General features: G+C 61.1%; 52 protein-coding genes and 1 pseudogene (1 of these 53 running past the window's edge). 20 read left to right on the top strand and 33 right to left on the bottom strand.

Features of this window, described 5'->3' with window-relative positions; genetic code table 11:
* Positions 1-156: 156 nt before the first annotated feature.
* Both HMPREF3149_RS03710 and HMPREF3149_RS03715 read right to left on the bottom strand, forming a co-directional pair.
* Entirely contained in the window at positions 157-1,548 is a 1,392-nt protein-coding gene (locus tag HMPREF3149_RS03710; protein WP_371440944.1) for a glyceraldehyde-3-phosphate dehydrogenase, read from the bottom strand.
* 126 nt (positions 1,549-1,674) lie between these two features.
* Complete coding sequence (locus tag HMPREF3149_RS03715) at positions 1,675-2,658, bottom strand: nitronate monooxygenase (RefSeq protein ID WP_070536733.1); 984 nt, start codon at positions 2,656-2,658, stop codon at positions 1,675-1,677.
* A 37-nt stretch (positions 2,659-2,695) separates the two neighbouring features.
* On the opposite strand from HMPREF3149_RS03715, the gene pth reads away from it, so the two are divergent.
* From pth to HMPREF3149_RS03730, 3 genes are read left to right on the top strand one after another with little or no spacing between them, the layout of a single operon-like run.
* On the top strand, positions 2,696-3,361 hold the full coding sequence (gene pth / locus HMPREF3149_RS03720; RefSeq protein ID WP_070536736.1) for an aminoacyl-tRNA hydrolase: 666 nt from the start codon (positions 2,696-2,698) through the stop codon (positions 3,359-3,361).
* A gap of 49 nt (positions 3,362-3,410) precedes the next feature.
* Entirely contained in the window at positions 3,411-4,256 is an 846-nt protein-coding gene (locus tag HMPREF3149_RS03725; RefSeq protein ID WP_070536738.1) for an SDR family NAD(P)-dependent oxidoreductase, read from the top strand.
* Positions 4,257-4,280: 24 nt separating this feature from the next.
* Complete coding sequence (locus HMPREF3149_RS03730; RefSeq protein ID WP_070536740.1) at positions 4,281-5,924, top strand: peptide chain release factor 3; 1,644 nt, start codon at positions 4,281-4,283, stop codon at positions 5,922-5,924.
* A gap of 34 nt (positions 5,925-5,958) precedes the next feature.
* Here HMPREF3149_RS03730 and HMPREF3149_RS03735 read toward each other — a convergent pair whose 3' ends face one another.
* Complete coding sequence (locus HMPREF3149_RS03735; RefSeq protein ID WP_246819934.1) at positions 5,959-7,521, bottom strand: aspartate-alanine antiporter-like transporter; 1,563 nt, start codon at positions 7,519-7,521, stop codon at positions 5,959-5,961.
* A 180-nt stretch (positions 7,522-7,701) separates the two neighbouring features.
* Positions 7,702-8,571: a patatin-like phospholipase family protein gene (locus HMPREF3149_RS03740; RefSeq protein ID WP_042530139.1), complete on the bottom strand. Its 870-nt coding sequence runs from the start codon at positions 8,569-8,571 to the stop codon at positions 7,702-7,704.
* A 35-nt stretch (positions 8,572-8,606) separates the two neighbouring features.
* Between HMPREF3149_RS03740 and HMPREF3149_RS03745 the strand changes: the two genes are divergently transcribed.
* Entirely contained in the window at positions 8,607-9,008 is a 402-nt protein-coding gene (locus tag HMPREF3149_RS03745) for a hypothetical protein (protein WP_070536744.1), read from the top strand.
* A gap of 15 nt (positions 9,009-9,023) precedes the next feature.
* Entirely contained in the window at positions 9,024-9,569 is a 546-nt protein-coding gene (locus HMPREF3149_RS03750; protein ID WP_070536746.1) for a gamma carbonic anhydrase family protein, read from the top strand.
* A gap of 67 nt (positions 9,570-9,636) precedes the next feature.
* Here HMPREF3149_RS03750 and HMPREF3149_RS03755 read toward each other — a convergent pair.
* The 4 genes and pseudogenes from HMPREF3149_RS03755 to HMPREF3149_RS03770 all read right to left on the bottom strand — a co-directional run bounded on the left by HMPREF3149_RS03755 (position 9,637) and on the right by HMPREF3149_RS03770 (position 14,436).
* Positions 9,637-10,621: pseudogene (locus HMPREF3149_RS03755) on the bottom strand (IS481 family transposase).
* A complete protein-coding gene (locus HMPREF3149_RS03760) occupies positions 10,618-11,862 on the bottom strand; it encodes an MFS transporter (RefSeq protein ID WP_070536748.1) in 1,245 nt (414 codons plus the stop codon). The pseudogene HMPREF3149_RS03755 and the gene HMPREF3149_RS03760 overlap by 4 nt, the downstream one beginning before the upstream one ends.
* A complete protein-coding gene (locus tag HMPREF3149_RS03765) occupies positions 11,859-13,511 on the bottom strand; it encodes an ABC-F family ATP-binding cassette domain-containing protein (protein ID WP_070536750.1) in 1,653 nt (550 codons plus the stop codon). Before HMPREF3149_RS03765 ends, HMPREF3149_RS03760 begins: the two co-directional genes overlap by 4 nt.
* A 268-nt stretch (positions 13,512-13,779) precedes the next feature.
* Positions 13,780-14,436: a sulfite exporter TauE/SafE family protein gene (locus HMPREF3149_RS03770; RefSeq protein WP_070536751.1), complete on the bottom strand. Its 657-nt coding sequence runs from the start codon at positions 14,434-14,436 to the stop codon at positions 13,780-13,782.
* A gap of 183 nt (positions 14,437-14,619) precedes the next feature.
* On the opposite strand from HMPREF3149_RS03770, the gene HMPREF3149_RS03775 reads away from it, so the two are divergent.
* The 5 genes from HMPREF3149_RS03775 (at position 14,620) to HMPREF3149_RS03795 (ending at position 21,413) form a co-directional block, all read left to right on the top strand.
* The gene (locus HMPREF3149_RS03775; RefSeq protein WP_070536753.1) at positions 14,620-16,998 is read left to right on the top strand and encodes an MMPL family transporter; all 2,379 of its coding nucleotides are present in this window, start codon (positions 14,620-14,622) and stop codon (positions 16,996-16,998) included.
* Positions 16,991-17,593 (top strand): TetR/AcrR family transcriptional regulator, encoded by a 603-nt coding sequence (locus tag HMPREF3149_RS03780; RefSeq protein WP_070536754.1) that lies wholly within the window; start codon positions 16,991-16,993, stop codon positions 17,591-17,593. The genes HMPREF3149_RS03775 and HMPREF3149_RS03780 overlap by 8 nt, the downstream gene beginning before the upstream one ends.
* Positions 17,594-17,831: 238 nt before the next feature.
* Positions 17,832-19,055: an NAD-dependent epimerase/dehydratase family protein gene (locus HMPREF3149_RS03785; protein ID WP_070536757.1), complete on the top strand. Its 1,224-nt coding sequence runs from the start codon at positions 17,832-17,834 to the stop codon at positions 19,053-19,055.
* Positions 19,056-19,062: 7 nt separating this feature from the next.
* On the top strand, positions 19,063-20,205 hold the full coding sequence (locus HMPREF3149_RS03790) for a glycosyltransferase family 4 protein (protein ID WP_042530129.1): 1,143 nt from the start codon (positions 19,063-19,065) through the stop codon (positions 20,203-20,205).
* Positions 20,206-20,228: 23 nt separating this feature from the next.
* Positions 20,229-21,413 carry a DUF6882 domain-containing protein gene (locus HMPREF3149_RS03795; protein WP_070536759.1) on the top strand — a complete coding sequence of 395 codons (1,185 nt, stop codon included), beginning with the start codon at positions 20,229-20,231 and terminating at the stop codon, positions 21,411-21,413.
* A 7-nt stretch (positions 21,414-21,420) separates the two neighbouring features.
* Here the strand turns inward: HMPREF3149_RS03795 and HMPREF3149_RS03800 are convergent, their stop codons facing one another.
* Positions 21,421-22,455, bottom strand: a complete 1,035-nt coding sequence (locus HMPREF3149_RS03800) for a 3-hydroxyisobutyryl-CoA hydrolase (RefSeq protein ID WP_070536760.1) — start codon at positions 22,453-22,455, stop codon at positions 21,421-21,423.
* A 70-nt stretch (positions 22,456-22,525) separates the two neighbouring features.
* Between HMPREF3149_RS03800 and HMPREF3149_RS03805 the strand changes: the two genes are divergently transcribed.
* Positions 22,526-23,314 (top strand): HAD family hydrolase, encoded by a 789-nt coding sequence (locus HMPREF3149_RS03805; protein ID WP_070536762.1) that lies wholly within the window; start codon positions 22,526-22,528, stop codon positions 23,312-23,314.
* Positions 23,315-23,405: 91 nt separating this feature from the next.
* Here HMPREF3149_RS03805 and HMPREF3149_RS13845 read toward each other — a convergent pair whose 3' ends face one another.
* Complete coding sequence (locus HMPREF3149_RS13845; RefSeq protein WP_246819935.1) at positions 23,406-23,621, bottom strand: hypothetical protein; 216 nt, start codon at positions 23,619-23,621, stop codon at positions 23,406-23,408.
* 46 nt (positions 23,622-23,667) lie between these two features.
* Here HMPREF3149_RS13845 and HMPREF3149_RS03810 point away from each other — a divergent pair, with 46 nt between their 5' ends.
* A complete protein-coding gene (locus HMPREF3149_RS03810) occupies positions 23,668-26,019 on the top strand; it encodes an acyltransferase family protein (RefSeq protein ID WP_246819936.1) in 2,352 nt (783 codons plus the stop codon).
* 108 nt (positions 26,020-26,127) lie between these two features.
* Here HMPREF3149_RS03810 and HMPREF3149_RS03815 read toward each other — a convergent pair whose 3' ends face one another.
* A complete protein-coding gene (locus HMPREF3149_RS03815) occupies positions 26,128-26,451 on the bottom strand; it encodes a putative quinol monooxygenase (RefSeq protein ID WP_070536824.1) in 324 nt (107 codons plus the stop codon).
* A 99-nt stretch (positions 26,452-26,550) separates the two neighbouring features.
* Positions 26,551-27,108 carry a hypothetical protein gene (locus HMPREF3149_RS03820; protein WP_042530118.1) on the bottom strand — a complete coding sequence of 186 codons (558 nt, stop codon included), beginning with the start codon at positions 27,106-27,108 and terminating at the stop codon, positions 26,551-26,553.
* A gap of 112 nt (positions 27,109-27,220) precedes the next feature.
* Between HMPREF3149_RS03820 and HMPREF3149_RS03825 the strand changes: the two genes are divergently transcribed.
* The gene (locus tag HMPREF3149_RS03825) at positions 27,221-28,135 is read left to right on the top strand and encodes an AEC family transporter (protein ID WP_070536764.1); all 915 of its coding nucleotides are present in this window, start codon (positions 27,221-27,223) and stop codon (positions 28,133-28,135) included.
* A gap of 8 nt (positions 28,136-28,143) precedes the next feature.
* Here HMPREF3149_RS03825 and HMPREF3149_RS03830 read toward each other — a convergent pair whose 3' ends face one another.
* From HMPREF3149_RS03830 to HMPREF3149_RS03850, 5 genes are all read right to left on the bottom strand, one after another.
* On the bottom strand, positions 28,144-30,027 hold the full coding sequence (locus HMPREF3149_RS03830) for an ABC-F family ATP-binding cassette domain-containing protein (RefSeq protein ID WP_070536766.1): 1,884 nt from the start codon (positions 30,025-30,027) through the stop codon (positions 28,144-28,146).
* A gap of 32 nt (positions 30,028-30,059) precedes the next feature.
* Complete coding sequence (locus HMPREF3149_RS03835; RefSeq protein ID WP_371440943.1) at positions 30,060-30,995, bottom strand: 4-(cytidine 5'-diphospho)-2-C-methyl-D-erythritol kinase; 936 nt, start codon at positions 30,993-30,995, stop codon at positions 30,060-30,062.
* Positions 30,996-31,003: 8 nt separating this feature from the next.
* Entirely contained in the window at positions 31,004-31,846 is an 843-nt protein-coding gene (gene rsmA / locus HMPREF3149_RS03840; RefSeq protein WP_042530110.1) for a 16S rRNA (adenine(1518)-N(6)/adenine(1519)-N(6))-dimethyltransferase RsmA, read from the bottom strand.
* A 34-nt stretch (positions 31,847-31,880) separates the two neighbouring features.
* Positions 31,881-33,029 carry a resuscitation-promoting factor gene (locus HMPREF3149_RS03845; protein WP_042530107.1) on the bottom strand — a complete coding sequence of 383 codons (1,149 nt, stop codon included), beginning with the start codon at positions 33,027-33,029 and terminating at the stop codon, positions 31,881-31,883.
* 233 nt (positions 33,030-33,262) lie between these two features.
* On the bottom strand, positions 33,263-34,087 hold the full coding sequence (locus HMPREF3149_RS03850) for a TatD family hydrolase (protein ID WP_070536770.1): 825 nt from the start codon (positions 34,085-34,087) through the stop codon (positions 33,263-33,265).
* A gap of 225 nt (positions 34,088-34,312) precedes the next feature.
* Between HMPREF3149_RS03850 and HMPREF3149_RS03855 the strand changes: the two genes are divergently transcribed.
* Positions 34,313-34,816, top strand: coding sequence for a GNAT family N-acetyltransferase (locus HMPREF3149_RS03855; protein WP_070536772.1), 504 nt, complete (start codon positions 34,313-34,315; stop codon positions 34,814-34,816).
* A 36-nt stretch (positions 34,817-34,852) separates the two neighbouring features.
* Here the strand turns inward: HMPREF3149_RS03855 and HMPREF3149_RS03860 are convergent, their stop codons facing one another.
* The 6 genes from HMPREF3149_RS03860 to rsmI form a co-directional block, all read right to left on the bottom strand.
* Positions 34,853-35,113 carry a HigA family addiction module antitoxin gene (locus HMPREF3149_RS03860; RefSeq protein WP_042530098.1) on the bottom strand — a complete coding sequence of 87 codons (261 nt, stop codon included), beginning with the start codon at positions 35,111-35,113 and terminating at the stop codon, positions 34,853-34,855.
* Positions 35,114-35,147: 34 nt separating this feature from the next.
* A complete protein-coding gene (locus HMPREF3149_RS03865; RefSeq protein ID WP_070536774.1) occupies positions 35,148-35,429 on the bottom strand; it encodes a type II toxin-antitoxin system RelE/ParE family toxin in 282 nt (93 codons plus the stop codon).
* 100 nt (positions 35,430-35,529) lie between these two features.
* Positions 35,530-36,750: an MFS transporter gene (locus HMPREF3149_RS03870; protein WP_246819937.1), complete on the bottom strand. Its 1,221-nt coding sequence runs from the start codon at positions 36,748-36,750 to the stop codon at positions 35,530-35,532.
* Positions 36,729-38,561, bottom strand: coding sequence for a methionine--tRNA ligase (metG, locus tag HMPREF3149_RS03875; protein ID WP_070536778.1), 1,833 nt, complete (start codon positions 38,559-38,561; stop codon positions 36,729-36,731). Before metG ends, HMPREF3149_RS03870 begins: the two co-directional genes overlap by 22 nt.
* A 92-nt stretch (positions 38,562-38,653) precedes the next feature.
* Positions 38,654-40,495: a BCCT family transporter gene (locus HMPREF3149_RS03880; RefSeq protein ID WP_070536781.1), complete on the bottom strand. Its 1,842-nt coding sequence runs from the start codon at positions 40,493-40,495 to the stop codon at positions 38,654-38,656.
* A 309-nt stretch (positions 40,496-40,804) separates the two neighbouring features.
* Positions 40,805-41,653: a 16S rRNA (cytidine(1402)-2'-O)-methyltransferase gene (rsmI, locus tag HMPREF3149_RS03885; RefSeq protein ID WP_070536783.1), complete on the bottom strand. Its 849-nt coding sequence runs from the start codon at positions 41,651-41,653 to the stop codon at positions 40,805-40,807.
* Positions 41,654-41,709: 56 nt separating this feature from the next.
* Here rsmI and HMPREF3149_RS03890 point away from each other — a divergent pair, with 56 nt between their 5' ends.
* Entirely contained in the window at positions 41,710-43,296 is a 1,587-nt protein-coding gene (locus tag HMPREF3149_RS03890) for a dolichyl-phosphate-mannose--protein mannosyltransferase (RefSeq protein ID WP_210385403.1), read from the top strand.
* A 35-nt stretch (positions 43,297-43,331) separates the two neighbouring features.
* Here the strand turns inward: HMPREF3149_RS03890 and HMPREF3149_RS03895 are convergent, their stop codons facing one another.
* Both HMPREF3149_RS03895 and HMPREF3149_RS03900 read right to left on the bottom strand, forming a co-directional pair.
* A complete protein-coding gene (locus HMPREF3149_RS03895; protein WP_070536788.1) occupies positions 43,332-44,021 on the bottom strand; it encodes a zf-HC2 domain-containing protein in 690 nt (229 codons plus the stop codon).
* Positions 44,008-44,421, bottom strand: a complete 414-nt coding sequence (locus tag HMPREF3149_RS03900; RefSeq protein ID WP_042530087.1) for a DoxX family protein — start codon at positions 44,419-44,421, stop codon at positions 44,008-44,010. Before HMPREF3149_RS03900 ends, HMPREF3149_RS03895 begins: the two co-directional genes overlap by 14 nt.
* A gap of 19 nt (positions 44,422-44,440) precedes the next feature.
* Between HMPREF3149_RS03900 and HMPREF3149_RS12910 the strand changes: the two genes are divergently transcribed.
* Positions 44,441-45,010, top strand: coding sequence for a methylated-DNA--[protein]-cysteine S-methyltransferase (locus HMPREF3149_RS12910; RefSeq protein WP_246819938.1), 570 nt, complete (start codon positions 44,441-44,443; stop codon positions 45,008-45,010).
* A 24-nt stretch (positions 45,011-45,034) separates the two neighbouring features.
* Positions 45,035-45,652, top strand: coding sequence for a DNA-3-methyladenine glycosylase I (locus HMPREF3149_RS03910; RefSeq protein ID WP_042530085.1), 618 nt, complete (start codon positions 45,035-45,037; stop codon positions 45,650-45,652).
* On the opposite strand, the gene glpR is transcribed toward HMPREF3149_RS03910, so the two are convergent.
* The 4 genes from glpR to HMPREF3149_RS03930 all read right to left on the bottom strand — a co-directional run bounded on the left by glpR (position 45,653) and on the right by HMPREF3149_RS03930 (position 50,124).
* On the bottom strand, positions 45,653-46,984 hold the full coding sequence (gene glpR / locus HMPREF3149_RS03915) for a divisome protein SepX/GlpR (RefSeq protein ID WP_070536792.1): 1,332 nt from the start codon (positions 46,982-46,984) through the stop codon (positions 45,653-45,655).
* Between the two features lie 142 nt (positions 46,985-47,126).
* Positions 47,127-47,837: a GNAT family N-acetyltransferase gene (locus tag HMPREF3149_RS03920; RefSeq protein ID WP_042530081.1), complete on the bottom strand. Its 711-nt coding sequence runs from the start codon at positions 47,835-47,837 to the stop codon at positions 47,127-47,129.
* Positions 47,838-47,841: 4 nt separating this feature from the next.
* Positions 47,842-49,134, bottom strand: a complete 1,293-nt coding sequence (gene glp, locus HMPREF3149_RS03925) for a molybdotransferase-like divisome protein Glp (RefSeq protein WP_070536794.1) — start codon at positions 49,132-49,134, stop codon at positions 47,842-47,844.
* Between the two features lie 60 nt (positions 49,135-49,194).
* A complete protein-coding gene (locus tag HMPREF3149_RS03930; RefSeq protein WP_042530076.1) occupies positions 49,195-50,124 on the bottom strand; it encodes a UTP--glucose-1-phosphate uridylyltransferase in 930 nt (309 codons plus the stop codon).
* A 70-nt stretch (positions 50,125-50,194) separates the two neighbouring features.
* On the opposite strand from HMPREF3149_RS03930, the gene HMPREF3149_RS03935 reads away from it, so the two are divergent.
* From HMPREF3149_RS03935 to mscL, 3 genes are all read left to right on the top strand, one after another.
* Complete coding sequence (locus HMPREF3149_RS03935; RefSeq protein WP_070536796.1) at positions 50,195-50,761, top strand: 5-formyltetrahydrofolate cyclo-ligase; 567 nt, start codon at positions 50,195-50,197, stop codon at positions 50,759-50,761.
* Positions 50,762-50,803: 42 nt separating this feature from the next.
* Complete coding sequence (locus tag HMPREF3149_RS03940; RefSeq protein ID WP_070536798.1) at positions 50,804-51,472, top strand: SAF domain-containing protein; 669 nt, start codon at positions 50,804-50,806, stop codon at positions 51,470-51,472.
* 315 nt (positions 51,473-51,787) lie between these two features.
* Positions 51,788-52,216: a large conductance mechanosensitive channel protein MscL gene (gene mscL, locus HMPREF3149_RS03945; protein ID WP_070536800.1), complete on the top strand. Its 429-nt coding sequence runs from the start codon at positions 51,788-51,790 to the stop codon at positions 52,214-52,216.
* An 86-nt stretch (positions 52,217-52,302) separates the two neighbouring features.
* On the opposite strand, the gene HMPREF3149_RS03950 is transcribed toward mscL, so the two are convergent.
* From HMPREF3149_RS03950 to HMPREF3149_RS03965, 4 genes are all read right to left on the bottom strand, one after another.
* On the bottom strand, positions 52,303-52,551 hold the full coding sequence (locus HMPREF3149_RS03950) for a hypothetical protein (RefSeq protein WP_070536801.1): 249 nt from the start codon (positions 52,549-52,551) through the stop codon (positions 52,303-52,305).
* On the bottom strand, positions 52,551-53,093 hold the full coding sequence (locus tag HMPREF3149_RS03955; RefSeq protein ID WP_070536825.1) for a MogA/MoaB family molybdenum cofactor biosynthesis protein: 543 nt from the start codon (positions 53,091-53,093) through the stop codon (positions 52,551-52,553). Before HMPREF3149_RS03955 ends, HMPREF3149_RS03950 begins: the two co-directional genes overlap by 1 nt.
* Before the next feature lie 153 nt (positions 53,094-53,246).
* Entirely contained in the window at positions 53,247-54,788 is a 1,542-nt protein-coding gene (locus HMPREF3149_RS03960) for a S1C family serine protease (protein WP_168162176.1), read from the bottom strand.
* A gap of 110 nt (positions 54,789-54,898) precedes the next feature.
* Positions 54,899-56,051: the 3' portion of a HAMP domain-containing sensor histidine kinase gene (locus HMPREF3149_RS03965; protein WP_042530065.1), read on the bottom strand. 401 nt of this gene lie beyond the right edge of the window; the window shows 1,153 of its 1,554 coding nt (coding positions 402-1,554); the start codon falls outside the window, past its right edge; it ends in the stop codon at positions 54,899-54,901.

Raw genomic sequence — 56,051 nt, forward strand, 5'->3', positions numbered from 1 at the left:
AGGGACCCCTATATGTTGTGGTGACCCGCTAAACCCGTCGTTTTCTACTTCACCCCGCTACGCACCCCGAAACCGGAAGAGCCGGTTAAGGAGGACTTAGGGCATCAGAAACCGCCCTCACCAAACGCGGGTGAGGGCGGTCAGTGTTGTGAACTCTTAGAGCTCAGAAACGTCAACGCGCTTCGGGTACACCGCTGGGCGGGCGCCCGCGAGGTCTTCGACAATGCGAATAACCTGGTTGGAGTAGCCGAACTCATTGTCGTACCAAACGTACAGCACGAGGTGCTTGCCAGTAGCGATGGTGGCTAGACCGTCAACAATGCCGGCGTGGGTGGAGCCCACGAAGTCGGAGGAGACAACCTCCGGGGAGGCGATGTAGGAGATCTGCTGGCGCAAGTCAGAGTGCAGGGAGACGTTGCGCAGGAAGTCGTTGACCTCATCGCGGTCTACTTCCTTCTCCAGCTCGAGGTTGAGCACTGCCATGGACACGTCCGGGGTAGGAACGCGGATGGCGTTACCGGTGAGCTTGCCCTCAAACTCCGGAACCGCCTTGGATACGGCCTTGGCCGCACCAGTCTCAGTAAGAACCATGTTCAGGCCGGCGGCACGGCCGCGACGGTCACCCTTGTGGAAGTTATCAATGAGGTTCTGGTCATTGGTGAAGGAGTGCGCGGTCTCGACGTGACCGTGGACAACACCGTAACGGTCGTTGATGACCTTCAGCACTGGCGTGATGCCATTGGTGGTGCAGGATGCGGCAGAGAGAATCTGGTCAGACTCTTCGATGTCACCGTGGTTGATGCCGTAGACGATGTTCTTAAGATCGCCCTTGCCCGGCGCGGTGAGCAGCACGCGAGACACGCCCTTGGACTGCAGGTGCTGGGACAGGCCATCACGGTCACGCCAGACACCGGTGTTGTCCACAACGATGGCGTTGTCAATGCCGTACTGGGTGTAGTCGATCTCAGCCGGGTTGTTGGCGTAAATCATCTGAATCTTGGTGCCATTAGCCCAGATGACCTCGTTCTCCTCATCCACGGCGATGGAGCCGTTGAAGGCGCCGTGGACGGAGTCGCGGCGCAGAAGGGAGGCGCGCTTCAGAATGTCAGTATCACTCTTCTTGCGCACGACGATGGCGCGCAGACGGACACCGCCGTACGCAGCTTCACGGGCAATGAGGATGCGAGCCAGAAGGCGGCCGATACGGCCGAAACCGTAGAGCACAACATCCTTGGATTCCTTGTCCACGGCAGCGCCCACGAGGTCCACGAGGGTTTCCTCAAGGTAGTTCGACAGGTTATCGGAGCCCGACTCTGCGAAACCAGTGGCAAGACGGCCCAAGTCAACGGAGGCGGTGCCCAGGTTCATCGCGCACAGTTCCTTGAGGATAGGAAGGGTCTCAGCAGTGGAGAGCTCACGCTCGGCAATGCGGCGGGCGTAGCGGTGAGCCTTGATGATGTCGATATCCGTCACACCGATAAGCATGCGGCCGTAAATGGAGGTCACGACATTGTTGTTGCGGTGCAGCTGGTGGATGAGCGGGATCATCTCCTGTGCTCGCTCCAGGCGTTCGTTCCAGTCCTCGTGCCCAATGTGCGGGGTTACAGTCACGTGCTTTAATCCTTTTCTCGTCAAAGAGGGTGTAAAACTCTGTTCAACCGTAAATATTAACTGCTATACATGCCCGTTTGGGAGCAGTTGGCCGAGGATCTGGGCCACACTACCCCCGTTAAGTTTCTCCACCTGGGTACCTACGAGGCAGTAGTCAACCTCCGCGTCGTGACGGGCGCGCCGCGGCTTGAGCACCGCATTAAGGTACGGGTAAACCAAAGGCAGGTCAGGGTGGGCGCGGGTGTAGGCCGTTTCCAGCCCGCGGGCATAGCGGCCGGAAAACGCACGGGTGGACACAGTGTCACCACCACGGCGCAGGAGTTCCCGGTTACGCTCACTGGTTCCGGCTTCTTCGCTGAGAAGGAAGGCTGAACCACAACTTACTGCGCGCACGCCCGGCCAGCTCAACGCCGCCGCAACATCCTCTGACGTGCGGAGTCCTCCTGCGGCAATGAGCGGGAGATCGGTGACGTCATGTACCGCAGCGACAAGCTCTGCCAGCGGGCGCTGGTCTGGCTCCGCAGCGGGGTCCCACACTCCGCGGTGCCCGCCGGCTTCGGGTCCCTGCACGCACAGGACATCGACACCCCGAGCAGTAGCCGCAGCCGCTTCTTCTGGGGTGGTCACCGTGGTCCAAGCTTCCGCGCCCGCAGCGTGGATGCGCTCCACCTCTTCTGTAGTAAATGCACCAAACATGGACCACAGAACCGCTGCCCCGCCATTGAGTGCGGCGCTAAGTTTTTCGTGCCAGCCGAAGGCCAGGGAGACGTCGGAAAGCACAGCGTTCTCCTCGGTTGCAAGGGATTCCGCAGCGGCGTGTTCGGCTGCAGTTAGTTCACGCTGCGGATAGAAAAGATTAACGCCAAAGCGCATGCCAGCACAGTCTTCGATGGCTCGCTGAGCTGCCTCGACGGATGCACTTCCTAGTCCCAACGCTCCGAAGGAACCTGCCTGCTGTGCGGCTCGGACCAAGGCAGGTGTGGTGGGACCGCCAGCCATCGGAGCAGGTAGAACCGGGCAAGTGATAGTCTCAAGAAGCTTAGGCATGACCCCAGACTAGAGAAAATCCCTGAAGGAAGTCGTTGTGTCCGTATTCCGTGACCTCTTTACCCGCCTCTTCGGCCGCGAGTCCGCGCCCTCATCTCAGAAGGCCGCTGGACTGGACCCAGCGAACCTGAGCGCCGAGTGGCTCATCGTGGGCCTGGGCAATCCCGGCGCGAAGTATGCGGCAACGCGCCACAACGTGGGTTACATGGCGGTTGATGATCTCCTTGCCCAGGCCGGAGACGTTCTTGAGCCGGTCAGGGGACACAAGCTCAGCGTCGCATCTTTCACCGTGGAGGACACCACGGCGCTGGTGGTGCGCTCCCACACCTATATGAACCTCTCCGGCGATCCGATTGCTCCACTCGCCGAGCAGCTGGGAGTACCCGCAGAGCGCATCATCGTCATCCATGATGAGCTCGACCTGCCTTCCGGTACAGTGCGTCTCAAGAAGGGCGGCAACGAGAATGGTCACAACGGTTTGAAGTCCCTCACTGAGCGCCTGGGGACCCGCGATTACCTGCGAGTCCGAGTGGGTATTGGCCGCCCAAGCAAGGGTGGGTCAATTCCGGAGTGGGTGCTCGCGCCTGTCGACGCCTCCCCAGAGTTCGAATCCTCCATCGCCACCGCAGCCGACGCGGCCCGCCTCATCGTCGCCGAGGGGCTATCCAAGGCCCAGAACGAGATCCACTCCCGCGTAAAGTAAAAGAAACTAACCCCGCGCATCCGCGAGAATCGCCCTACACTATCCAGGTATGAGCCACACCTTGCCCTCGCACCACGAACCCCGGACCATCGTTATTACCGGCGCCTCCAACGGAGTGGGTGCCTCGGCCGCCCGCATCCTGCATAAGCGCCGCCCGCAGGACATGCTCGTGTTGGTAGGCCGTAACCCGGAGAAGACGAAGGCTGTGGCTGAGGAACTCGGGGCGAACTATCACGTGGCTGATTATGAATCGCTGGGTCAGGTGCGCCGTCTTGCGGAGGAGCTGAGCCAGTACGAGCAGATCCATGCCTTGGGCAATAACGCCGGCGGTATTTTTGACGGCCCTTTCGCCACCGCAGACGGCTTTGAGCGCACCTGGCAGGTCAATGTTGTGGCTCCTTTCCTGTTGACTTCCCTGCTGCGCGATACCCTCCGGGAAAGCGACGCCACCGTTGTCCAGACGTCCTCCGTAGCGAATATGGTCATGTCCTCCTTTGACCCAGGTGACCCGAATACCTTTGAGAAGTTCACCGCGGAGCGTGCCTACGGTAACGCGAAGTTGGGGGATATTTTGCTCACCCGCTACATCGACGCCCACGGGATTACCTCCGTGGCCTTCCACCCCGGTGTGCTCAAGACTGGGTTTGGCACAACGTCCACGAGCACAACGAGCAAGCTCTATGCCAGCGCGATGGGCAAGCGATTTGGCTCCGCGGACCAGGGGGGCGAGAACCTCGCTTTCTTCCTCACCGGTACCCCGAGCATCCATTTTGAGTCCGGTGAGTATTACAACCAGAAGCGCAAGCCGGGGCTCAAGCGCCCGATTGCGAAGAACCGCTCCGTGGCGCGGCGTGTCTTTGATGATCTGGCCCGCCAGCTCGATGTGGAGTGGTAGCACCCAGCGGCTAAACTAACCCGCATGAGTATTGCCTCCGAAGCTTCCCGCCGCCGCACATTCGCCGTCATCGCCCACCCGGATGCTGGTAAATCCACGCTGACGGAGGCGCTGGCACTGCATGCGCACGTCATCAATGAGGCCGGTGCGGTGCACGGCAAGGGCAACCGCAAGTCCACAGTTTCCGACTGGATGGAGATGGAGAAAGACCGCGGTATCTCCGTGGCTTCCTCTGCTCTGCAGTTCGAGTACGCGCCGGAGGGCCATGAGGGCGAGCCGTACATGATCAACCTCGTGGATACCCCTGGTCACGCAGACTTCTCGGAGGATACCTATCGTGTACTCACGGCGGTGGATGCCGCGGTGATGCTTATCGACGCCGCCAAGGGCCTCGAGCCCCAGACCCTCAAGCTCTTCCGTGTCTGTAAAGCCCGTGGCCTTCCGATTATTACGGTGATTAACAAGTGGGACCGCGTGGGCCGCGAGCCGCTGGAGCTTGTCGATGAGATCGTCAACGAGATTCAGCTGCAGCCCACCCCGCTGTACTGGCCAGTGGGCATTGCCGGCGATTTCCGCGGACTTGCCCACGTCACCGCCGATGGCGAGGTGGATGAGTACATTCACTTCCTGCGCACCGCGGGTGGTTCCACCATCGCTCCGGAGGAGCACTACGCGCCTGCCGACGCCGCCTCAAAGGAAGAGGACGCGTGGGAGACCGCCGTGGAGGAGGCAGAGCTTCTCGCTGCCGACGGCGCTTTGCACGACCAGGAGCTCTTTGAGCAGTGCGTGACCTCCCCGCTCATCTTCGCCTCTGCCATGCTGAACTTCGGCGTGCACCAAATCCTCGATACGCTCTGCGCTATTGCCCCAGCTCCGCGCTCGCGCGAGTCGGATCCGCAGGCCATTGAAGCTGCCGGCTCCGGTGGTGCGGCCGCCATCGATGAGGTCCGCGAGGTCACCGATGACTTCGCGGGCGTCATTTTCAAGGTGCAGGCAGGTATGGACCGCAAGCACCGCGATAACCTCGCCTTCATGCGCGTGGTCTCCGGCGAATTTGAGCGCGGTATGCAGGTCAACCACGCTCAGTCCGGCCGCAGCTTCTCCACCAAGTACGCACTGACGGTGTTTGGCCGCACGCGTGACACCGTGGACACCGCTTACCCGGGTGACATCGTGGGTCTCGTCAACGCCGGTTCTCTGGCGCCAGGTGACACCATCTATACGGGCAAGAAGGTGCAGTTCAAGCCCATGCCGCAGTTCGCACCGGAGGCTTTCCAAATTTTGCGTGCAAAATCCCTGGGTGATTACAAGGCCTTCCGCAAGGGCCTAGATCAGCTCGCTGCCGAGGGCGTTGTCCAGATTCTGCGCAACGATACCCGCGGTGACGCAGCCCCTGTCATGGCCGCGGTCGGCCCCATGCAGTTCGAAGTCATGCAGGCCCGCATGGACGTCGAGTACAACGTGGAGACCATCACCGAGCCTATCCCCTACTCCGTGGCTCGCCGTACCGACGCCGAGTCCGCCCCCGAGCTAGGCCGCCAGCGTGGAGTAGAAATCTTCACCCGCACCGACGGCGAGCTCATCGCCCTCTTCGGCGATAAGTGGAAGCTGGCCTTCATTGAGAAGGAGCACCCGGAGCTCACCATCGAGACGCTGGTGGCGGACTAAGCCGCGCCGAGGCGTCTCGCGGTGAAAAACCTTCCTACAGGGTCAGCATGATGGGGATAATCGCGATCTTGATGATCTGCGCCACCACGATAGTGGCGGCATAGCCGGTCATGATGCGGGAGTCAGAGCTCATCCCCGTGGCATAGTTGACCACTGCTGGCTGACCGAAGATACCCGAAATGCCCCCAGCAGTGCGGGTCTCCGACTGACCAAGGAACCGGCTGGCCACGCTGAAGATAGCGATGGCAACCACGGTGACAATGGCAGCAAGCGCCATGCACTTGAGGCCCAGCCAGGAAAAAGCCGTGGATTGGAAAGCTTCACTAGAAGCAAGACCCACAGAGGACAGGAAGATAACCAGGCCCCACTGCTGGAAAGCGGTGTTAATGGAAGCCGGCACCTTCCAAGGCACATGGCGTGTGCGGTGCAGCGCGCCGAGAATTAGGCCCACAATGAGCGGCCCAAGTGCAAAACCTAGCTCGAAGGAAGCACCACCAGGCATCGGAATGACGATGAGTGCGACAAGGTAACCCAAGAATAGGCCACCGCCGACAGCAACCCAGTTCAACTGCGAATAGCTTTGGACCGAATCACCGAAGTAATCGCGGATATCACCCAAGCGGTCCTGTTCCACAATGATGTCCACACGGTCACCGGCGTCGAGGTGGGTATCAAAGCTTGCGAGGAACTCGTCATCGCCGCGGTGGATTCGGACAATGCGTCCGCCATAGCGCTGGAACAGGTTGAGCTCCTGAACCGTTCGACCCGCAATGTCTGAGTTCGACACCACGATGTTCTCAATGACGAGGCGCTTGTCCACAAAAGGAACTTGGGGCTGGCGCTTACCCAGGGCGTCGGTAAGCTCATGCTTCTTGGCCTTCGTCACCAGAACGCGCAGAATATCGCCCTTCCTGATATCCGGATGATCGCCGGCGACCATCCTGGTGTTGCCGCGGCGGATCGTTGCAATAACAAAGTGATCTTCAAAACGCTCAAGCAGCTCATCGTAGGTGATGTTCTTTGTCACACGAATGGTGCGGGAGCGGAAAATTTCCTCCGCGGAATTATCCTGGTCCTTCTTTCCAGGCCATGACTGCTTAAGCAGAAACGCCACAAGCAAAATGGCCACGGCCACACCCACCGGGTAGCCCAAGGAATACCCCACGGCCGGCAGGTCCTCACCAGTTTGTTGCTGTGCCACGGCGAGCGACGCCGTTGAGGTCGTCGCACCAGAGAACACACCGACCGAAAGCAACGGGGACAATCCCAGCCATCCGCCTGCCAGCAGGGCTACTCCAGCAGCAACAATCACCGCAATCGCAGCTGTAATCATGTGCTTAAGCTGCGCCGAAAAGCCGCTAAAGAAGCGCTCACCGGCAGACAGACCCTGCATGTAGATAAAGAGGCCGAGGCCCATCTCCTGCAGACTGCTAAGAATCGTTCCGTCCAGCTCGATGAACGCGCCGAAAGCGAGGCCAACGAACAATGTACCCGCCGCACCAAAGCGCAGCGGGCCGAAGGGAATCATCCCGAACAATGTGCCGAGCAGCGCAATAAAAAAGATGCTCAGCCAAATATTTCCATCAAATAGTGACATCACGGTCAGTAATTTTAGGAAGGTGGGCGGGAAAATCCACGTGGCGGAATGTGTATCTCTATCGCTTACTGATCATCAGTGCAGCGCACAGGTTTTTCACAAGATGTTGCCATAGATACATGAGAGGAAAGTCTCATTTCTCGAGGCCGACGAGCACCGCCGTCCAGTAGCAACCAAGAGCTACGTGGTCAGGAACTCCCGCCAAGCAGGCCACTCAGCGTAGGTCTGTGTGCGACCAGCGTCAAAATTGGCGCGCAGTTTCGCCACATCATGCTCAGTGGAGGATACCTGCATGTCCTCAGGGAAGAAGAGGTGAGCACGACCTTCCTTCTCCAATTCGAGGAGCCGGTCCTTGGAAGCGTTGTACTTCGGAGGGCGGGTAATCATGGCTTCCGCCACCGCTGGGTACTTCCGGAATACTCGGCGCAGTGCCGTGGGGCGCGCCACCTTGGGCCGCACATAGCCGCGCGGTTTAGACCCTAAAAAGAGAAACTTTTTAAACCCCGCCTTCTCCGCCTGCTCGATGAGAATGCCACCGGACTCGCCCATGGCGCCATCGACATAGGGAGCGCCATCGATCACTCGCATTGGCATGATAAGCGGCAAGGTGGAGGACGCACGTACCCGCACCATCAGATCCTCTTGGGTGTCAATATCCTCGCGCCCCCAGTAGACGCTCTCCCCGGTATCGGCGCGGGCAGCAGCAATACACATCTGCGCAGGGTTGGCCTGGAAGGCCTCCCAATCAAAAGGCATGTCCTGGTCAGCAGCCTTCTCATAGATGAATTCAGCGTTAAAGTAGCCACTTCCGCGCAACAACGATCCCAGACCACCGAAGCTGGGGTTCTTGGCAAAGTCCACGAAGGATTCCTCTGAGCGCCACACGTCGCGGGAAAGGAAGTTCACGGTGTGTGAGGAGCCTGCGGACACGCCCCCGACCCAGCCAAATTCCACCTCCTCTTGCAAGAGTTTGACGATGCACGCGGCGGTATAGGAATTGCGCATGCCACCGCCTTCAATGACTAGTGCTGTATCTTTCGCGTCAATCACAGTGCCCGATGGTACCCCCACGCTAGGATCACGCCATGGGATTATTTACTGCGGTTCGAAGTGTCATCGATAAGCTCGACGGTTCCACCGGCGTCCGCTTGGCCTCCCCGGATCCCCACGCCGTTGAGGTCTCTATTGATCAGCTGTCCGTCCACACGGCCGGCGGGCTTATCATCCTGGTTACCTCCCCAGCCGGCGCACACGTACTGAGTGAGGTAGCTCGCTCCGGCGAGCCCGCACAATTACGTGGCCCTCAAGCCACGCTGCACCTTACCCCCACAACGACTGCGCAGCGCCCCGTTCATGATCCCAAGCGGGGTTGGGCCATCGCTCTGTCCCCTTCCGATAGGAAGGCCCTGGCACATTTGAGTGCCGAGCCTGGCGACTACGAAATTTCGGACTCCCTCGCCGTGTCCGTCGAAACCACCAGCTCTTAAGAAAGTTCACCCGCCATGCTCATCCTCCCTTTCCAAGGACACATTCCCCGCATCCACCGCAGCGCCTGGATTGCCCCGAATGCCACCATCATCGGTGACGTCACCATCGGCCCGAATTCCTCGGTGTTCTACGGCAGCGTGCTGCGCGGGGACGTTGGCTCTATCCGCTTGGGCGCCCGCGTCAACATCCAAGACAACTGCGTCATCCACGTCGAGTCCAGAGAGCCTTGCGTATTGGAGGATGATGTCACCGTGGGCCACATGGCCATGCTGCACGGCACCCGCGTCGGCGCGGGCACGCTCGTCGGCATGAAATCCTCCCTGCTCTCCGGCTCCACCGTGGGCCCAGGTTCTCTCATCGCCGCCGGCGCGGTGGTGCTCGAAGGCCAGGATATTCCCGGCGGTACCCTAGCCGCTGGGGTACCCGCCAAGGTGCGCCGCAAGTTGAGCCCTGAGGAATCCGCCGCCTTCATCCCACACGCCGCGCGCTACGTCAACATTGCAAAGGATCAGGCACTGCTTGGCGACGCCCTCCCCCTCGACGACGTCCTCTACGACTAACGCCGCAACTGCCCTAGTTGCCAAAGTTCTTGAGCCCGCCCTGCAAGATCAGCCACAGTTTTGTCAGCTAGGTGTACTGCTCGGGGACATTGATCAATCGTGAGAACGGCGGCTGGTTGTCGCAGGCCGTGTGCGGGCGGTGCTGGTTGTCCTGGTGCAGCCAATCCGGCAGGGCGTCGCGTCGTTCTTGCTCGCTGGTGTAGCAGCGGGCGTAGGCCCACCCGTCGGCCATGGTCCGGTGGAAGCGCTCTACCTTGCCGTTGGTCTGCGGCCGGTACGGACGCGTCCGCTTCGGGGTGATCGAGAAGGCCTCGCAGGTGTCCCGCCACAGGTGCGAGCGATAGACGCCACCGTTGTCGGACAGCACCCGCTCCACGGCGACGCCGCGATCGGCAAACCACGCCACAGCCCGATGCAGGACCCCGACCGCGGTGACGGCGGTCTCGTCGTCGTGGACCTCGGTGTACGCGACGCGGGAGTGGTCGTCAATGACGGTGTGCACGAACGCGTACCCGAGCCTGGGGTTGTGCACCTTGCTCTTCGGCTTACCCGGTGTCGCCGTTCGGTTGTGGTCGCCCTGGCGGCGGCCGACGTAGCGCCAGCCACCGCCGTCGGGGATGTTCCCGAGCTTCCTCACGTCCTCGTGGAGCAGGGAGCCGGGGTGGGGTGTTCGTACCGGCGGATCGGTTCGCCAGTCTCGCGGTCCACGTAGGAAAGCCGGTTCAGTCGGGCACCGGCCAAGATGCGGTGGACGGTCGAGGGTGCGATGCCGAGTCGGGCGGCGAGCTGCACGGGCCCTCACGCAGCCGTATCCGCAGGCTGACGCACCGCTTCGTCGTCGCCTTGTCCGTCTTGTTCGGTGAGGTCTTCGGCCGGGACGAGTGATCCTGCATCGACTCGCCGGCGCGATAGCAGTCGCCCCACCTCTTCACGGTCGGCCAGGAGACCTGGAAGCGGGCGGCGACTTCGCTGATGGGCCAACCGTCGTCGACGACGAGCTGGGCCACCTTGAGCCGGTGGCGAGGTGTCAGGGTGGCGTTGGCGTGCATCACTCCTCACCTGCTGCGACGGGCGTCGTCCGCGGCGTTCGGAGTTGCCCCAGGACTGCAAGGAGGATCGTCGTGGCGAGCGGCACGAGTCCGGCGGCGATGAACAAGCTGGCAGCGGCGATGTGTCGGCTGAGGAGTCCGGTGAGTGCGATGGACAGTGGCATGAAGGCGATGGAGATGAAGAAGTCGAGGCTGGCGACTCGGCCAAGCATCTCCAGCGGTACGTGTTCCTGCAGGACCGTGCCCCAGATGACCATCCCAACTCCGATCGACGCACCGTAGACCGCCAGTCCGGCGCTGATGATCCACGGATTGTTGGTGAGTGCGGGGATGGCCAATGGAAGGCAGCCGAGTGCCCATGCGCCGACCATTACGGGCAGGAAGTGTGAGGGGGTGGGCCATGAGCCGGCGACGAGGGAACCCACCAGGCCGCCGACGCCCAGAGCTCCGAGGACGAATCCGTACACAGCCGGAGCGTTGTCATGGGTCGAGCGTATGAGCGCGGGCAGGAGAACTTCCAGCGGGCCGGTCACGGCCAGGCCCATGGCAGCCGCCAACAGCACGCTGGAGCGAACCCAGCGCGTGCGGGCGACGTAGCCGAACCCGTCGAGCAGGTCCCGCAGCGCAGAGGTGGCCGGAGCTTCGGCGTCGGTCTCGGCAGAGCAAGGGGCAGGAAGCCGCTGGGCGGCGATCAGGGCGAGTCCGAGCGCGCCGGAGATGAGGTACCCGCCCGCGGCGGGCACGCTCGCGCCGATGACGGCACCGACGACGCCGGGGGCGAGGGTCTGTCCTACCAGCGGTCGGGTGGTCCCTTCGAGCCCGTTGACGGCCATCAGGTCGTCGCTTCCCACGAGGACGGGCACGAGCGCGGTGTAGGCCGGGAAGAAGAAGGCAGTCGAGACGCCGATGACGAACGCGGACACTGCCAGCATCCAGAAAGTGGCCGCGTCGAAGATGGCGGCGGTGGAGGTCGTCGTCGAGGCGGCGAGGTTGACAGTGAGGACGCCGACGATGACAGACTTCTTAGCGACGCGGTCCGCAAGTACCCCGGCGGGCAAGGATCCTGCGAGCAGGCCGATGCCGCTCCACGCCACGACACCCGACAAGGTGGCCGCCGTGGCGCCCAGGTCGAGGGTCTGCATGGCTAAATAGAGGGTCCAGGCGCCCTGGGCGAAGACTGTGAGCACCATCGCTGCAAACAGCGGTCGGTAGCCGGGGACGGACAAGGGGCGAAGGGGGTTCATGGCAGGTCCTTTGGGGCAAGGCTGAGGTGGGGCCAGTCGGTGAGGTCGTCGAGCATCTGCCGGTCGTGCGTGGCGACGATCGTGGCGCAGGAGGTCCGCAGGAGCTCGGTGGTGATGTCGTCGACGAGGCTCGATGACAGATGGTTGGTGGGCTCGTCCAGGAGCAACAGGTCCGGGTCCACCGCCAGGCACATGGCCAGATGGAGGCGGCGTTGTTGCCCTTGCGACAGGTGCCCCACGGGTGTGCGGGTTGCCGCGGGCTCAAGCAGCCCGAGTGAGCCGAGGGAGGGTGCCTGTGATCGGCGGCCCTGCGTGGCCAGGTACGTCTCGTAGACCACGTGTGCGGGGAGGGCGTCGTCCCAGTCAGGGACCTCTTGAGACAACAGGGCGACGCGCGCCCTCGGGTTCACCCGCAGCTGGCCTGTACTCGGGGCCAGTCGCCGACCGAGAAGCCCCAACAGTGTGGACTTCCCAGCACCGTTCGGCCCGGTGACCACCAACCGGTCTCCACCGCTGATGTCCACCGAGACCGGGGTGGCCAACTGGTCAGTCACGGTGAGCATGGAGGCGTTGACGATGTTCTGACCGGTCCGCGCTGACGATCTGGGCCATGCCAACCGCAGCGGTGGCTCTGGCACGTCGATCTGATGACGCTCCAGGTCCACGATGCGGCGGTTGAAAGCCTGGACCACCCCGGCAGCGCGCGTGGCCCGTTGGTGCTTGCCCGTGCCCTTGTCGGGTCGCCAACCGCCTTGCGACAGGCGGGAGCGTGCGTCGGCGGCGGCGCGGGCCAGTTCCTGATGCCGGGCGACCTGGGCGGCATGGTCTTGCTCCCAGGCGGCCCGTTCTCGTTGCCGCCCTTCGATCCAGCCCTCGTAACCGCCCGCGTAGGTGCGCGGAAGGCCATCGCGGGTCGGGTCGAGGTCCAGGAAGCTGGTCGCCACGTCGCGCAGCAGGGCGCGGTCGTGGCTGACTAAGGCCAAGCCACCGGGGTGGTCCCGCAGTCGCTCAGTCAGGAAGGACAGCCCTGCAGCGTCCAGATGGTTGGTGGGCTCGTCCAGCAGCAACAGGTCAGGGGTCGATCCGAGGGCGACCGCCAGCCGTACCCGGTACCGCTGGCCGACCGACAAGGTCGACAGGACCCGATCGCGGTCGCTACAGGCGTTCAGGCCCGCCAGGGCGATGTCAACACGGCGGTCTGCATCCCAGGCGTCCAGCCGCGTGGCCGCCTCGAGTGCGGCGGAATAGGCGTCGGCCGCGTCATCGCCCGCGGCCAGCGCCGCGGTAGCCACGTCGAGGGCCTGCAGAGCGGCCCTGGATGGGGCGGTCGCCTCGGCAATGAGGTCACCGACCGTGCGATCGCCCTCGGTGGCCATGTCCTGCTTGACCAGGACGAGGGAACCCACCCGGGTCACCACTCCCGAGTCGGGTTTCAAGATCCCCGCCAGTATATGGAGCAAGGTGGTCTTGCCCCGGCCGTTGTCGCCGACGATCGCCAGTCGCGCCCCGGTGGAGACGGTGACGTCAGTCCCACTCAGCAGCGGCCTGTCGCCGAGTGTCAGGTGGAGTGACTCAGCGCGGATGTGTGCAGCGTGCCCTTGGGGTGTCCCGATCCAGGCACATGACTGTAAAGGTTCTGTGGTTGGCATTGCGTACTTTCAGCTCGTCATGGAGCCGGGCACCACGAAGCGGCCGCCCGGCAGATGGCCAGGACGGCAGACGAGAGGTCATAAGGGGTCCCGCCGCCGTCAGCGGACGGAACGCAGCTTCATTGAGGCGATGCCTGAGTACATGCGGCCGAGGATACAGTGCCCGGGCGATGCCACGCAAGTCAACGAACGTTCCCGGTCAGTACAGCTAGGCCAGTTCCACGTCCGCGAAGCTAGGACAGCAGTCGCATCACTTAAAAAGCGAGCCCTAAAGCAAAGCGAAGATACCCATGATCATCAGGAAGGCGGCCACGCCGTAGCCGCTCCAGAGCGCAACTGCGGCAGAATTATCCCGCGCCCATGCGAAGGCGCGGCCCGCCCAGGAATGCGGTTTCGCCCGAACCACAGCGATGAAAAGCCCGCACAGCGTGGGCAGCGAGAGCGCGAAGGTGACATAGAAGAAGAGTCCACCGTACTTAATGGTGTTACTGAAATCTCCGGCCGCCAGGTGCATCAGGCCATAGAAGAAAGGCACGGAGGTCAAGGACTGGATAACGCCCATGGCATAGCCTACCGCGACAGTCTTGGCCGAAGGTGTGCGCAGCGGGCCGAGGAGCTTCTGTACCATCTCATTGGGCTCGCCCTTGGAACGCCATGCCAAGAGGCCTAGTCCTAGACCGATGACGACCAGCCCCCAGCCGAGCAGCGGCGATTCCAGTGCGGCGGCCACCTTGTCCTGGATGCCGACGAACACGAACATGACCACGGCCGCTGCGGTAAGCACGCCGAACCAATCACCGACGATGACTAGGGCCGCAATCTTGCGATAGCTACCCCGCGGAAGCATGATGCCGATGGCCACCAGGATTCCGATCAGTAGAGCGTTGACGGAATCGGCAAAGGCATTGAGCACGGCTTCGAGCATGCGGGCCAGTGTACAGGGCAACTTTTCACACCAGCCAGAGAGTCCACCAGTATCCCACATCACACAACGTGCATCTGCGTGATACCCACCGGCGAATGTGCACATATCGCGCAAGTTTGCATAAACTGTGCAATGTTTCGCGTTAGGTGAAATATTCTCCGACTTTCCAATGAAGGAACACGTATGTCAGCATTCCTCTACCGCCTGGGCAGCTGGTCCTACCGAAAGGTATGGCCTTTCCTTGCCTTCTGGCTGGTACTTCTCATCGCCCTCGGCGGACTCGCCGCTGGTTTTGCCAAATCGCCCAACCCAAACTTCTCCATGCCGGACATGGACTCCACCGTCACTCAGGAAGAGATGATGGAGCGCTTCGGCACCGAGACTGATGCCATGAGCGAGCCTTCCGGCACGGTCCTCATCCAGGCCCCTGAAGGCAGCACGCTGCAGGATACGGAGGTAGCGGGGGACGTCGACAAGCTGCTCGGCGAGTTGAAGGACACCGGAGTCCTCACCGATACTGACTCCCTGGTCAACCCCGTTATGGCCGCTGCCGGCATGCAAAAACAGATGGGTGAGCAGATGGCCTCCCAGGGCATGCCACAGGAGCAGATTGAAAAGAACCTGCAGCAACTCTCCCCGCTCAGCGCAGACAAACGCACCGGTACCGTTTCTGTGACCTTTGATGCCGACAATGTCATGGACATTCCGGCCGATGACCTCACTGCGGTTACCGATGTACTCAAGGACTTCGACGACAATGGCAGCGACCTCACTGTGAAGTACTCCGGCAACGCCTTTAGCGGTGCAGCCGAAAGCATGAACGGCTCCGCGGAGCTCATCGGTATCATCGTCGCCGCCGTGGTACTGCTTATCACCTTCGGCTCCTTTGTCGCCGCTGGCATGCCTCTCATCTCCGCCGTCATTGGTGTGGGCATTGGCATCCTGGGCGTGCAGCTGTGCACCTTGTTTACGGACACCATTTCCGATATGACGCCGACCCTGGCCTCCATGATTGGCTTGGCGGTGGGCATTGACTATGCCCTGTTCATTGTCAACCGCTTCCGCAACGAGCTCATTACCTCCTCCGGGCTCAACAACCTGAGCCCGAAGGAGCTGGCGCAGGAGCTGAAGAAGATGGACAAGGCCACCCGCGCGCACGCCATGGGCATCGCGCTGGGCACCGCCGGCTCCTCCGTGGTCTTCGCCGGTATTACCGTGGTCATCGCACTGACCGCCCTGATCATCATCGGCATCCCCTTCCTGTCCACCATGGCGCTCGCCGCGGCCGCCACCGTCATCATCGCGGTGTGCGTGGCGCTGACCTTCATCCCGGGTCTGCTCGGGCTGCTGGGCACGAAGGTCTTTGCTGGCCGCGTTCCCGGACCGAAGGTTCCGGACCCAGAGGACGAGAAGCCGACCATGGGCCTGCTCTGGGTACGCCGCATCCGTGCCCACCCGTGGCTGCACCTCATCGCAGGCGTGGTCCTGCTGGGCATCCTCACCATCCCGGCCGCGCAGCTGCGCCTGGCCATGCCCACGGATGGCACCGCTAAGCTCGGCACGCCGCAGCGCGATGCCTACGAGATGACCGAGGAGGCCTTCGGCCCCGGCCGCAATGCCCCGATGATCGCCTTCGTGGACGTCGCCAACGTGGCCGAGCAGGACCGCATGCCGGCCTTCCAGGAGCTGCTCACCAAGATCCAGGGCACCGAGGGCGTGGAGAACGCCCAGATTGTCCAGACCACGGAGAATGGCGACGCCGCCCAGGTCATGATCACCCCGACCACCGGCGCTACCGATCCGGCGACCACCGACACCTTGAACCACCTGCGCGATTACCAGCAGGAGTTCACGGACTCCACCGGCGGCAGCTATGGCATCACGGGTATTACCCCCATCTTCGACGACATTTCGCAGAAGCTCAGCGACGTCCTCGTCCCCTACATCGCCATCGTCCTGGGCCTGGCCTTCCTCGTCCTCATGCTCGTCTTCCGCTCCCTGTGGGTACCGCTCATCGCCGCGGCCGGCTTCGCCCTGTCCATGGGCGCCGCCTTCGGCGTGACCGTGGCCATCTTCCAGGAGGGCATGCTGGGCATCATCGACGACCCGCAGCCGCTGCTGTCCTTCCTGCCCATCATGCTCATCGGCCTCACCTTCGGCCTGGCCATGGACTACCAGGTCTTCCTGGTCACCCGCATGCGCGAGGGCTATGCGCACGGCAAGACGGCGGGCAACGCCACCTCGAATGGCTTCAAGCACGGTGCCCGCGTGGTCACCGCTGCCGCCCTCATTATGATTTCGGTCTTCGCCGCCTTCATCCTCATGGATGAGCCGTTCATCAAGACCATGGGCTTTGCCCTGGCGGTGGGCGTGCTGTTCGACGCCTTCGTGGTCCGCATGCTCATCATCCCGGCCACCATGTTCATCCTGGATTCCCGCGCTTGGTACTACCCGAAGTGGCTGGACAAGATCACCCCGAACCTCGACATCGAGGGCGAAGCCCTGTCCCGCAACCGCGACGAGCTCCTGGCCTTCCAGCAGGAGAAGGTGCGCAATGGCTAGCCTGCGTGAAACCAAGAAGGAAGCGACGCGCCGCGCGCTGGCCGACGCCGCCGCGCGCCTCGCCCTGAGCTGTGGCAGCGATGCCGTCACCGTCGGCGCCATCGCCAAGGCCGCCGGGGTGTCTGCGCGCACCTTCCACAACTACTTCACCTCCGCGGCCGACGCGCTGCTGTATTTCACCGCGGACGTCCTCGAGCAGTTCAGCGCTGAGGTGCCGGACCTCTTCCCGGAGGCACGCGGTGTCACCGAGCTCTTCGAGTCCATCGTCCTCGACTCCCTCGGCGACCAACAGGCGCAGCTGCATTCTCTGACTTCCCTGTTTCGCGTCGGCGAGGCCCTGGAGAACCTCAGCACCTCGAGCGAGGAAAAGAAGAAGTACGAAGCTGTGGCACACGGCGTGCTGGATTCCTTCCACGCACGCTTTCCCGCGCGTGACTCCTTCGAGGTAGCAGTTCTTCTGCAGGCCAGCGCCGGTGCCGCCATCGTGGCGCTGAAGGAATGCAACACGCACCAGCTCACCAATGACTCGGTCGGTGCCGAAGAATTGGTCAAGCGAGCGTTCTCGGCCCTGCGCACCGTCCCTCCTGCGCCCTAGGCGCACGTATTTTCTGCACCCTTAGGAAACATTCACTCACTGTTTACCCGCTTGGCCCCTCTCAGGAGGCGCCCGGCGGGTATCGTTTCTAAAAGTGTGCCTGCCGCCGCGGCGTGGATCTTCCACATCCGGCGGCTAGTTCTGTATCGCCTCACTCCCTCCTCTACGGGAGCAGAACGGCGGAGCACAAGGCGCCGTAGGTAATGCCCCCGAACTAGTGATGTGGAGAAAATAAACAGTGAAGGTAGCGATTTTCGGCGGCGACGGTTTCTGCGGCTGGCCCGCCTCCCTCTATCTCTCCGACCAGGGCCACGAGGTAACAATCGTGGACAACCTCTCCCGCCGCGCTATCGACACGGAGCTGGGTGCTGAGTCCCTCACCCCCATCGTGAGCATCGACGAACGCCTTGCCGCATGGAACGAAGTGACCGGCAAGACCATCGGTTTCCGCAACATCGACGTTGCGCAGGACTACGATGCCCTGCTGGATTTCCTCACCACCGAGCGTCCTGACGCCGTTGTGCACTTCGCCGAACAGCGCGCCGCGCCGTACTCCATGAAGTCCTCTCGCACCAAGCGCTACACGGTGGATAACAACATCAACGCCACCCACAACCTGCTCGCCGCCATCGTGGAGTCCGACCAGGACATTCACGTTGCGCACCTGGGCACCATGGGCGTCTACGGCTACGGCACCGCCGGCATGAAGATCCCGGAGGGCTACCTGGACGTCCAGGTGGATACCGGGGATAACGGCGTGGTGGAGCAACAAATCCTCTACCCCTCCAACCCGGGGTCGGTCTACCACATGACGAAGGTGCTGGACCAGCACCTGTTTGCCTACTACGCCAAGAACGACGAGCTGCGCATCACCGACCTGCACCAGGGCATTATCTGGGGCACCCACACCGAGCAGACCGCGCGCGACGAGCGCCTCATCAACCGTTTCGACTACGACGGCGATTACGGCACGGTGCTCAACCGCTTCCTCATCCAGGCAGGTATTGGCTACCCCCTCACCGTCCACGGCACCGGCGGCCAGACCCGCGCGTTTATCCACATCCGGGACATGGTGCGCTGCATCGAGCTAGCACTCAACAACCCGCCGGCACGTGGAGAGCGCGTCAAAATCATTAATCAGATGACTGAGACCCACCGCGTGCGTGACTTGGCTGAGCTGCTCGCGAAGATTTCCGGCGCCGAGGTGGCCTACGTGCCCAACCCGCGCAAGGAGTCCGCGGAAAACGAGCTTCATGTCACCAATGACACCTTCTTGGAACTGGGACTGCAGCCCACCACCTTGTCGGAAGGTTTGCTCCATGAGGTCGAGGATGTTGCTCGCAAATACGCAGAGCGCGTCGATCGCTCTAAGATTCCGGCCCAGTCCCTGTGGACCAAGCAGCAGCACGCAGGTGTTCCTGACACCGCGGTAGACGCGGCCGACAACGCAGCAAAGGCCTAATCTGCCCGTGCGCATCGCGATCGTTACCGAGGTTTTTCTGCCCAAAATTGACGGCGTGGTCACACGTCTGACCCGCACTCTAGATCAGCTGGCGGCGATGGGCCATGAGGTCCGCATCTTTGCCACAGGCAAGGCGCCTGACACCTATGCCGGCTTCGAAGTCACGCGTATCCCGAGCCTCTCACTCTGGGTCTATCCAGAGATCAAGTTTGGCTTGCCCTCCTGGAACTTCTTCAGAGAGATTCGGGATTTCGACCCCGATGTCATCCATGCCGTCAACCCCATTTGGACCGCCGCCCTCGGTGTTTTTGCCGCGCAGCGCGATGCCGTTCCTCTCGTGGCGAGCTTCCACACCAACGTCCCCGAGTATGTCGATGCCCTAGGCATCGGTTGGACACGCCCGCTCACTGAAGCCGCGCTCAAGTATCTCCACAATCAGGCTGCAGTGAACCTGTGTACCTCTGGCCCCATGGTGGACACGGCCCGCGAGGTAGGAATTCGAAATGTGAAGTTGTGGCCGAAGGCCGTGGATACTGAGACCTACCATCCCTCCCGGGCCACCGCGGAGATGCGCACCCGCCTTACCGATGGCAACCCTGAAGCGCCGCTTCTCACTTACATCGGCCGTGTCTCCAAGGAGAAGGATCTCAAGCGACTCAACAACGTGATGCGTCTCGTGCGTGCTGAGTGTGACGATGCCCGTCTAGCCATCGTCGGCGACGGCCCCTTCCTCAACGAGCTCAAGGAAACCTTTGATCCTTCCTTCACCGTCTTCACCGGCTATCTTTCCGGTGAGGAATTGGCCGCGGCGTTTGCGACTGGGGATGTCTTCCTCTTCCCGTCCGCTACTGAAACACTAGGGCTCGTCGCTCTCGAGTCTTTCGCGTCGCGTGTGCCCGTCATCGGCACGCGAGCAGGTGGTATTCCCTTCGTCATTGAGGAAGGGGTCACCGGACACCTCATCGATCCCGATGCCGGGGACGCTGCCTGGGCAAACGCTGCGGTTGAGCTGCTTCAGGATTCCGCACGCCGAGAGAACATGGGAGCTGCTGCCCGCTGCGAGGCAGAAAAGTATTCCTGGGTAGAATCCACTCAGGCCCTCCTCGCCGCATATGAGGAGGCTATCGAGCATCCCTACCGCAGGGACTAAAGAGCAACAGTCAAGGAGCACTTATGGACTCAGCGAAGAACCTGTACTCCGCCGGCGCATTTATCCAGGCCGGCATTGACGCCGCCTTCGCTCGCCGCCTCGGCGCTGTCAGTGATGTCGAGGTCAACTTCGTTCCCGCCCAGCCGCATCAGGCAGAGAATGTCGAGCAAACAGAGCAGCCTGAGCAAGAGGATCGACCTGTTCTGGATCAGCGCGCAACCGTGCGTTTCACCACCACCAACGGCACCTACGATTGTGAAGGCCTGCGCCTAGCCACCATGAAGGATGGCCAATTCCACTGGGCCACGGAATTGGCTGAGCACTCTGATATCCCCGAGTTCCGCGGCCCGCAGCCGGATACTGCTCTCCTGCGCGGCCTCGCGCGCCGCCTCGTTGGTGACCGACCTGTCGTGCGCGTTCCCCAGGCTGCGGGCGAGTCTCTCGTCGCCGTGGATTTCGTGGAACTCGCCCCGAATCCCACTGCCGTCATCCTCGCCGGGTTGGAGCGGAGCGGTGAGATCGAGGGAGGCGTCGATGAGCGTATTGCTACCGCCGAGCTCGCGTCCTACATGAACGTGCCCAGCAATAATCCCGACGCACTCGCCCAGTTCGAAGGCTCCCGCATTGTTGCTCTCCCGCATCCCTCTGGGCAACCTTTCCTCACTGCGCAAGATATTCTTGCGGATGCGCATTACCTCGCCGCCGAGCACAATTTCTTCCTCGATGGGCGCTTCCCCAACCTCCACGCGGACCTCGACCCTGAAACGTCAAAGACCGTGGTCACCACCGCCTATGGCTCGTTGACGGTTCCCGCACACCTTATCGCTACGCTCGACGAGTCCGCTGGAACCTTTACATGGGCTTGGGCGGATAAACTCGCCTCCACCCCGTCGGCACAAACAGTAAGCAATGTGCGGCGCTTCGCCTACGACCAAGCCATCCCTGAGCTTGTCCGAGCTCGAGTCCCCATTGCCCATGCCCGTAAGGCCCGTCTGCCACAGCTGGCCATGCCTATCCTCGGCCTATGGACGCTTTTGCCAGTGCGCCTACCAGATGGGCGCCACGGCCTCGCGCTGTCCGACGCCCCCGCTTTCCGCCTGCCTGCACCCACGCCGGCCGCCATCGACGCCACGGTGCGCATCCCCGTACCCCAAGGTGTTGATGAGCAGCGCGCCCGCGCGGCCTACCGGCGCCAGCGCGGGGTCTAGCTCCTGACTAAAAGGTGAGGATTGCACGGAATTCCTCTGGGTCAACGTCCTCAACCGTGCTCGGGTTAAACTGCGCATCCTGAGTTTTGTCCACGAGAACCGCCCGCACGCCCTCCGAAAAATCCGGACGGCGGTACATGTGCATGCCTAGCTTGAGCTCCAACAAAAGGGCTTCGCGGATGTCATCGACCTTCGCCTCGGCCTCAAAAAGCTCGTTGGCAGCAATGATCGCCGCTGGGCATGCCGCGGACATGAGCCGTTTCACTTCACCAGCGATCATCGGGCGCTTGTCCAGTTCTGTGGAAATCTCCTCCCACGTCGACAGCGCAAAGGTCTCCTCCAAGTCCTTCGCTACCTGCTCCAGCGGTGCTGGTTCCTGCGGTGCCGGAAGGGCTAGGTCAGCCAAGGCAGCGTCGATCCCGCGCTCGATGGCTACCTCGATGAGTTGAGCAGCATCTTTCACCACGTGCGTAGCAACGCCAGTCCACAGCATATCGGCGGCATACATGCGGTAGCCAGTGATTCCCCAGAACTTAGCCAGACCAGGTGATGCCACCCCACGGGTGCCCACCATACGCTGAGCTGCATAGGCCACACCGACGTCGGTGACATAGCCAATGTTCATCTCCGGCATAGAAGCAAACGCGCGCTGGGTCACCACTCGATGTGAACCGTGAAGTGAAATGCCCAGGCCGCCGCCCATGACAACGCCGTCAATCACCGCAATGTAGGGCTTTGGAAATTCAGCTATGTCGCCGTTAGTGAGGTACTCGGAGGCAAAGAAAGCATCGACGTCCTCGAGTCTGTCATCAGCAATCCCTTCACGCGCATGACGAACATCGCCACCAGCGCAGAATGCCTTCTCGCTCGCTGAGTGAATGAGGACCTGTTCAATGGAATCATCCTCTGCCCACTCCTCGAGGCTGCGGCGAATGATGTTAATCATCTCTGGGTTCAGCGAGTTGAGTGCCTTAGGTCGGTTGAGCTCAAGGACTCCGGTATGGTTGCGGACAGAAACGAGCACTGGATCAGTCGTAGTCATACGCACCAGTGTTCCACATCACAAATCTTTCGGCCACCGAATTTTACGATTACAGAAACGGTGTTCTTTCTTGCTTCCACAGCTCGTTGCCCTCGACATGGATGGCACGCTCCTCAATCCGCACGGCCAGCTGCCCGCCGATTTTCCTGAACTCCGCGAGCTGGCCGCCGCGCAACACTGCGAACTGGTTCCGGCGTCGGGCCGTCAGCTTGCCACGCTCATGGAGATGTTCCCTGACCTTGGTACCTTCATTGCAGAGAATGGTTCTGTGGTCGTGCGTAGCGGGGAGATTATCGCTACCTCGCCTATCGGGGAAGAAACTGTGCGCGCCGCTCGCGCCGCCGCGGATGCCATCACCGAGCCGCACGCCACTGTTCTGTGCACGCCGGAGACGGCCTTCGCCTCTGAGGATGTACCGGCAGCCGCCCGCGAGGAAATTTCCACGTACTACAAGGCGGTCACATGGGTGCCTGTGCTTGGCGACGTCCCCGATACCAACATCATCAAAATCGCTATCTTCTGTGAATCCGGTACCGAGGCGCACGTTTATGAGCCCATCCGGAGAGCTGTGCCCGACGATAACGTCGTGGTGTCCGGCAAGATGTGGCTCGATGTGATGGCCCGTGGCGTTGATAAAGGCGCCGCGCTCACCACACTGGCAGAACTCTCTGGGGTTCCTGTTTCTGCCACAGTTGCCTTCGGCGACTATCTCAATGATCTGGAGATGTTGCGCGTTGCTGGTACTGCCGTTGCCATGGACAACGCGCACGCACAGCTCAAGGAGGTGGCAGACATCATCGCCCCAGCCAATACAGACAATGGTGTCAGCGTGGTTCTGCGTAAGCTTCTTAGCTCCTAACACGCTCCCAGGTATCCTGTCCGGTTCAACCATGCCCGCGGAGTAGCATTACCCGGGTTCCCTAGCCCTCTGATCCCCACGTGCGGAGTGTTTACGTGAAGAAGTTTGTGCGGTCGTTGTTGTCACGTTCGACGAAGCGTGAGAAGTCTTCCCCAAGTCCCTCCACGCCCTCCCCTTCTTCCCCGCCACCGGCTGCACCCGAGCCGAGGCCAGAGCCCAAGGCAGAGCCTAAGCCGAAGCCAGTGTCCGAGCCTAAGCCGAAGCCCGCACCGAAACCTGGCCGCCGACGTCCCCGGAGGAGCGACAACACCTCCCTTGAGCTAAATTCGGCATCCCTCCCCAAAGCGTCCGCTGTGCGCAAGGCACAACTTACTAAGGCCCGCGAAGATGCCGAGGACACACCCCCGCGACGCCGCCGCCCGCTCCCGCGTGCTGTCAAGATTCAGCCAGGGGCCGCTGCTGCACAACAGGCAAAACCCACTGCTCCCGCGGTTCCCACTAGTCCAGTGCAACCATCGCCAGAGCCGAGCACGCCGAAGAAGACCACTCCGAGCCCGTCTATCACGACAAAGCCGGTCACAGAAACATCAGACAACGAGATTGCGCGCGCCTTGGCTCGCCGCTCCCAGCCCGTGGGCACACCGACCGCGCAACAGCTCAAGCCGGCACAACCCTCCCGTGAACAGCGGCGGGCCGCAACCACAGCGGAAGATAGCAAGCTGACTGATAAGGAACAGGTCCGCGCCGATCAACGTGCTGAATCATCTGCTGTAGCAGTCAACCAGAATGGGAGCGAGCACGCTACTGACGTGTTGGCTGTGCCGAAGGAATCCGCCACCGTTAAGCGGGAGCGGCGCGCACGCCTGCGCCACGTACCGGGGCTCGACGGCCTTCGTGGCCTCGCAGTCCTAGCTGTGGTGCTGTATCACTTCTTCGGTGACCTTGTGCCAGGCGGCTACTTGGGCGTGGACATGTTCTTTGTCCTGTCTGGCTTCCTCATTACCTCTTTGCTTGTCCGCGAGTACAACGTCACCGGACGCATTAACCTCAAGGATTTCTGGATCAGACGTTTCCGTCGCATCCTGCCGGCGGCGCTCATCGTGCTCTGCGTGTGCACTGCACTAGTCGCAGCGATAGGGGGTGACCTGGCCGTTGGCATCCGTGAGCAATTCCTGGGCACCTTGTTCTTTGTCAACAACTGGACCCAAATTGCCACCAGCCAAACCTACTTCGCGCCCAATGAAGTTCAGGTCTTTGCACACTATTGGTCGCTTGCTGTGGAGGAGCAGTTCTACCTGCTATGGCCGCTTCTCATGATCAGTGTCTTCCGCATCTCACGCGCGAAACCCAAGCGCCTCCCCATCGCGGTGACTCTGCTGCTCGCTATCGCCTCTGCCCTCGCTATGGCGTTCCTCTTCACACCCGGCGAGGACCCTACCCGCGTCTACTATGGAACCGATACGCACGCCTTCGGCCTCCTCATCGGCGCGCTTTTGTCCTTCGTGCTCACCACCACGACGAAGGATGCGGGGGCGGACTCATGGGCGTCATCAAGCAAAGGCGCAATCGCCGGCACCGTGGGAACCCTGGCTTGTGTGGCTTATCTGGCGCAGCTGGTATGGATGGGCGCGGACCGCGAGTTCACGTACCGGGGCGGACTTGTGCTCACCAGTGTGCTCGGTGCTGCCATGATATGGGGCGTGGTGCGCGAAGCTGGGCCACTGACCTGGTTGTTCCGCACGCGCGCCATGCGTTGGCTGGGACAGAGGTCCTTTTCCCTGTACCTGTGGCATTGGCCCATCATCATGATTCTGCTGGCTGTCTCCGATGCACCCGCGTGGGCCCTGGGGATTCTTGCCCTGCCGCTCTCCTTCGTACTGGCAGAGATCACCTATCAGTTTGTTGAAAACCCCTTCCGCCGCGGTGGTTACCTCAAGACATGGCACAATTACTGGGCAGCACGCCCCTCCTTGCATGAGATGAAGGAGGGCTTTGGCAAGGCCATGTGGCCCGCCGTCCCAGCCCTCGTCGTGCTTTCTGTCGTGGGAGTGATTTACGGAGTAGTGACCTCTAGTGACAAGACGGAACTCGAGCGTGAGTTGGAGCGCATGGCGCAGTCCAACGAAGAGGCGGCAGCGTCTGCACCAGCAACGCCTACGGCTTCAGAGAAGCCGAAGGAGAAGCGACAGCTTCCCACTGGCGCGGAGATTACGGCGATAGGTGATTCCGTCATGCTTGCCTCCTCAGAGGCGCTCAATGCTGCATTCCCCGGTATCTACATAGATGCGGAGGTCTCCCGCCACTTCTCCGCTGCACTCCCCCAGGTGTCATCCCTGAGTGAGTCCGGCCAGCTGCGTTCCACCGTCTTTGTAGGACTTGGCACCAATGGCGCGGCCGCTGACGGGCAGTTGGATGAGTTACTCGATACTATCGGCCCCGAGCGAACCGTCATCCTCGCCCTACCGTATGGTGACCGCGAGTGGATGGGCCAAGCACGCGCGGAGATGGTCGAGGCAGCATCGCAGCGCGACAACGTCTACCTGGCGGATTGGTGCGGCACCGCACAAGAGAACCCGGCGTTGCTGTATGACGATGGTGTTCATCCGCTAGCCGAAGGCGCGAGCCTGTACGCCCACGCCTTTGAGGAAGCTCTCGAACAATACGCCAACGACGACAAATCTCTCGCGACCGCATGCGAAGCATGAGCCACTCCCAGCGGAGGTAAGCCTGGTTGCTCCCTATAAAACGCCAACAGCGCCGCTCGAAGCGGCGCTTGTCGTGTGGGTGAACCCAGATAAGTCGGTAGCAGCGAATTAGTCGACGGAAAATTCGGCCATCTTATCCCACTCGGTCTTTCCTTCGATCTTCGTATTGATGATGTCCGGGGTTTCCATTAGGTACTTAGGGAGCTCTTCGCAAGAACGCTTGAAGTGCTCGGTATTGACGTGGTCGACATCCGTGCCGTCCTTGTAGGACTCCAACAGCAGGAAGCGCTGCTTGTCTTCCGGATCGCGGAACCACTTGAAGTCGATGCAACCGGGCTCGGCCTGGCAGGCCTTGGTGTACCAGTCAATTTCATCGAGGAAGGTCTCGGCGTACTCAGGCTTGACGTGGAACTGTACGTTGATCAAAATCATGAACCCCACAGTAACGCGCTGGCCGAAAACGTGCAGAAAGCCCTGCCTACAACGGCAGGGCTTCGTTCACTGGTCTTTGTTGGGGTTATTTTGTGGGGGTTACTTGTTGAAGAAGTACTCCGCCACATAGACGTAAGTGCCGTCGTAAGACTGGGCAACGCCAAAGCCCGTGCCATCAGTCTTGGTCACGGGGACATCGCGGTTAAGCCAATTCACGCGGTCCTTCGCTTCAGACTCGGTGAGCTTGTAGATATTGCCGCTGCCTTCTTCTAGGTGCGTCAGGCCGTCACCGGCGTTCTCATGGAAGGTGACCTTGCCGGCAGCTGCCTGGTCCGCCCATTCCTGGGCGATGTTCTTGGCGTTCCCATCAGCATGGTGGCCCTGCTTCAGCAGGTGAGCGTGAGTAGCTCCAACGAGCTCATGAGCCACGGCGGGAGTCGGCTTCTTGATGAAAGCCGGCAGCTGGACATTGAGCTGCTTCGCAACATCATATGCTTGGGCAGGCAGCTCGATCTGGAGAGAATTGATCTGCTCAGTGGCCTGGGAGGACAGCTGGTTAATATCCTGTGCCTGGGCGGCTGATGCGCCGGACACCGCGAGGGCTGTGGTCAGAACAGCGGTGGCGGACAGGCGAGAAACACGACGGAATGCATTCATGCCTACTACCGTGCCATAGAATCCCCGTGTCTGAGAACTAACCTTCCGGACTCACAGGAAATTCGATATGGCATTGTTATCCTCCGAGACGTAGGCGAAAGGGTGAGCAGTAGTGCTGGATGTTGTGACGGGGTTTGCGATTATCTTCGTCGTTATCGCTGTGGGCTTCGTGCTGGCACATAAAGGTGTCATCGGTAAAGGCGAAGCCCGGCTGCAGTTCAACCGAGTTGCATTTTGGGCTGCAACCCCGGCGCTAATTTTCTCCAGCGTGGCACAGTCAGATACCTCGGCGTTTGCTTCTCCTGTCGTGGCGGTCATTGCGGTTGCCTCGGTAGCGACGATGGGGCTATACGGGCTGCTGAGCCTGCTGTTCTTCCGTCGCAGCGGCGCAGAGACGATGGCGGGGGCCGCGGCCTCAAGCTATTACAACTCGGTCAACATCGGTCTCCCCATCGCTACCTACGTGATCGGTGACGCCACCTTCGTCGTCCCCGCCCTCGTGCTTCAAATGGCGGTGCTGTCCCCGTTCATCATCGCGGGACTCAATGCACAAGGAACAAGCTTCCGTTCTGTGACCCGCTCAGTGACTTCAGGTCTCACCGCGCCGGTCGTCATCGCGGCAGTTCTGGGATTCATCGTCTCGGCTGTGGGATGGACTGTGCCGGACGTCATCATGGCGCCTCTGGAGATCCTAGGCGGGGCATCCATTCCGATGATCCTCATGAGCTTTGGTGCTTCCCTCAAAGGAGACTCACTTCTGGACAATGACCGGCTTCCTACCATCACCGCGACAGTGCTCAAGCTTGTCGCTATGCCGGCCATCGCCCTTGCTGCAGGCCTAGCCTTTGGCTTAAGCGGTAGCGAGCTCTATACCGCACTCATCTTGGCGGCGCTGCCCACGGCACAAAACGTGTACAACTACGCCGCAACCTACCAGACTGGTGAGACCGTAGCGCGCGATACGGTTTTCCTCACCACGTTCCTCTCACTGCCAGCCATGCTGGGTATCGCGGCTCTCTTCGGCTAGGGCATTCCCTATCCTTCGAGCTTCTCTCCCAGCTCCAGCCATTCCATCTCGAGCTCCTCACGCTCGGCGGCAACGGCCTTGAGTTCTGCGTCCAGCGTCGACAGCTCTGCGGAATCACCCTGCCCAGAGGTCATTTTCTCGGCGGCGGCAGCCATTTTCTCGTTCAACTGTGAGGTTTTCTCATCAAGCTTGGCCATCTTTCGCTCGAGTGAATTCATCTTCTTGGTGAGTTCACGCTCTTCCTGGGAGCTGAGACGCTTGGTGGGGGCTGCGGCGGCAGAACCTCGTGCCGGTCCTTGCACGGAATCTGCTGCTGAGCTGGAGGCAGCGTCCGCGGCAGGTTCCGAAGACTTCTCCCCAAGATCAATAACACCGCGAGACGCGGTGGCCTCCATCTGCTGGCGGCGCCGGAGATACTCCTCGATACCACCGGGAAGGTTGGTGAGCTTGCCATCGCCGAAGAGCGCATAGGTATTGTCCGCGATGCGTTCGATGAGGTAGCGATCGTGCGAGATAACCACCATCGTGCCCGGCCAAGAATCCAAGAGGGATTCCAGCTCTTGAAGGGTATCGATATCAAGGTCGTTCGTGGGCTCATCGAGAAGCAGTACGTTCGGCTCCGCCATAAGCACACGGGTCAGCTGCAGTCGGCGGCGCTCACCTCCGGACAGATCACCCACTGGAGTGCGCTGGCGCTTGGCGGAAAATCCCAGGCGTTCCGCCAGCTGAGAAGCACTGAGTTCCTTCTTTCCCAGATGCACATAGGTGGCGACGTCCTCGACGGCGTCGAGAAGCCTGCGTTCTGGGTCGAGGTCATCAAGCTCTTGCCGCAACCAACCAAGGCGCACGGTTTTACCTTCGATACGCTTACCTGCGGCCAGCTCCACCTCACCTGCGAGCGCCCGCAGCAACGTTGTCTTACCTGAGCCGTTGACACCGACAAGCCCAATGCGCTCACCTGGGGCGAGGCGCCACGTGAGGTGATCCACCAAGGTTCGACCATCCGGCGTCGTAACTGTGGCATCCTCGAGTTCAATGACAACGCGCCCTTGGCGCTGCTTGGAGAAGGCCATGAGCTCAACTTTGTCGCGCGGTGCGGGAACATCCGCAATGAGTGCCTCAGCGGCCTCGATGCGGTAGCGCGGCTTCGAGGTTCGCGCCGGTGCACCGCGGCGCAGCCACGCGAGCTCCTTGCGCGCCAGATTCTGGCGGCGTTGCTCCATGGCATCGGCCTGCCGGGCTCGCTCAGCGCGGGCGAAAGTCCAGTCATTGTAACCGCCCTCGTACGCATCAACCACGCCATCATGGACCTCCCACGTGGTCGTAGCAATGGTGTCGAGGAACCAGCGATCGTGGGTGACAACGATGACCGCTAGCTTGCGGGCAAGCAGGTGCTTCGCCAGCCACTGCACGCCTTCCACGTCGAGGTGGTTCGTCGGCTCATCAAGCACCACCACATCAAGGTCCTGCACCAGCGCGGCCGCAAGATTCACGCGGCGGCGCTCACCACCGGAAAGGGATCCCACCGGGGTATCGAGGCCGAGGTCGACGATACCGAGCCCGCCGAGGACATCACGCACCTTAGCATTGGAGGCCCACTCGAAGGTTTCCAAACCGAGGGGCTCGATAATGACCTGGGCAATGGTGAGCGACTCCTCCACCTCAAAGCGCTGCGTCACCACCGCCATGCGTAGATCCGAGTTGTGCGATACTCGCCCCGAGTCCGGCGGCTCAATGCCCGTGAGGACCTCCAGCAGCGTGGTTTTACCACCACCGTTGACGCCGACGATACCGATACGATCACCGGTTTGAACACCGAGAGAGACCCTGTTCAGGAGGGTCTTGAGTCCAAAGGACTTGCTTACATTTTCCAGGTTGATGAGGTTCGCCATAACGCCTTCATCCTAGTGGGTGGCAGTATCAATTAGGAAAGATCGACGAGGCTTGCGCCCGTGGCAGGAGCCGTGGTCACAAGTCCACGAGTCCCGCGGTTATCAGCGCACACACTGGCAACGACCTCAGCCGCCGTCTCCTCGTCCTCGCATAGAAAGGCACAGGTCGGGCCAGAACCAGAGACAATGCCTGTGAGCGCGCCGGCAGCCTCACCAGTATCCAGAATCTTGCGCAGGTCTGGGCGTAGGGACAATGCTGCCGGTTGAAGGTCATTGTGCACAGCAGCGGCAAGCTCCCGCGGGTTGCCGCTGACGAGTGCTTGGCCCACAGCCTCTGTATCGAGGTGCGGAGCGCTTCCTCGGCCGGCGGCTCGCAGTTCATCAAGTTTGTGAAAGACCGTCGGGGTGGATAGGCCTTCGGAATTGGTGATGATGGCCCAGATGTAACGGCCACGCGCCAGCATCGGCGTGAGCAATTCGCCGCGGCCGCGGCCTAGTGCGGTGCCGCCCATGAGCGTGAAGGGCACGTCAGAGCCCAACTCGGCGGCGAGTTCGAAGAGCATCTCCTCGGTGACGGGTTCGCGGCCGAACTCGGTGCTCAGCGCATGATTGGCCAAGAGCAGAGCCGCAGCAGCATCGGCCGATCCGCCCGCCATGCCGCCGGCAGCGGGGATGTTTTTCTCCATCGTGAGGGTGCCAGTCGCCGGCACCATGAGGCGCTGCGCCACCAGTTCCACGGCACGCCAGGCCAAGTTGTCGATGGATGCCGGCACCCCCGCCGAGTGAAGCCCAGTGACCTCCACGGTGGTGTCCTCGGCCCAGCGGTAGCTCACTCGATCGTGTACGTCGAGGGACTGAAACACGGTGGCGAGCTCGTGAAAGCCGTCCTCGCGCGCCTGGCCAACCCCGAGGTGCAGGTTCACCTTGGCATGGGCACGGGCCTGCCACAGGCGCGGGGGTGTTGTCATGGGATTGCTCATGAGACTTCCGCCAGTCGGACAAAGTCCTCCACACCAAGCTTCTCACCGCGCAGGCGCGGATCTATATCCGCAGCACGCAGGGCTTCTTCTGCCGCCGCGGCGGAGCCGTAGAACCCGGCTAGTGCGGCGCGGAGGGTCTTACGGCGCTGTGCGAAAGCAGCATCAACCAACGCAAAGAGACGCGGGCGGAGGGCCTCGTCATAGGGGCGGGTGCAGTCGATACGCACCAAGCCCGATTCAATCTTGGGGGCGGGCCAGAACACGTTCTTGCCTATCGTCCCGGCCTGCCGCACCGGCCCATAAAAAGAGGCCTTCACGCTGGGCACGCCATAAACCTTGCTGCCGGGCGCGGCAGCAAGACGCTCGGCCACCTCGAGCTGAACCATAACGAGTACGCGACGAATCGAAGGATAAAGTTCAAGCAGGTGCAGGAGAACCGGAACGGCGACGTTGTATGGGAGGTTGGCCACGAGTGCGGTGGGCTCCCCCAGCTCCCCGGCCTCAACGGCGAGGGCGTCCTTTTCTACGAGGGTCAGGCGATCCGCTTGCTCGGGAGCACGCTCAGCGACGGTTCCCGGAAGCTTGCCAGCCAGGCGCGGATCGATTTCCACGGCCGTGACATGTTCGACCTCTCCCAGTAGGCCCAGGGTCAGTGATCCCAAACCCGGCCCAACCTCCACCACGCGGTCCTCAGAGTCAAGGTCCGCGGCGGCAACGATGCGCCGAATGGTGTTGGGGTCATGCAGGAAATTCTGGCCCAGCTTCTTTGTCGGTGTCACGTCGAGCTCGGCAGCAAGCTCGCGTATCTCCACCGGGCCCAGCAGGAGGGGTTGTGTCATGTCATCCAGATTAATACGCCGAGCACTTAAAGCTTTAGCGCAGGCCGAGCTTCGCGGTGCAGGCAGGCCATGCGCCCCAGCCTTGAGCGGCCTGGACCTTCTGAGCTACGGCAATCTGCTGCTCGCGGGTGGCCTGCCAGGCCTGTGGTGCGTATTCATTGCCGCCGAAGGCAGCCCAAGTGGACGGGGTGAACTGCAGGCCGCCGGAGAAGCCGTTACCGGTATTGATGGACCAGTTGCCAGTGGCTTCACACTGCGCGATGGCATCCCAGACCGAGCCTTCAGCGACGGCAGGGGCGGTGGACTTCGGCTTAGTGCCGCGCGCGATGAGGGCGGCGATCGGTTCGGTATGGACGTCTTCCTTAATGACGTCGTTCGACTCTTCTTCGCCATTCACCGTTACGATCTTGCGGGTGACGGTGCGGGAGCCTGGAGTGCCCTCTTCGCGGACCTCCTCGGTGCCCTCTTCCAGCTCAGGATCATCCACATACTTAGCCGGCGCATCGAACTCTTCAGTGTTGTCTTCCTTAGAGACCGTGACTCGATCCACGGTGATGCTCATGCCGGCGGTGACCGGGGTATCAAGCTCTGGGCTGACGCGGTCATCCTTGTCCACGGTGATGCCACGTGCCTCGAGCGCATCCTCGACAGTCTTCGCCGAGACGCTTGCATAGGAGACGGAGCCTCCGTCGGAGACCTTGACAATCTTCGGAGAAACTACCTCGATGTTCATCCCTTCGGTCACTACCTCGTCGTCCGCGATTTCCTTCGCCCCGGAGGTTACCGCAGCTCCCGGCACAATGCCGTCGAGGCCGCCGAGCAGATCAGAGACGGTGAGATCGGTGGAGGACAGCTGCGTTTCCACGCCATCAATGGTGACGGCAACCGGCTTGGCGGTGCGAACGGTGATGGAGTCGCCGTCGGCAAGCTGCTCGGAGAGGGCCGGGTACACCAGGTCCTCACCGTCTACGCTGACCCCGGCAGCCTCTAGGGCGGTGTTGACGTCCCCAGCAAAGGTAGCCAGAGTGGTAGTTTCACCGTTGACGTCAAGCGTGATGTCCTTCTGCGCACCGACGGCGACAACACCGCCCACGGCGAGGGTGCCCAGTACACCGCCGGTTGCCATGCGCAACGGCAGGGAGCGGGAATTGTTGATTCGCTTGATCTGCTTCTTCGGGGACATAAACCTTTTCTCGTCTCTGCAGTATGACGTGCCGAGCATGCGCCCGGCACCTGACTCTGCGCGACAGAATGCGCGCCCCGGCAATCTCAATGCCGGGCTAACTTTGGATAACGATACGGTAACAGGACGTAACAATCGAGAAGTACGTACACGCCGCTACCACTGGCAGAACACTCGTCACAACAAACACGCCTGCCACCTCTGAGCAGGAGGTTTAGCAAAAGTGAAGATCCTCACACCCCGAAGGTTGCGGCGAAAGTTTCCGTCACCTCCGCAGCAAGTTCTTCCACCTGCTGTCCACGGGCCTCCGCGACACAACGATAGGTATGTCCGATAAGCGAGGGCTCATTGCGCGCCCCGCGAAAAGGCTCCGGGGTCATGTAGGGAGCATCCGTCTCGATAAGCAGCTGACCCGCCGGCGCTAGGGCCGCCGCCTGACGCATCTCCTCGTTTCGCTTAAAGGTCACATTGCCGGCGAAAGAGAGGATATAGCCGCGGTCGAGCGCTTCTTTGGCCACCTCCAGCGGGGAGGAGAAACAATGCAGCATCACCGTCGGTGCCTGAGCACACTCCCCCAGCACTCGCATGAGGTCCTCGTCAGCTTCACGGTTGTGAATCATAAGGGTTTTACCAACCTTGGCCGCCAGCTCCGCGTGCCAGCGCAGCGCTTCCTCCTGCACCTCAAGCGGTGCGGTGCTCTCCGGTTCGTGATGAATCCAATACGTGTCCAGGCCGGTCTCGCCGATGGCCACGCAGCGCGGGTCCGCAGCCATCTCAGTCAAGCGAGCACGGGCAGCCTCGTCGAGCTCACCCGCCTTTGTCGGGTGAATTGCGCACGCGGCATACACGTTATCGAACTCGTGGGCGGCAGCCAGGGCTTTTTCAGCCTCAGCCAAACCATCACCAACGGTGACCATGCGTTCCACTCCGGCGGCACGGGCGCGGGCAACTAAGTCGGCGTCAGAGTCGCGACACGAGGCGAGGTGCGTGTGGGCGTCGATAAGCTGGCTCAGACCTTCGGCGGGCACGGGCGTGGGGCGTGGCTTCTTCTTAGACATGGCTGCGAGTGTAGTCGCGCGCGCACGAGAATCCGCACAGCGACGGACTCCACTGTCCCCCGCGATAACATCGGCCCTCAACCGGGCTATCCGGAGCACACGGTTTCCATCAAGTTGCATGAGAAGTTCGGCTTTGCCACTGTAGGTACGTTCAAGGAAGTGACCTGCAAAGCTGGGCGCTGGCCCGACCTCACCCATTTGCTACTCATGGTTTAAGGATCAATCATGCACGTTCGTCCCGCAGTGCTTGGCGACGCCCCCGCCATCGCCGCCATCTATAACTCCGCCTCCGCTGCAACGCCGGCTGCTAACCTCGTCACCTGGCAGGAAACCGTGGAAGACCGCGAGCAGTGGCTTACACAGATGGAGAAAGAAGGTTACCCGGTTTATGTCGCTGTGGACGACGAGGAGATCGTCGGCTGGGCAGCATATTTCCAGTTCGTGACCCCCGCCATCTACTACGGCACCGCTGAAGACTCCATCTACATCGCTGAGTCTGCGCGCGGCAGGGGTGTCGGCAGCGAACTGATGGCCACGCTCATGGATCATGCCGCCGAGAATGAGTACGTGGAAACCATCATTACCTACATCGTGGACACCAATGAGTCCTCTATTGCCCTGCACAAGAAGTTCGGCTTTAGCGAAACCGGACGCATGCCCAACATCCACACCAAAGACGGCGTGCGCCTGGGCCTGGTACACCTGCAGCGCGACTTCGACCGCTCCTAGCGCGTTGACCGCTCCACCGTTGGCTATGCCGAGTCGCTAGGCTGAAGCCGGTGTGAGCGGCTCAATTTCCTCTAACTCAGAGAGGATTTTATCTTCCGCGACATCCAAGTCGTAGTGCGACTGGAGACCTAGCCAAAATTGCGGAGTCATTCCGAAAAACTTGGCCAACCGCAGTGCAGTATCAGCGGTGATAGCCCGCTTGCCGTGGACAATTTCATTGATCCGACGAGGCGGAACTCCAATCGATACGGCGAGCTTGTGTTGGGTTATCCCCATCTCCTTAAGGAAATCCTCCACAAGAATTTCACCTGGATGCACTGGGGGGAGCTTCTCAGTGGTAGTCAACGATCTCAACCTCCTGTGGCCCTGCGGCGGTCCATCGGAAACAGATCCGCCATTGACTGTTGATGCGAATGCTGTACTGACCCTGCCGAGCACCCTTCAACGCTTCGAGTCTGTTTCCCGGAGGTATTCGGAGCTCATCCAGCCTCTGGGCATAACCCAGCTGCCTCAGCTTACGGAGAGCAACCGTGTGAATACGCGGGTCGATGGAAGGTACTTTCTCACGATTCCATAAACGCTCGGTGGCCTTGTCCGCAAACGACTGGATCACTGCTTCACCCTATCCCCCCATGACGCCTCGCGTCAATAACGCAAGGCGTCAAATGCTTCTTCATTGTAGCTAAAAAGGTATCTTGTCAGCTCTGAATTCGCTAGCCAACAAGCTCGTCGTCGATGTATACCCGCGTCGTGGCGCGCAAACCCGCGAAAAGCATGCACAGCGACAGCGCCATGAGACCGACGAGCACGACGGTCCAGTTTCCGGTTGCACCGCGCACTACGCCAACGAGTAGTGGTACGAGGCCGGCGAGGACATAACCGCCGGGTTGGACGAAGCCGGAAAGACGCGCGGTGGTCAGCGCGGTGCGCGTGCGGGCGGTCAACAAAGCAAGGACCAGTGGGAAGCACATGCCGCCTATCCCCATGAGAGTGGCCCATGCCAACGGTGCACTATCGGCTGCAAGAAGCACCCCAGCCCACCCAGCGCAGGTACAAAGCGCAAGCACGACGGGCACAGGGGCAAGGCGATCGAGACGCGAAATCAACCACGGCATGACAATTCCGCCGAGGATGTTGAAGACACCGATGATGGCCAGAGCCACGCTCGCGGTGTTCTCACCCACGCCTTTTTCTACGAGCATGCGGGGCAGCCAGCCCATCTGCACATAGGCCATGGTTGATTGCAGTCCAAAGAAGAAGAGCATGGCCACAGCCGTGGGCGAGGTATACATGGGGCGCGGGGCGCCCTCGCCGTCGACAGCTCCGTGGGCAACATCGCGTCCGGTGCGCGGGAGCACGACCATCCACGCGATGAGTTGCGCGATGGCGGGCAGGCACCACACCCACAGCGCACCCTGCCACGTGTTCTGGGTGACCGCCGAAAGCGGCCCCAGCGCACTCGATACCCCCAGCATCGTCGTGTACGTCGTCATGAGCGCCACTAGGGTGCGTCCCGAGCCATGTTGTTTAATCCACGCTGGAAGCAGGACATTGGCCAGCGCGATACCGGCGACAACGCAGACTGTCAGGACCACAAAGAGCGAAAAGCTGCTCACCCATGGGCGCAGCGCCAATCCGGCAACGAGTGCTACCGTGCCGGCCGCCAAGGTGCGGCTCAGCCCTACGTGACGCGCGATGGGAACAGCAGCCAAGCCCATGACCGCAAAACACAGGCCTGGCAGCGCGGTGAGCAGTCCGGCTGCACCGGACGAGATACCGAAGAATCCCTGAATCTGTCCGAGAACCGGCGCTACCGAGGCAATGCCGGATCGCAAGTTCACCGCCGTGAGGCACACGACGGTGAACAGCAAGGCAGGCGCGAGTGTGCGCCGGAAGCGCTGCCCCACAGAACCTACTTCTGTACCGGGGCCCATTCTGGGCCGGTCTCACCGAGCTCTGGGTCAAGTTTGCCCACGAGCGGCTTCGGCTTCTGCAGCGTGGTGCCCGGCGTGACGTCGATACGCTTCCACGCCGCCTGCTGTGCGGTGTAATCACCAGTGATGATCGGATACGGGTGGTTCTCCGGCGGAAGGTTCACACCCACGACCTCGACCGGCATGTCATCGACAACGTCCTCAACCTGTGGCTGTGCGGCCCATACACCCTCACGCCCCAAGGTCTCGTGTACCTTTTGCGCGGTGAAAGGCAGGAAGGGGGTGAGCATGACGTTGCAGTCAGAAACCACCTGAAGTGCCGTCCACAGAACGGTAGCGAGGCGCTCGCGGTGCGTCTCATCCTTGGCCAGCTTCCATGGTTCCATTGCGGCAACGTAAGCATTGGCCTCACCCACGACGTGCATGATGGAAGTCATAGCCTGCTTGAACTTGGACTGCTCAAGGAAGTCCGCGGCAGTGGCGAAGGTGTCCTCCGCCAGCGCGAGAATATCCTTGTCCGGCTGCTCCAGAGCAGCCGGGGCCGGTACCTCGCCGAAGTTCTTAAACGCCATTGACACCGTGCGGTTGACCAGGTTGCCCCAGCCGTTGGCCAGCTCGTTGTTGATACGGCGGACAAACTCATCCCAGGTGAAGTCGGTGTCATTGTTCTCTGGACCGGCCACTGCGATGAAGTAGCGCAGGGCATCGGGGCCGAACTCCTTGAGGAAGTCCTTGACGTAGATGACCACGCCCTTGGAGGAGGAGAACTTGGAACCGGACATCGTGAGGTATTCCGAAGACACGATCTCCGTGGGCAAGTTCAGCTCACCGTAGGTGTGCAGCTGACCACCCTTTGCTCCCTTGCCCGCGTAGCCTAAGAGCTCCGCCGGCCAGATTTGGGAGTGGAAGGTGATGTTGTCCTTGCCTTGGAAGTAATAGTGGCGGGCCTCCGGGTTCTGCCAGTAGTGCTTCCATGCCTCCGGGTTGCCGGTGCGGTGTGCCCACTCAATGGAGGAAGACAGGTAGCCGATAACCGCATCGAACCACACGTAGAGTTTCTTCGCTCCGTTGTCCTCCCAGCCCTCAACCGGGATCGGGATACCCCAGTCAATATCGCGGGTCATGGTACGCGGCCGCATATCCTCCAGCAGGTTGAGGGAGAACTTCAGCACGTTGGGACGCCACTCTTCGCGGGTCTTCAGCCACGACTCGAGGGCGTCTTTGACCGCAGGCAGGTCCAGCAGGAAATGCTCGGTGTCGATGAATTCCGGCGTTTCCCCGTTGATCTTGGACACTGGGTTGATGAGGTCTACCGGGTCCAGCTGGTTGCCGCAGTTATCGCACTGGTCACCACGGGCACCATCGGCGCCACACAGCGGGCAGGTGCCCTCAATGTAGCGGTCCGGCAAGGTACGGCCCGTCGATGGCGAGATAGCACCCTGGGTGGTCTCCTTGAGCATGTAGCCGTTCTCGTAGAGGCCCTTGAAGAGTTCTTGCACCACCGCGTAGTGATTGCGGGTGGTGGTGCGGGTGAAAAGGTCATACGACAGTCCGAGGCCCGCCAAGTCGGTCACGATCTGACGGTTGTAGCGATCCGCCAGTTCACGAACGGTAACGCCTTCCTTGTCCGCTTGGACCAGCAGCGGGGTGCCGTGCTCGTCCGTGCCGGAGACCATGAGGACATCCTTGCCGCGCATTCGCTGAAAGCGCGCAAACACATCGGAAGGAACACCGAAGCCCGCCACGTGTCCGATGTGGCGGGGTCCGTTGGCATAGGGCCAAGCAACATTAACGACAACTGTCTCAGTCATGGCCCCTACTCTATCGAACACCCCCTCACCGTATGTGCAGTGAGGGGGTGTCAATACGTGTTCGCTGTCAGGCGCGAACTTACCGGGCGCGACTAGTTCTTGTGCATGCGCTGATGGCGGCGGGCCTTGAATGCCTCTTCGCGCTGGAACTCGCGGTGCAGGCGGCGCTCACGGGCTAGCTTGCGCTGGAAGGCTTGGGCCTCACGGTACTCCAAGTAGATAACGTCGTTGCTCAGGTCCTTGTAGATAGCGAACATGAGGCCGACGACGATGAAGAGGAAGGGCAGGGCTGCCACGATGGTGACGTTCTGCAGGTTGGACAAGGAGTCCTCACTGGACAGCAGAAGCGTCAGACCAACGGCCGCGGTGAGCACACCCCACGTGGCGGACAGCCACGGCTTGGCGGTGGTGGCACCGGACTGGGACATGGAGCCCATGACGGTGGATGCGGAGTCGGCCGAGGTGATGAAGAACGTGGCCAACAAGATTGCGGCGACGATACCGGCAATGAAGCCTCCCGGAAGGTTCTGCAGGAGGTTGAAGAGCTCCTGCTCAGCAGAATCACCGGAAATGGAGTTGCCGTTCTGCTCCATGTGAATGGCGGTGCCACCGAAGATGGCGAACCACACAGTGGACACGCCAGCCGGCACGAGAAGCACGCCGATGCAGAACTCGCGAACGGAGCGGCCACGGGAAATGCGCGCCAGGAACATGCCCACGAACGGGGACCAGGACACCCACCACGCCCAGTAGAAGATGGTCCAGGTAGACAGCCACTCAGCTGCCTCACCGTTGTTGGACTCAGCGGTACGGGCAATCATCTCGGTGAAGTTGGCCAGGTAGTTACCGATCGAACCCGGAATCTGGTTAAGGATGGTGACCGTCGGGCCCAAGATGAACACGAAGATGGCCAGCAGTGCGGCCAAAATCATGTTGGCGTTGGACAGGTACTGAATGCCCTTGCCCACGCCGGACATAGCGGACAAGATGAAGGCTAGGGTCAGAACAAGCACGATACCAATGACAACGCCCTGGGAGGGGTTGTCAATCAGGCCCGAGGCCTCAAGTCCTGCCTGGATCTGGGTAGCACCCAGGCCCAGGGAGCAGGCGGTTCCGAAGACGGTGGCGAAGATGGCCAGGATGTCAATGAGCTTGCCCAGAGCACCGTCAGCGGCGCGCTGACCGATGAGCGGTACGAAGGCCTGGCTAAGCAGCTGCTTACGACCGATACGGAAAGTGGAGTAGGCAATGGCCAGGCCCACGATGGCGTAGACGGCCCAGGGGTGCAGGGTCCAGTGGAACATCGCGGTGGCCATGGCGGTCCCCACCTCGTGCTCGCTGTGGCCCGGCACGCCGTTCTTGAAGTAGTTGAGCGGCTCGGAAGCGCCGTAGAACATGAGGCCGATGCCCATACCGGCAGCGAACATCATGGCAATCCAGGACACCGTGGAGAATTCCGGCTCTTCATCGATGTGCCCCAAGCGAATAGTGCCAAACTTCGACATCGCGATAAAGATCACGAAGACGACGAAGATGGTGCCAAACAGCACGTAAGCCCAGCCGAAGTCGTTGACGACGAAATTCAGGGCGTTGCTTGCGAAAGCACCGAAGTTATCCGGTGCGGCCAGGCCCCAGGCCACGATGGCGGCCACAAGAAGGCCAGCGATGCCAACAATGGACCAGTCAATCGGCGAATCAATGCCGCCGGGGCCGAACTCCTCGGTTTCCTTGTCCTCTGCGGGCACCGAGTAGGCCCCCGGGTTGAAGGCCTTGTTGGTGATCATGTCCTGGAGCTGGCTCGTGGCCGAGGCTGCCTCGAGGCGCTCATCGACAGTGCGATACTCATCGACCGTGCTTTGCGAGCTTGTCCCGCTCGGCACGGCTGACGAGACCCCCGTGTCCTTTACGTTGTCTGCATTGGTCGAGTCTGTCATAGCCTCAGACCTTGCTGCCCCGCCACCAACTAGTCAACTTGCAGACGCGCTAAAGGTGCACCGTATCGCACATATCCGCAGAAAAATAGGCAGGAGCCCGTGCTTTCCGACGTCCCCTTTTCCCCACCGCGGTCCTGTCCCGAACTGGGACTGCGCAGCTGACAGAGGATTTTAGACCGTCTCACCGCGTACTCACAGATCGATCACGTAACGATACGATAACGATTAGGGAAAGAGAGACAGCGGTCACCACACAACGTCGATGCTGCACAACCACACATTCCCCCACTGCGCGGGAACGGCGGCAGGCTAGTCGCGGGCAGCGAGGTACGCGTCGTACAACTCACGGTTCGACCATTCAGTCCCCGCGGCTGCTTGCTTGCAGGCCTGCTTTGCGCGCACGCCGCGCTCCACCTCAGCACGGACCTCAGCAAGTAGCTCCTCTAGCGACGCGGGCTCAGCAGCACCACCTTCAATCACCACGGTGATTTCGCCGCGCGCATTCTCTTCTGCCCATTCAGCAAGCTCACCCAACGTTCCGCGCTTGATCTCTTCATAGGTCTTGGTCAGTTCGCGGCACACCGCAGCGCGGCGTTCGGCGCCGAGGATCGTGGAGGCGTCGCCAAGCGTCTGCGCTAGCCGGTGCGGCGACTCGAAGAAGGCAATAGCGCGGCGCTCCCCTACCAACGACTCCAACCACGCTTTGCGTGGACCAGGCTTACGCGGAGGAAAGGCATCGAAGAGAAAGTGCCCCACCCCCAAGCCTGAGAGCGCCAAGGCCGTGGGCACCGCGGACGGACCAGGGAAGCAGGTGACGGGGACACCTGCCGCCACGGCCGCATCGACGATGGAATGACCAGGATCAGAAACCAACGGCATTCCTGCGTCGGACACGACAAGAACCGTCCCGGTTCGCGCGGCGTCGACCAGCATTCGTGAGCGCTCCGCCTCATTGTGATCAAAATTGGAGACCACCTTGCCTCGAATGTCCACGCCCAATGCTTGGGCTAGGTTGCGTACGCGGCGGGTATCTTCCGCAGCGATGACATCGGCGTGCCCCAAGGCTTGCATGAGGCGTGCGGAGGCATCGCCAGGATTTCCTAGGGGCGTCGCAGCGAGGATGACACCGCGCGGCAAAGGATCAAGCTGAAGACTCATACACCCCAGCATGGCACACGCACGCTAAACTCTTCCGAGTGAGTATCGCAACGTCCATCGCCCGACCTGCCCGGAAGGGCCACACCGCCGCGCCCGGCCGCCATACCCGGCCGGCGCCGCCTGCGCCCCGCCCCTACGTCTGGACCAGTTCCGACACCATTAGCACCGCCATTATCGCTGTGCTGGCCTTCATCACGCGCTTTGTAGGCCTCACCAGTCCAGTATCGGAAGGCACCCCGGTCTTCGACGAGAAGCACTACGTGCCGCAGGCCTGGGACATGGTGAGCAGCTGGCACAACCTGTTCCTCGGCGGAATCGAGTCCAACCCCGGCTACGGTCTCGTGGTTCACCCACCGCTAGCAAAGCAGATTGTCGCTCTTTCCGAGTCTGTCTTTGGTTATACCCCGATGGGCTGGCGTTTCATGACCGCCCTCTTCGGTGTGGGCACTGTACTACTCACGATGGCCCTGGCTCGCCGCTTGTCGGGTTCCTGGCACGTCGGATTCTTAGCTGGACTGATCGCCGTATGCGATGGCGTGCTCCTCGTCTCTTCGAAGTTTGGCATGCTGGACATCTTCCAGGTCTTCTTTGTTGTCGCCGCCGCTTGGACGCTTGCCCGTGACCACCAGCAGATGCGTGAGCGCCTCCACACCGCTTTCATCACGGGGGCGATGGGTACATCTGATTTCGGTCCCCGTTTTGGCTTCCGCTGGTGGCGTTTTACGGCCGGTGTTTTCTTGGGACTGACGTTGTCCGTGAAGTGGTCCGGCCTGTACTACATCATGTTCTTCGGCCTCATGAGCGTCTTCTCTGACCTAGCTCTGCGCCGCATGTACGGTGTGCGCCGCTACGTCCTTGGCACCCTCATCCGTGACACTCCGGCGGCTCTCGCCTCCATCGTTGTGCTGCCCATTGCCCTGTACGCCTGGTCCTGGCGTGCATGGTTTGCCGATGAAACCGCCGTGTACCGGCACGCAAAGGTGGACGGCACGATCGACGAAGGTTCGTGGCTCCTCAATCTCCCCGAACCTATTGCAGGCTGGTTCTACTATCACAGCTCGGTCTTGGAGTTCCACGCTTCATTAACCTCCTCTGGCGGCCATAGCCACCCGTGGGATTCCAAGCCATGGGCGTGGCTCGTGGCAGCGCGCCCTATTCTCTATTACTCCTCTACCGATCTCACCTGCCCCAATGGTGGTGACTGCCGCAAGATGCTCTATCTCTTCGGCACCCCCGCTATCTGGTGGCTCGTCATTCCGGCCGTGTTGTGGGGCCTGTGGTCGCTGCTCGTGCGACGCAACCGTGCTTTCCTCATCCCACTCGTGGGCGCAGCTGCCGGTTTCCTCCCCTGGCTCATGGTCTTTGACCGACAGATGTACTTCTTCTACGCCACGGCCTTCATCCCCTTTGTCATCGTGCTCATTGCTCTCGCGTGTGGCCAGATGATTGGCCGTGGGCCGGAACTCAGGTGGCCATGGCTCCGCTCGATCTTCGGTTCAACGATGCCACTGGGTACCTTCCTGACTGTGTGCTACGCGGCGCTCGTGGTCGCCATGTTCGCGTACTTCTCCCCCATTCTGTACGGATTTCTCATCCCTGAATCGTGGTATCAGTCGATGATGTGGCTGCCATCGTGGAGCTAATCCCACCTCACAGGATGTATCTGTTCCCCTAACGCTTAACGAGGACTCGCAGTCAGGGCGCGATAAACGTCCCGCAGCACAAATCCCCTGTCTGCAGCCCACGCCCAGCCCAGGCCCACTGCAGCCAATCCCGTGGCCACAAGGATGTAGATTTGGCCGGCCCCCGCCGTTCCCAATGCGAAATCGCGCATGGTGAAGCCACAGAGGAAGGCAAACATCGTGCAGGCGACCGGCAGCAGGCCAGGCGCTGAGGCCGGCCGCCAAGCTGCAAAGCCAAGGCCGCTGGCTAGTCCAAAGCGCAACGCAGCTGCTTCCATGAGCAGGCGTGCACGTTCCGGATCCGCACCTTCTGCCAGAGTTCCTTCACTGCCGGTGGTGGTCAGCCCAGACGCGCTCACCACGACCACCACTGCCCACACAAGAAAGACCACGGACAGCACTGCCAGGCTTATTCTCGCAAGAGCCACGGAAGCTTGACGTGCGCTCGAGGCCCGCTGCCATTCCGGTTCCACGCCCGCAAGGATGACCTCTGAGAGGTCCCGAGGGGGGTGCCCTGCAGGTTGGACCTGGCTCAACGAATGAGACAGCGCAGCTGCTTTATCACGGAAGGCCGCACATTCCGGGCATCCGGAAAGGTGGGCATCGATAACATCCGGAGCAAGCTGCGGCACTTCACCATCCAACTGCGCGGAGATTGCCGCCTGCACCTGCTCATGCTTCAGCACGGTTCAACACCCCATCTACGCTGGCGCGACCCGAACCAAACACGACAATCATGAGTAAGGACACCATGAGCACCAGCGGATACTCGATACCACCGTCCGCAGTGAAGAGGCCATTGCTCAAATGCACAAAGTAAAGAGCACATGCCATGAGCAGCGCCAATGCGCCGGCCACGAAGGTGGTCAACAGGCCGACGACCAAGGCGGCACCACCAATCATTTCCGCAACGCTGGCCAAATAGGCCGATAGCTGCGGCTGCGGGATTCCCCACGCAGAGAACTGCCCGGTGGTTTCGTCCATGCCAGCAAAGAACATCTTGTCCACGCCATGCGCCACGAAGATGACGCCCAGCACTGCACGGAATATGAGCAACGCGGCATCGCGAACAGCGGGTCGATTCATGATTCATAGACTACCCTGGATGCCCACTGCCCTACGAAAGGACTCCCGCGCCATGAGCATCTGGACCACCGTAGATTCACCACTGGGTTCACTGACCCTCGTCGCCAGCGACGACGGCTTAACCCATGTCTATTTTCCTACTGAGAGCCCTGATCTGGATGCGGTCCCGCAATCCCCACGCGCAACAGCAGCGCCTAGGTCTGCCTGCGTACCCGAGCGCGTGCTCTGCTCCGCAACGAAACAACTCATCGAATACTTTGGCGGCACCCGCCACCATTTCGACGTGCAACTCGCCCTGCCTACTCGCCCGCTGTCCTTCCGCGATCGCGCCCACCGAGCTCTCGGCCTCATTCCCTATGGGCATCGGTGGAGTTATGCGCACCTAGCACAGGCCGCAGGAAGCCCGCGTGCGGTTCGGGCAGCCGGCAGCGCCTGCGCGTCCAATCCGCTGCCGATCGTGGTTCCTTGTCACCGAGTAGTGCGCGCCGACGGGCTTATCGGTTCCTACCGCGGCGGCGCCGAAGCCAAGGCTTTCCTCCTAGAACACGAAGAACACCACACTAGGATGGCGCAGAGCGGGAACCGCTGAGAGGTTTGCGCAGTCTAAGAAGGTATGACTGTTACGGAAATGACGAACGATACTGGACCTGTGTACGACGCTGAAGGACTGGGGCGCCCCGCATGGGCGATGACCTCACCGCTGTTACGCCATTATTACGACACTGAATGGGGCATGCCCGTTCACGAAGAATCCGCTCTTTTAGAGAGACTGTGCCTTGAAGGATTTCAAGCAGGGTTGAACTGGGAGCTCGTGCTGCGCAAGCGTGATGCTTTCCGCGAAGCCTTTGCCGGTTTTGATGCGGATCTGCTCTCCAGCTTTGGGGAGGAAGAAATCGAACGCCTCATGGAAAATGACGGCATTATCCGCAATCGCTTAAAAATCAAGGCCACCCTCACCAACGCTAAGGCCACGGTGGCATTACGCGAGGAGGGCGGGCTCGATGAGTTCATTTGGAGCTTCCTGCCAGAAGACACCATCGCTCCTGAATGCGAGGAAGATATTCCCAAATACACGCAGGAAGCTGAAGACATGTCCAAAGCTTTGAAAAATGCAGGATTCAAGTTTGTAGGGCCGGTGACCTGTTTCTCCCTCATGGAGGCCATCGGCATGGTGGATGCCCACTTGGTGGGCTCACACCGCCGCGGCACCTCCGGTATCTGGCCGGCCTAACTAGCCCACACGGCGCGCCGCAAGGTCATCGCGGCGCTGACGTGGAGAGCTATGCGGGCCGTCGAAATCACCGTCAGTGTCATCCTCGTCGTAGACCGGCAAGTAATCGAAGTCAGGGCTCTCATCATCAATCTCGAGGACGAGGGCACCTGGGCGTCGCAGGTTTGGCGGCAACGATTCAGCTGGGTTTTCTGCGTTACGCACTCCAAGGCGTGCACGGCGCAAATGGTAGACGCGGCGGCGCAGCAACTCCTGCTCGCGGCGCACTTGGGAGCGCAATGCGACGAGGTACACAGTGGTGATGACACCGGCGATTCCGGCGAGCCACCAAGCCCAGCCGCCAAAGACGATGCCGAGACAAACCGTGGCAACCACGGCCACGGCCAAGCCTATAAGCGTGCGCTGGCGGCGCTGGTAGCGGGTTGCGGATGCTTCCTTCTCCTTTACCGGATCCCAGCCGCCGCGTCCGAGGCGGCGCTGTGCAAAGGCAAGCTCCTCAGCGGAAAGCTCGGTATCGGTGTGTGGGTTGCGCTCCGGTTCTTCTTCCCCGTCAACGGCCTCGCTCATGGGAACAGCAGCTGATCCGGAAGAGACGGCATCATCGAACTCTGCGGAGTCCTCAGCATCAGTCTCCTCAGCATCAGCCGTACCCTCATCAGTGACAGCAGCACTCGCGGCAGCCGGGGCATCGATAGCCCCCGGATAAAGGAGATCAACCGGGGACGTGAAGGTCTCATCGAAGTCGTAGGCATCCTCTGCCACTGAGGTGTGGGCCGGCGTGGTAAAGACCTCAGCTTCAACGGGATCGACGTCTGCGTCGGGCTCCTGGATGCGTTCCTCTTCCACGATGACGTCATCCTCAACGTCGTCATCACTGGTGTCCTCGGCCGCGTCTGCATCTGATGTGGCATTCTCAGCACCGACGGGGACCGCCGCCACAGAATCAGCCGTGGTGGCGCCCTCAGGGGTCTCGACCACTTCGCCGTCGATCGTGTCCGCCACGACATGGCCCTCAGTCCCCTCACCGGAACCCTTACCGGAGGCGGCATCAGCAGTACTGGAATCCTCATCCGAGGCATCATCAGCCAGCACCAACTCATACTCGGCATCCTCGTCCTCGGCAGAGACGCGGGCGCTGGGCCGGATATCCGCCTTACCCAATCGTGGCTTGCGGCGGCCCGGTACGGAGCCAGAGTCGCCTTCAAAGAGCACGCGGGTCTCCTCAAAGGCCTCACCGGTGTGGCTCATGGGACGCTGGGAGCGCAGCAGCCACGGAGCAAGAATGAAAAGCCACACCACAATGACGAGGATGATGGGCACAGTGGTCATCATGAGGAAGGTTCCCACTTTCCAGGGTCGACGAAAAGGGAGTACAACTAGGCCCCCACTTTAGCCTCCCTACTACCCGATTCGGGCATTGTCGGCCCCAAAATTACAAGGTTGTGACTTAAGTGAAAGCAGAGGTCGACGGCCTTTATGCGATACGACCACTACTACGCAGGCGCTCGACGGCACTCGATGCAAAATCCTCTCGATTGAGCGCCAAAAAGTGGTGATCACGCCACGCACCATCAATATGCAAATTGCGGCGAAGGAAACCCTCATCACGGAAACCGTTATTGTGAAGGACCTTGCCGGAAGCGGGATTGCCCGGAAGATAGGTCGCGGTCACGCGGTGCAGACCAACCCGGTGGAAAGCATGATCTACCCCCAATGCGCAGGCCGCAGTGGCAATACCCGCGCGGTGTACCCCTGAATGTACCCAGTAGCCCACCCAGCATTCACTGACTCCTCCGTGCTGGATGTTTCCCAAGGTCAACTGACCACGAAACTGGCCGTCAACCTCGATAACAAGGGGGACCACGGTGCCGGAGCGGGCTGAATCACGCAGGAACATCAGGTGGTTCCACCACGCGGACTGAGAATGCGCGGAGTTCCAAGAAGTGGGCAGGGTTGGTTCCACCGGCTTGAGAAACTCACGATCCTCAATTCGCTGCTGCCGCCAAGCTCCGCCATCACCGCGCATGAGCGGCCGCAAACGCACAGACAGTCCGTGTGGAAACGCCGGAGTTGGTCTCATGCGAACGACGGGAGTGGCCTCAGGCCAACCAGGATGATTCGGGTTAACCTCACCGCTCGCAGGGCTCGACAGCCGCCCAGCGGCATTTCCAAAGGGATCCAGCATGGGCCTAGCTGCGCTGGGTCAAGAACAAAACGTCAACCACATCGCCTGGTCGGATCTCCGTGACTTCCTCCGGAATACGAATCATGGCGTTGGCCTCTGACAAACCGGCAAGCAGGTGAGCAGGTGCGCCCGCGGCCCCACCGAGCCCTTCCACAAGGTAGTCAGAGGTTTCAGCGTCACGCATCAAGCGCGCACGGATAAAGCCACGCCGGCCCGGGCGAGACTCAACGTGGTTGAGCACACGAGCGCGCACCACTCGGCGCTGTCCGCTTCGCTTGCCCAGGGATAGCCTAATAAGCGGGCGAACAAAGACCTCAAAAATGACCAGCGCAGAGACCGGGTTCGAGGGCAACAGGAAGGTCGGGATACGTTCCTCTCCCAGCAAGCCAAAGCCCTGAACCGAGCCTGGGTGCATGGCTACACGTGAGGTATCGACGTCACCAAGCTCATCGAGAACCTCACGGATCTCGTCTGCGCCTGCGCCACCCACGGCACCGGAAATGACGAGAACTTCACTACGCGCGAGGTGGGTTTCCAGAGCTTCGCGCACGCGGCGCGGCTCGCCAGCAGCAATACCCACGCGTTGCACGTCGGCGCCGGCCTCCTTCGCTGCAGCCGCCAAGGCATAGGAATTCACGTCAAAGACCTGACCCAAGCCCGGTTCACGGTCAATATCGACCAACTCTTTGCCATAGGACACGATGGTCACGCGCGGACGTGGATAGGCCAAAACTTTGGAGCGGCCTACCGCAGCGAGTAGGCCAATCTGTGCTGGCCCCAGGACGGTCCCAGAGGACACTGCAACGTCACCCGGCTGAATGTCATCGCCCACGCGACGGACAAAGTCACCCGAGCGCACTGGACGGTGCGAGGTTACGCGCTTGCGTCCGCGATCAGACCATTCGAGGGGCAGGACAGCGTCGGCAAGCGTCGGCAAAGGTGCACCCGTGTACACCCGCACTGCCTGCTTAGGCTGAAGGCGCAAAGGCTGACGCGAACCTGCCGGTACCTCACCGACCACAGGTAGGGAACGTTCAGTCTCCGGTTCTGAGGCAGGATCACCCGCCTCATCCTCTGCCGGCCGCGGGCGGGGCTTAAGTGCCTTCTCCCCGCCGACATCAACTGCACGCACTGCATATCCATCAATCGCTGCCTGCGGAAAGCCCGGCAGCGGCTGATTCGCCTGCACTTCCTCAGCGCACTTGAGTCCCAGGGCATTCGCGATGGCTATACGCACCGGCTCCGGGGTCACCGCCGCATCAAGAATGAACGCCATCTGGTCATCGACCGAACGCATACACCGCCTACCTTCGCTGTGGAGTCTGTGGGGGATGGACTAAAGCTTAATGTGCGGAGGCTAGCCCTTCAGGCCGTTCTCCGCCTCATACTCATCCATGATGTGCTTGAGAGCCTTGTACAGCGCAGGGCCATACTTCTCATCACGCAGGCCGAAATCCACGTTTGCGGGAATATATCCACCCGGGTTACCCAGGTCATGGCGCTTGCCTTGGTGAACCACGACGTGAACCGGGTGGCCTTCCTTAATGAGAAGCTCAATGGCATCGGTGAGCTGCAGCTCGCCGCCCTTGCCCGGTTTAATACGGCGCAGGGCATCAAAAATCTTACGGTCCAGCAGGTAGCGGCCTGTCGCGACCAGATTGGACGGAGCGTCCTCCGGCTCCGGCTTCTCCACCATGCCCACGACCTTTTTCACGCCAGGGACATTGGTGTCCTCTACGTCAAAGACGCCGTAGTTATAGGTTTCTTCCCGGGATACCTCGAACGCGCACAGCACACTGCCGCCAAGCGCTGCACGCACGCGAGCCATCTCACCCATGACGGTCGCGGGTAGAACGATGTCATCTGGCAACATCACGGCGAAGAAGTCTTCGTCCTCGTCCAAAACGGACTCAGCCAAGCCGACTGCATGCCCCAAACCAAGGGGCTTCTCCTGTGGAACGGAGATGGGGTGAATCAGTTGAGCGGCACGCTTAACCTTGCCCACCTGCTCATCCTTGCCGCGAGCGTCAAGAGTCTCAACCAGCTCGGGAAATTCCTCAAAATGGCGCATCACTTCCTGCTTATTAGGTGCGGTGATGACGGCCAGGCGCTGTGCGCCTACGGATGCGGCTTCCTCCGCAATCAGCTCAATACCCGGCGTATCGACGACAGGGAGCAGCTCCTTCGGCACAGTTTTGGTGGCGGGCAAAAAGCGGGTGCCCATGCCAGCTGCGGGGACAACAACCGTGGCGATCCCAGTGGGGGAATCCTCATGTGCAATAGCCATAGATTCCAGTTTACAATGCGCCGACCACAGCTCCGCGGTGCGCTACGCCAGCGATCTATGATTTATATCCATGACAACCTCCCCTAAGGCTGTTCTCAGGGCCCAGCTTCTTCAGTCGCGCCGAGCGCGCAGCCCCGAGCAGCGCGCTCAAGATAACAAGGCGTGGTGCGCCGGGGTTCGTGCACTTCTCACGCCTGCAATGCGGGTCGCAGCGTACCACCCGCTCGGCACTGAGCCGGGTGGCCCAGAGCTGGTGGACAGCATTGCTGCTGCGTGTCGCGAGGTCTATCTGCCGATTTCCGGCACCGATGGTCAGCTGCTGTGGACGCTTTACGACGGCCCAGATTCCATGCGTCCGGGTGCTCTCGGAATTCCAGAACCTGTTGGCAAACGCCACACCAGCGCGGTGCTGGCACACCTTGATCTCATTCTGGCGCCCGCCATGGCGGTGAGCCCATCAGGCATGCGACTGGGAAAGGGCGCCGGTTACTACGACCGCGCATTGGCTCCCCTCACGACTGGCCAGCCGCCTGTGGTGGCTCTCGTGCATTCCACCGAAGTACGTGAGGTTCCCTTTGAGGACCACGATCGTCCCGTCGATGGCATCCTCACTGAGCGCGGGATGAGTTGGATGTAGCGACCTGGGAACCGTACGGAGCTCTGCACAGTCTAAGAAGATATGGAACTCGTTCATATCCTGCGCACACCAGGGCACCGACGCAGCGTGCTGATTCGGCGAACTCTGGCCTGCATGCTGCTCGTGGCTGCTGCCGTGAGCGCTCTAGCCTCTACTCGTGAGCAGCCTCGCACCGTGGTCATGGCACGCGAGGTAGCTGCGGGCGAGAAACTTGCCCAGGGTGATGTTGCGGTGGCTCGTGTCCCCTCGTCTCTTCTTCCCGCCACAGCCCTGGGAAGTAACCCGGAGGAGGCTGTCGGCCGAGTTCTCGTGGCATCGGCTGGTGCAGGTGAAATCCTCACTACTACGCGGCTGCTGAGCTCCGACCTCGTCGCGGACTTCGGGATGTCAGATGCCCACCTCATCCCTTTGACCTTGGCGGAACCGGAGATCGCATCCAACCTGCATCACGGCGATACCGTTAATATCGTCGGCGGCACAGACTCCCGCGATGTGGATGACGCGGTCGCTCCCGATGATTATGGTTCCTCCGCACAAGGCGCCACAATCGCCAGCGGTGCACGCGTCGTCTCGGTTGAAGCGCCGGACGCTGGCGCCCGCACACGCACACTCCTCGTCGCACTACCCGCGCAGGCCGCTGAAGCCGTCGCCGCCGCGTCCCTGGCGCAACCGCTCACGGTGGTCATTGTTGGAGACCGCGCTCACACATAGTCAGGTTCTGTGTTTGTCAGCGCCTTTTCTCGGATGCCTGTCTCTGCACGTTGCCTCCGTTAACCTGCGCGGATTAGTGTGTTTATGTCCACTCAGGCGCCACAGCCCACTAGCCCACAGGGAGCTGCCGGCAGTGCGCCAGTCAGTGGCCTCTCATCGCAGTAGTTTCCCGCTCCGTCTCGCCCCTCTTTCCCGTTAGCCCACCACAGCATCGAATACATCGCGGTGGGCACGCTACGTATGGCGCACTGCACCGACATCCCTACGAGGAAGGTTGTAAGGCGATCGAGGCTTTCATCAGAAAAGGACATTCACATGCTCAAGGGTTTTAAAGACTTCATCATGCGCGGCAACGTTATTGAGTTGGCCGTCGCAGTCATCATTGGTTCGGCGTTCACCGCCATTGTCACCTCCGTGACGGATCACCTCATCCAGCCGCTCATCAATTCCTTCGGCTCCCCGGAATTGGGTCGTCTGGGCTTCAGCATCACAGATGACCCGGCAACGTTCCTCGACTTCGGCGCTGTCATCACCGCCATCATCAACTTCCTCATCATCGCGGCTGTGATCTACTTCGGCATCATCGCTCCGATCAATGCTCTAACGGAGCACGCCAAGCGCCGCCAGGGCGTCGACCCAGAGGAGTCTGCCCCGACCAGCGAGCAGCTGCTTGCGGAAATTCGTGACCTGCTTGCTGCTGAAAACGGTGGTGCTACGGGGTCGAACGCCGACGCAACCAAGTAAGGGACATAGGGCGTACATCGCACAAGGGCCGGCCATCCTGTGGAGGAAGACCGGCCCTTTTCGCATGGTGCGAACGTGCTACTGGCTTACTGAGTGGCACCGAAATGCGGCGGCATGTTCTCCCGGTAGAAGGCCTCACCGGTGGGCTCGTCGTCGTTTCCAACGAGGCCGTCATTATCGAGCGCGACGCTGCGCAGTTCGTCTTCTCCTCCGTTTTGTGCGGCCTCGCGAGGATTCACGCTGGGCGCATCGAAGCTGCGGTCATAGTTCTCCGCAGTGGACGGGCGCTGTACGCGGCGGCGACGGCGCGCAGGCCGTCGTTCAGATTCAGCCATTAGACGCTGGACTTCTGCAGCTGGTCAACGAGGTGGTGCACCAGCGGCGTCAGCGTTGCCATGCCGTCACGGACCGCAGCACGCGAGGAAGCAACATTGACAATAACCGTCGAACCGGAGACACCGGAAATACCGCGGGACGTGCACGCATCCACCGCACCACACGCCTGACCAGAGGATCGCAGGGCCTGTGCCACACCAGGGACCATCTGGTCCAAGACTGCGCGAGTGGCCTCCGGGGTTTTATCGCGCGGTCCCACGCCAGTACCACCGATGGTGAGCACGAGGTCCACGCCACCCACGACACCAGTTTCGATGGCTTGGCGGATCTTCGACTTCTTCGAACGGACGATCACGGCACCATCAACGTTGAACTCTGCTTCCGACAGCAGCTCGCCCGCAAGGCGGGAGGTGTCTTGTGCAGTGTCATCCGGGTAATCCGTCACGATGACAACGAGCGCACGCCGCGGCGCCTGCACGCTTTGTTCCTGTTCACTGGCGAAAAGGAAGGCGTCATCGGGTTCGTTGACGTCATCGAGCATGTTTGTGGTGTCGGTTTTCTCTGCCAAGGGAGTGTCTCCTTAAGGCTAAAGGCTCAGCCTGGTCTCGGGGTGGTCTCTGCGTGGTCTGTGTGCGGCGGTCTCTGTGCGGCTCCAAACACAGCGCCCACGTCAACCGCCTGGCTATGTGTAAACTTACTCGCTCGCCAGCGTTACCTCTACCTGTCGCGAATCTTCGCTGTCCTTGGTCGTCACTTCAAGGGTGACGGTCGCACCGAACTCCTGAGAACGTGTGGCCGCGATCAGCGAATCGGAGCTCTCAATGAGGCGATCGTTGACTCGGGTGACAATATCGCCGTCCTTCAAGCCTGCCTTGTCAGCGGGGCTGTCGGGTTCCACCTCGACGATTTCTGCACCATAGACAGTGCTTTGCGCGCGCACCTTCACTCCCAACGTGGGGTGCTTGACCTTGCCGTTGTTAATGAGCTCATCAGCCATGCGCTTAGCAAAGTTGGACGGGATGGCAAAGCCCAACCCAATGGAGCCACCTTCAGCGTTAGCGCCACTGGACAGGGAGGCGATCATCGAGTTCATGCCGATGATATTGCCTTCCATATCGACCAGTGGTCCGCCGGAGTTTCCGGGGTTTACCGCGGCGTCGGTCTGGATGGCGTCGATAAGCGAAGACTCCCCGCCTTCCTGTGAAGCGCGCACTGGACGGTTCTTTGCTGACACAATGCCGGACGTCACCGTCGCATTGAGTCCCAGCGGCGAGCCTACTGCGACGACTTCCTGGCCCACTGCGGCGGAATCAGAATCGCCGAACTGCAAGAACGGCAGGTCTTTCGCATCATCGATCTTGATTACGGCAACGTCTGTCGTGGCATCTGAGGCCACAAAGGTTGCGGAATGATGCGAGCCGTCATTCATCGTTACCTCAAGGCGCCCGCCTTGATCCGCTCCCGCGACCACGTGGTGGTTGGTGAGAACATAGCCATCCGGGGAAATGATTGACCCAGAGCCCTCAGCACCACCCGAGCGCGTCATACTAAAAATCGACACCACTGCTGGGAGCACCTTCGAGGCCACCTCCTCCACGGAGCCATCGGCAGGCTCTTTGCCCGTGCTGTTGACCACGGGTTGCTGTTGCAACACCTCATTGACCGTCGACGTCGAATCCTTGTCATTGTTCATCGCGCCGACGACAGCGCCGGTCACACCACCCGCAGCGATGGCACCTACCATCATTGCCAACGCGGTGCCTAAGCCAACTGTGCGTTTGGGTGTGGACTGCTTGTCAGTAGGAACCATGTGAACACCAGCATTCTGTTGGCCGCCGAACACTGGCTGATTCTGGGGGTTGTGACCGGTGCTGGCAGCGGTGCCGAACGCTCGCTGTCCGGCATAGGGTTGCTGCTGCTGAGTGCTGTGCGCGTTGTAGCCGTTGCGTGGCCGCGGGCCACCAAAACCATAGGAGCTGCCGCCGCTATACGACGTCTCCCCGCCCATGGATTCCTGGCCGGCGTACGGAGAGTGCGGTGCCTGAGGCACATACGGGGCCGACGCCCCCGAAGCGTCATTGGACCCTTTCTGCTCAGGGTTGTGGCTGGGACGGTTCCCAAAGCCTTGCGGGGTCTGTGCCGCAGAGCGCGGCTGGTTCCAGCCAGTCGACTCGCTCCCCGCCTGAGTGTTACGGGGTTCCTGCGAGTTATCCATGTTCGAGTTCCTCACGTTCATGTCATCTAGTGTGCACTACAGCGCTGATGCGGATCTGTTAGTGCACTGCAATTCTGCTACTAGAAGCTGAACGTTTCCTGTATACCATGAACTGGGATGTTAGCCTCTGGCTAGCCTTGGTTGAACCACCGCTCCGCAAAGATCTGGCCACGGTCAGCGGGGGTATCCTCCTGAAACTCATTAGGCTGTTCTTCCAGTCCGTCCACCATGGCATCTCCTTCCGTGGGGCGGCCCGGCAAAATGACTTCCATACGCGTTCCGCCATCCGCGGAGTCCTTGATGGTGATGACACCATTGTGACGCTCAACCACAGCCTTGACGATGGCCAAGCCCAAGCCGGAGCCCGGCATCGAACGAGCTTCCGCAGAGCGGTAGAAACGCTCGAACACCTTTTCCCGCTCCTCTGGAGCAATACCGGGGCCAGAGTCATCGACGCGCAGACACACCTTGTTCGCTGCCACCTGACGCATAGACACGCGGACCGTACCGGTAGGCGGAGACCACTTGGCCGCATTGTCCATGAGGTTGAGCGTGGCACGACCCAAGGCGAAGGGATCGCCATCGAGCACCCACGGGATAAACCTCACACGGAAATCCACATCGGGGCGGCGACGACGTGCTCGGTTGAGAGAGTTCTCCAAAACCTCATGCAGCTCCACCGGCTCCGGTTCCTTCTCCGTTGCGTCCTCTCGCGCCAAGTCCACGAGATCACCAATAAGAGTGGAGAGCTCAGACATCTGTGCCATCACGTCGTCTTCGAGGTCGCGGCGATCTTCTTCGCTAATGCCGAAACCACCACCGGACTTGTTAAGCATCATGAGTAGCTCAATATTGGTACGCATGGAGGTTAGCGGCGTCTTGAGCTCGTGACCGGCATCGGCCACGAATTGGGACTGCTGCACGCGCGCGTGCTGAAGGGCGCTCAGCATTCGGTTGAAGGACACCGTCAACTGCGCCATCTCATCGTTGCTGACAACTTCAATCGGGCGCAGGTCATTGGTCTGGGTAACGTAGTCTGCCGCGCGCTTCAGGCGCGCGATCGGCTGCATTCCTGTCTTCGACACCACCATGCCCGCAAAAATTGCCAGCAGCACGCCGAAGGCAACGATAATCAGCAGCGCTGAGCCCACGGCAGAAATTAGTTCCTCAGTAGCGCTAAGGCTCTTAGCCACGACCACCGTGGCGCCGCCATCGTGAGATTTAGCCAACACCCGCTCGCCATTCACCGTACGGATGGAGGTTTCCGTCGTGTCACCGTCACGC

The organism is Corynebacterium sp. HMSC05E07 (assembly GCF_001807225.1).
Lineage (GTDB): Bacteria > Actinomycetota > Actinomycetes > Mycobacteriales > Mycobacteriaceae > Corynebacterium > Corynebacterium singulare.

What these genes read in the sequence shown, in the direction of transcription:
- rsmI (WP_070536783.1), bottom strand. Translation starts at nt 41,653, where the DNA reads ATGAGTCTTCAGCTTGATCCTTTGCCGCGCGGTGTCATCCTCGCTGCG.
- HMPREF3149_RS03795 (WP_070536759.1), top strand. Translation starts at nt 20,229, where the DNA reads ATGGACTCAGCGAAGAACCTGTACTCCGCCGGCGCATTTATCCAGGCC.
- HMPREF3149_RS03765 (WP_070536750.1), bottom strand. Translation starts at nt 13,511, where the DNA reads ATGCCAACCACAGAACCTTTACAGTCATGTGCCTGGATCGGGACACCC.
- HMPREF3149_RS03955 (WP_070536825.1), bottom strand. Translation starts at nt 53,093, where the DNA reads ATGCTCGATGACGTCAACGAACCCGATGACGCCTTCCTTTTCGCCAGT.
- HMPREF3149_RS03770 (WP_070536751.1), bottom strand. Translation starts at nt 14,436, where the DNA reads ATGCTCGAAGCCGTGCTCAATGCCTTTGCCGATTCCGTCAACGCTCTA.
- HMPREF3149_RS03935 (WP_070536796.1), top strand. Translation starts at nt 50,195, where the DNA reads ATGACAACCTCCCCTAAGGCTGTTCTCAGGGCCCAGCTTCTTCAGTCG.
- mscL (WP_070536800.1), top strand. Translation starts at nt 51,788, where the DNA reads ATGCTCAAGGGTTTTAAAGACTTCATCATGCGCGGCAACGTTATTGAG.
- HMPREF3149_RS03760 (WP_070536748.1), bottom strand. Translation starts at nt 11,862, where the DNA reads ATGAACCCCCTTCGCCCCTTGTCCGTCCCCGGCTACCGACCGCTGTTT.
- HMPREF3149_RS03940 (WP_070536798.1), top strand. Translation starts at nt 50,804, where the DNA reads ATGGAACTCGTTCATATCCTGCGCACACCAGGGCACCGACGCAGCGTG.
- HMPREF3149_RS03900 (WP_042530087.1), bottom strand. Translation starts at nt 44,421, where the DNA reads ATGAATCGACCCGCTGTTCGCGATGCCGCGTTGCTCATATTCCGTGCA.
- rsmA (WP_042530110.1), bottom strand. Translation starts at nt 31,846, where the DNA reads ATGACACAACCCCTCCTGCTGGGCCCGGTGGAGATACGCGAGCTTGCT.
- metG (WP_070536778.1), bottom strand. Translation starts at nt 38,561, where the DNA reads ATGACTGAGACAGTTGTCGTTAATGTTGCTTGGCCCTATGCCAACGGA.
- HMPREF3149_RS03920 (WP_042530081.1), bottom strand. Translation starts at nt 47,837, where the DNA reads ATGCTGGATCCCTTTGGAAATGCCGCTGGGCGGCTGTCGAGCCCTGCG.
- HMPREF3149_RS03730 (WP_070536740.1), top strand. Translation starts at nt 4,281, where the DNA reads ATGAGTATTGCCTCCGAAGCTTCCCGCCGCCGCACATTCGCCGTCATC.
- HMPREF3149_RS12910 (WP_246819938.1), top strand. Translation starts at nt 44,441, where the DNA reads ATGCCCACTGCCCTACGAAAGGACTCCCGCGCCATGAGCATCTGGACC.
- HMPREF3149_RS03815 (WP_070536824.1), bottom strand. Translation starts at nt 26,451, where the DNA reads ATGATTTTGATCAACGTACAGTTCCACGTCAAGCCTGAGTACGCCGAG.
- HMPREF3149_RS03725 (WP_070536738.1), top strand. Translation starts at nt 3,411, where the DNA reads ATGAGCCACACCTTGCCCTCGCACCACGAACCCCGGACCATCGTTATT.
- HMPREF3149_RS03930 (WP_042530076.1), bottom strand. Translation starts at nt 50,124, where the DNA reads ATGGCTATTGCACATGAGGATTCCCCCACTGGGATCGCCACGGTTGTT.
- HMPREF3149_RS03800 (WP_070536760.1), bottom strand. Translation starts at nt 22,455, where the DNA reads ATGACTACGACTGATCCAGTGCTCGTTTCTGTCCGCAACCATACCGGA.
- HMPREF3149_RS03735 (WP_246819934.1), bottom strand. Translation starts at nt 7,521, where the DNA reads ATGTCACTATTTGATGGAAATATTTGGCTGAGCATCTTTTTTATTGCG.
- HMPREF3149_RS03775 (WP_070536753.1), top strand. Translation starts at nt 14,620, where the DNA reads ATGTCAGCATTCCTCTACCGCCTGGGCAGCTGGTCCTACCGAAAGGTA.
- HMPREF3149_RS03910 (WP_042530085.1), top strand. Translation starts at nt 45,035, where the DNA reads ATGACTGTTACGGAAATGACGAACGATACTGGACCTGTGTACGACGCT.
- HMPREF3149_RS03855 (WP_070536772.1), top strand. Translation starts at nt 34,313, where the DNA reads ATGCACGTTCGTCCCGCAGTGCTTGGCGACGCCCCCGCCATCGCCGCC.
- HMPREF3149_RS03820 (WP_042530118.1), bottom strand. Translation starts at nt 27,108, where the DNA reads ATGAATGCATTCCGTCGTGTTTCTCGCCTGTCCGCCACCGCTGTTCTG.
- HMPREF3149_RS03780 (WP_070536754.1), top strand. Translation starts at nt 16,991, where the DNA reads ATGGCTAGCCTGCGTGAAACCAAGAAGGAAGCGACGCGCCGCGCGCTG.
- HMPREF3149_RS03845 (WP_042530107.1), bottom strand. Translation starts at nt 33,029, where the DNA reads ATGTCCCCGAAGAAGCAGATCAAGCGAATCAACAATTCCCGCTCCCTG.
- HMPREF3149_RS03850 (WP_070536770.1), bottom strand. Translation starts at nt 34,087, where the DNA reads ATGTCTAAGAAGAAGCCACGCCCCACGCCCGTGCCCGCCGAAGGTCTG.
- HMPREF3149_RS03835 (WP_371440943.1), bottom strand. Translation starts at nt 30,995, where the DNA reads ATGACAACACCCCCGCGCCTGTGGCAGGCCCGTGCCCATGCCAAGGTG.
- HMPREF3149_RS03745 (WP_070536744.1), top strand. Translation starts at nt 8,607, where the DNA reads ATGGGATTATTTACTGCGGTTCGAAGTGTCATCGATAAGCTCGACGGT.
- HMPREF3149_RS03880 (WP_070536781.1), bottom strand. Translation starts at nt 40,495, where the DNA reads ATGACAGACTCGACCAATGCAGACAACGTAAAGGACACGGGGGTCTCG.
- glpR (WP_070536792.1), bottom strand. Translation starts at nt 46,984, where the DNA reads ATGATGACCACTGTGCCCATCATCCTCGTCATTGTGGTGTGGCTTTTC.
- HMPREF3149_RS03870 (WP_246819937.1), bottom strand. Translation starts at nt 36,750, where the DNA reads ATGGGCCCCGGTACAGAAGTAGGTTCTGTGGGGCAGCGCTTCCGGCGC.
- HMPREF3149_RS03950 (WP_070536801.1), bottom strand. Translation starts at nt 52,551, where the DNA reads ATGGCTGAATCTGAACGACGGCCTGCGCGCCGTCGCCGCCGCGTACAG.
- HMPREF3149_RS03710 (WP_371440944.1), bottom strand. Translation starts at nt 1,548, where the DNA reads ATGATCCCGCTCATCCACCAGCTGCACCGCAACAACAATGTCGTGACC.
- HMPREF3149_RS03960 (WP_168162176.1), bottom strand. Translation starts at nt 54,788, where the DNA reads ATGAACGTGAGGAACTCGAACATGGATAACTCGCAGGAACCCCGTAAC.
- HMPREF3149_RS03830 (WP_070536766.1), bottom strand. Translation starts at nt 30,027, where the DNA reads ATGGCGAACCTCATCAACCTGGAAAATGTAAGCAAGTCCTTTGGACTC.
- glp (WP_070536794.1), bottom strand. Translation starts at nt 49,134, where the DNA reads ATGCGTTCGGTCGATGACCAGATGGCGTTCATTCTTGATGCGGCGGTG.
- HMPREF3149_RS03750 (WP_070536746.1), top strand. Translation starts at nt 9,024, where the DNA reads ATGCTCATCCTCCCTTTCCAAGGACACATTCCCCGCATCCACCGCAGC.
- HMPREF3149_RS03715 (WP_070536733.1), bottom strand. Translation starts at nt 2,658, where the DNA reads ATGCCTAAGCTTCTTGAGACTATCACTTGCCCGGTTCTACCTGCTCCG.